Annotated in this window: 37 protein-coding genes and 1 riboswitch (1 of these 38 running past the window's edge); of the genes, 29 read left to right on the top strand and 8 right to left on the bottom strand. The window is 48.3% G+C overall.

Annotation, left to right across the window (positions count from 1 at the left end; genetic code table 11):
- The first annotated feature begins 582 nt into the window (after window positions 1–582).
- The 8 genes from OCV29_RS22325 to OCV29_RS22290 all read left to right on the top strand — a co-directional run bounded on the left by OCV29_RS22325 (window position 583) and on the right by OCV29_RS22290 (window position 17,389).
- On the top strand, window positions 583–8,718 hold the full coding sequence (locus OCV29_RS22325; RefSeq protein ID WP_073602831.1) for a non-ribosomal peptide synthetase: 8,136 nt from the start codon (window positions 583–585) through the stop codon (window positions 8,716–8,718).
- 364 nt (window positions 8,719–9,082) lie between these two features.
- Complete coding sequence (locus OCV29_RS22320) at window positions 9,083–9,550, top strand: carboxymuconolactone decarboxylase family protein (RefSeq protein ID WP_073602832.1); 468 nt, start codon at window positions 9,083–9,085, stop codon at window positions 9,548–9,550.
- Between the two features lie 37 nt (window positions 9,551–9,587).
- Window positions 9,588–10,364, top strand: coding sequence for an AraC family transcriptional regulator (locus OCV29_RS22315; RefSeq protein ID WP_073602833.1), 777 nt, complete (start codon window positions 9,588–9,590; stop codon window positions 10,362–10,364).
- Between the two features lie 125 nt (window positions 10,365–10,489).
- On the top strand, window positions 10,490–11,365 hold the full coding sequence (locus tag OCV29_RS22310; RefSeq protein WP_073602834.1) for a DMT family transporter: 876 nt from the start codon (window positions 10,490–10,492) through the stop codon (window positions 11,363–11,365).
- A gap of 49 nt (window positions 11,366–11,414) precedes the next feature.
- On the top strand, window positions 11,415–11,849 hold the full coding sequence (locus OCV29_RS22305; protein WP_245796782.1) for a GNAT family N-acetyltransferase: 435 nt from the start codon (window positions 11,415–11,417) through the stop codon (window positions 11,847–11,849).
- A gap of 185 nt (window positions 11,850–12,034) precedes the next feature.
- On the top strand, window positions 12,035–14,626 hold the full coding sequence (locus OCV29_RS22300) for a hypothetical protein (RefSeq protein ID WP_139281526.1): 2,592 nt from the start codon (window positions 12,035–12,037) through the stop codon (window positions 14,624–14,626).
- A gap of 100 nt (window positions 14,627–14,726) precedes the next feature.
- The gene (locus tag OCV29_RS22295) at window positions 14,727–16,544 is read left to right on the top strand and encodes a right-handed parallel beta-helix repeat-containing protein (protein ID WP_073602836.1); all 1,818 of its coding nucleotides are present in this window, start codon (window positions 14,727–14,729) and stop codon (window positions 16,542–16,544) included.
- Window positions 16,545–16,816: 272 nt separating this feature from the next.
- Window positions 16,817–17,389 (top strand): hypothetical protein, encoded by a 573-nt coding sequence (locus OCV29_RS22290; RefSeq protein ID WP_139281527.1) that lies wholly within the window; start codon window positions 16,817–16,819, stop codon window positions 17,387–17,389.
- A 172-nt stretch (window positions 17,390–17,561) separates the two neighbouring features.
- Here OCV29_RS22290 and OCV29_RS22285 read toward each other — a convergent pair whose 3' ends face one another.
- Window positions 17,562–18,188: a helix-turn-helix domain-containing protein gene (locus OCV29_RS22285; RefSeq protein WP_073602838.1), complete on the bottom strand. Its 627-nt coding sequence runs from the start codon at window positions 18,186–18,188 to the stop codon at window positions 17,562–17,564.
- 251 nt (window positions 18,189–18,439) lie between these two features.
- Here OCV29_RS22285 and OCV29_RS22280 point away from each other — a divergent pair, with 251 nt between their 5' ends.
- Complete coding sequence (locus tag OCV29_RS22280) at window positions 18,440–19,039, top strand: pentapeptide repeat-containing protein (protein WP_073602840.1); 600 nt, start codon at window positions 18,440–18,442, stop codon at window positions 19,037–19,039.
- Between the two features lie 77 nt (window positions 19,040–19,116).
- On the opposite strand, the gene OCV29_RS22275 is transcribed toward OCV29_RS22280, so the two are convergent.
- The 4 genes from OCV29_RS22275 to OCV29_RS22260 form a co-directional block, all read right to left on the bottom strand.
- A complete protein-coding gene (locus OCV29_RS22275) occupies window positions 19,117–20,946 on the bottom strand; it encodes an RICIN domain-containing protein (RefSeq protein WP_217653288.1) in 1,830 nt (609 codons plus the stop codon).
- A gap of 381 nt (window positions 20,947–21,327) precedes the next feature.
- The gene (locus OCV29_RS22270) at window positions 21,328–23,988 is read right to left on the bottom strand and encodes a hypothetical protein (protein WP_261887406.1); all 2,661 of its coding nucleotides are present in this window, start codon (window positions 23,986–23,988) and stop codon (window positions 21,328–21,330) included.
- Between the two features lie 850 nt (window positions 23,989–24,838).
- A complete protein-coding gene (thiD, locus tag OCV29_RS22265; protein WP_073602843.1) occupies window positions 24,839–25,669 on the bottom strand; it encodes a bifunctional hydroxymethylpyrimidine kinase/phosphomethylpyrimidine kinase in 831 nt (276 codons plus the stop codon).
- Window positions 25,670–25,750: 81 nt separating this feature from the next.
- Window positions 25,751–25,865, bottom strand: a riboswitch (TPP riboswitch).
- A gap of 128 nt (window positions 25,866–25,993) precedes the next feature.
- A complete protein-coding gene (locus OCV29_RS22260; protein ID WP_073602844.1) occupies window positions 25,994–26,611 on the bottom strand; it encodes a LysE/ArgO family amino acid transporter in 618 nt (205 codons plus the stop codon).
- A 148-nt stretch (window positions 26,612–26,759) separates the two neighbouring features.
- Here OCV29_RS22260 and OCV29_RS22255 point away from each other — a divergent pair, with 148 nt between their 5' ends.
- The 3 genes from OCV29_RS22255 to OCV29_RS22245 all read left to right on the top strand — a co-directional run bounded on the left by OCV29_RS22255 (window position 26,760) and on the right by OCV29_RS22245 (window position 28,672).
- Window positions 26,760–27,659 (top strand): LysR family transcriptional regulator ArgP, encoded by a 900-nt coding sequence (locus tag OCV29_RS22255; RefSeq protein WP_073602845.1) that lies wholly within the window; start codon window positions 26,760–26,762, stop codon window positions 27,657–27,659.
- A gap of 111 nt (window positions 27,660–27,770) precedes the next feature.
- A complete protein-coding gene (locus OCV29_RS22250) occupies window positions 27,771–27,911 on the top strand; it encodes a hypothetical protein (RefSeq protein ID WP_261887405.1) in 141 nt (46 codons plus the stop codon).
- The gene (locus OCV29_RS22245; protein WP_073602846.1) at window positions 27,908–28,672 is read left to right on the top strand and encodes an alpha/beta fold hydrolase; all 765 of its coding nucleotides are present in this window, start codon (window positions 27,908–27,910) and stop codon (window positions 28,670–28,672) included. The genes OCV29_RS22250 and OCV29_RS22245 overlap by 4 nt, the downstream gene beginning before the upstream one ends.
- Before the next feature lie 52 nt (window positions 28,673–28,724).
- Here the strand turns inward: OCV29_RS22245 and OCV29_RS22240 are convergent, their stop codons facing one another.
- On the bottom strand, window positions 28,725–30,086 hold the full coding sequence (locus OCV29_RS22240; RefSeq protein ID WP_175561516.1) for a condensation domain-containing protein: 1,362 nt from the start codon (window positions 30,084–30,086) through the stop codon (window positions 28,725–28,727).
- Between the two features lie 377 nt (window positions 30,087–30,463).
- Here OCV29_RS22240 and fepB point away from each other — a divergent pair, with 377 nt between their 5' ends.
- From fepB to OCV29_RS22205, 7 genes are all read left to right on the top strand, one after another.
- Window positions 30,464–31,417, top strand: a complete 954-nt coding sequence (gene fepB / locus OCV29_RS22235) for a Fe2+-enterobactin ABC transporter substrate-binding protein (protein ID WP_073602903.1) — start codon at window positions 30,464–30,466, stop codon at window positions 31,415–31,417.
- Window positions 31,418–31,436: 19 nt separating this feature from the next.
- Complete coding sequence (locus OCV29_RS22230; protein WP_139281533.1) at window positions 31,437–32,474, top strand: FecCD family ABC transporter permease; 1,038 nt, start codon at window positions 31,437–31,439, stop codon at window positions 32,472–32,474.
- A complete protein-coding gene (locus tag OCV29_RS22225; RefSeq protein ID WP_073602849.1) occupies window positions 32,453–33,538 on the top strand; it encodes a FecCD family ABC transporter permease in 1,086 nt (361 codons plus the stop codon). Before OCV29_RS22230 ends, OCV29_RS22225 begins: the two co-directional genes overlap by 22 nt.
- A 498-nt stretch (window positions 33,539–34,036) precedes the next feature.
- Window positions 34,037–36,100, top strand: a complete 2,064-nt coding sequence (locus tag OCV29_RS22220) for a TonB-dependent receptor (RefSeq protein ID WP_073602904.1) — start codon at window positions 34,037–34,039, stop codon at window positions 36,098–36,100.
- Window positions 36,101–36,352: 252 nt separating this feature from the next.
- Window positions 36,353–39,667, top strand: coding sequence for a condensation domain-containing protein (locus OCV29_RS22215; protein WP_073602851.1), 3,315 nt, complete (start codon window positions 36,353–36,355; stop codon window positions 39,665–39,667).
- 90 nt (window positions 39,668–39,757) lie between these two features.
- Window positions 39,758–40,531: an ABC transporter ATP-binding protein gene (locus tag OCV29_RS22210; protein ID WP_370737172.1), complete on the top strand. Its 774-nt coding sequence runs from the start codon at window positions 39,758–39,760 to the stop codon at window positions 40,529–40,531.
- Window positions 40,532–40,711: 180 nt separating this feature from the next.
- Window positions 40,712–42,766 carry a TonB-dependent receptor gene (locus OCV29_RS22205; protein WP_073602852.1) on the top strand — a complete coding sequence of 685 codons (2,055 nt, stop codon included), beginning with the start codon at window positions 40,712–40,714 and terminating at the stop codon, window positions 42,764–42,766.
- Between the two features lie 144 nt (window positions 42,767–42,910).
- Here OCV29_RS22205 and mtnP read toward each other — a convergent pair whose 3' ends face one another.
- Window positions 42,911–43,771, bottom strand: a complete 861-nt coding sequence (gene mtnP / locus OCV29_RS22200) for an S-methyl-5'-thioadenosine phosphorylase (RefSeq protein WP_073602853.1) — start codon at window positions 43,769–43,771, stop codon at window positions 42,911–42,913.
- 571 nt (window positions 43,772–44,342) lie between these two features.
- Between mtnP and arsS the strand changes: the two genes are divergently transcribed.
- The 5 genes from arsS (at window position 44,343) to OCV29_RS22175 (ending at window position 50,185) form a co-directional block, all read left to right on the top strand.
- Complete coding sequence (arsS, locus tag OCV29_RS22195; protein ID WP_073602854.1) at window positions 44,343–45,299, top strand: arsenosugar biosynthesis radical SAM (seleno)protein ArsS; 957 nt, start codon at window positions 44,343–44,345, stop codon at window positions 45,297–45,299.
- 48 nt (window positions 45,300–45,347) lie between these two features.
- Window positions 45,348–47,510, top strand: a complete 2,163-nt coding sequence (locus OCV29_RS22190) for an FAD-dependent oxidoreductase (RefSeq protein WP_073602855.1) — start codon at window positions 45,348–45,350, stop codon at window positions 47,508–47,510.
- 163 nt (window positions 47,511–47,673) lie between these two features.
- Complete coding sequence (locus OCV29_RS22185) at window positions 47,674–48,405, top strand: TIGR04283 family arsenosugar biosynthesis glycosyltransferase (RefSeq protein WP_073602857.1); 732 nt, start codon at window positions 47,674–47,676, stop codon at window positions 48,403–48,405.
- Window positions 48,402–49,010, top strand: coding sequence for a TIGR04282 family arsenosugar biosynthesis glycosyltransferase (locus OCV29_RS22180; RefSeq protein ID WP_073602858.1), 609 nt, complete (start codon window positions 48,402–48,404; stop codon window positions 49,008–49,010). The genes OCV29_RS22185 and OCV29_RS22180 overlap by 4 nt, the downstream gene beginning before the upstream one ends.
- Before the next feature lie 134 nt (window positions 49,011–49,144).
- Window positions 49,145–50,185: a methyltransferase domain-containing protein gene (locus OCV29_RS22175; RefSeq protein WP_073602859.1), complete on the top strand. Its 1,041-nt coding sequence runs from the start codon at window positions 49,145–49,147 to the stop codon at window positions 50,183–50,185.
- 288 nt (window positions 50,186–50,473) lie between these two features.
- Here OCV29_RS22175 and OCV29_RS22170 read toward each other — a convergent pair whose 3' ends face one another.
- Window positions 50,474–51,445, bottom strand: coding sequence for a transposase (locus tag OCV29_RS22170; RefSeq protein ID WP_073602860.1), 972 nt, complete (start codon window positions 51,443–51,445; stop codon window positions 50,474–50,476).
- Between the two features lie 545 nt (window positions 51,446–51,990).
- Here OCV29_RS22170 and OCV29_RS22165 point away from each other — a divergent pair.
- From OCV29_RS22165 to OCV29_RS22145, 5 genes are all read left to right on the top strand, one after another.
- Entirely contained in the window at window positions 51,991–53,262 is a 1,272-nt protein-coding gene (locus tag OCV29_RS22165; protein WP_073602861.1) for an SLC13 family permease, read from the top strand.
- A gap of 32 nt (window positions 53,263–53,294) precedes the next feature.
- Complete coding sequence (locus OCV29_RS22160) at window positions 53,295–54,437, top strand: mandelate racemase/muconate lactonizing enzyme family protein (protein WP_073602862.1); 1,143 nt, start codon at window positions 53,295–53,297, stop codon at window positions 54,435–54,437.
- Between the two features lie 158 nt (window positions 54,438–54,595).
- Window positions 54,596–55,513, top strand: a complete 918-nt coding sequence (locus OCV29_RS22155) for a LysR family transcriptional regulator (RefSeq protein ID WP_073602863.1) — start codon at window positions 54,596–54,598, stop codon at window positions 55,511–55,513.
- A gap of 225 nt (window positions 55,514–55,738) precedes the next feature.
- Complete coding sequence (locus tag OCV29_RS22150; RefSeq protein ID WP_073602864.1) at window positions 55,739–56,968, top strand: exonuclease SbcCD subunit D C-terminal domain-containing protein; 1,230 nt, start codon at window positions 55,739–55,741, stop codon at window positions 56,966–56,968.
- A gap of 23 nt (window positions 56,969–56,991) precedes the next feature.
- A protein-coding gene (locus OCV29_RS22145) for an AAA family ATPase (RefSeq protein WP_073602865.1) crosses the window boundary here: on the top strand, window positions 56,992–57,671 show its beginning. The gene runs 2,998 nt beyond the window's last position; only the first 680 of its 3,678 coding nucleotides appear in the window; the start codon lies at window positions 56,992–56,994; its stop codon lies beyond the right edge, outside the window.

The following is a 57,671-nucleotide window of genomic DNA, read 5'->3' as shown; positions in this document are numbered from 1 at the left end:
AGATTGATTTGGTCTGTTTGGTCATCTTTCATGGTTTTTGAGGATAGGATGATAATCATTTCAGTAGAGATATCAGATATCTATATATTCAAACTTTTTAATTTAAGTTATTGAATTAAATGGTTATTTTTAATTTTTAATTTTGTGATCCGTGCTAAAAATATTTGTGGTTTTTATACTTAATAAATTTAATATTGATATTGATCGAATAATATTTAAAATTTATTTTTATATTTGTTATTGTAATGTCATATTTAATATGAAGTTTTTTGTTTTAAAGTAATTACTTTATTTTTATTGGTCTATTATTAGTTTTAATAATATCTCTCTCTGTTGTCTGTGCTTGTATTGATGTGTACAATCGATTTCACTTGGTTACCATTTTTATATTAATTCTATTTTTTAATACTAATTATAAAAATGCCAGATGATAATTTTTGGTAATCAGGTTTAATCATTTTCTGGTTATTTCTTTGGATGCAAAATTACCATTTTGGTAATGATCATTTCGCACGCCTTTTATTTATCGATTCACACTATTCAAAATAATCTGACAATCATTGTTCGTAGTAGGTATATTTTATGTATAATAATATTTATTGTGATAATAAACAGACAGAACCGCTCAATTATCCATTATCAATGGCCCAACGTGGCATTTGGTTTTCTCAGGAAGTGAACCCTGATGCTGCAGCTCAGGTGTACAAAATCGCCGAATATCTTGAAATCCCCGGAGCGATTGATGTCGCTGTTTTTGAGCAGGCTGTTCGCCAGGCAGTACAGGAAACCGAATCACCTCACTTTGTATTTCAGCCTTCAGCAAGTGGTCCGGTTCAGTCTTTCAAACCCGTCGCAGACTGGACATTTCCGGTTGTCAGCTTCTGTGCTGAAGCCGATCCGGAAGCCGCAGCCAGAGCATGGATTGATAAATTTCTGGCACAACCTTTTGATTTGGAAAACGGGCCGCTCTACAGTTTTGCTTTGCTCCGGATTAGCCCGGACAAATTCTGGTATCAACCCTGTTTTCATCATCTGGTGATGGATGGATTTGGTGGTGCGGTTTTTTCTGCACGGGTGGCCGAAATTTATAATGCGTTGATTCAGGGAGACAAGCCGCCAGCTTGTGTGATGATGCCGGTCAAAGAGGCACTGGAAGTACAGCAAGCCTACCAGAATTCGAAACAATTTCAGCGGGATCGCCAATACTGGCTGGAGCAGCTTGAACATCGTCCTGCGCCAGTGAGTCTTTGCCGGCAGCAGGCTGAGTGTGCTGCTGTTATCCGCAAGCTGGATTTTTTACCGGCTCAGACCACGGAGAAACTGCGGCGTCTGGCACAGCACTATAAAGCGGGCCTGCCTCAGTTGCTGGTGACACTCATTGCGATGTATTTACACCGGATGACCGGGGAAGACGATTTAATGATTGGCTTTCCTGTAACGGGCCGGGGCAGCAGGGCTTTACGTTCATTTCAGGGGATGGTGTCTAATGTGTTACCGCTGCGGTTGATGGTTGATCCTGCGGCAACGCTGGCGGATTTGCTTGAGCAGGTTCAGCGCCGGATTTTGGGCATGGTTCGCCACCAAAGTTATCGGGGTGAAAGTCTGGTAACGGATCTGGGGCTTATCGCGGAAAACAGTTCACTGTATTCAACGGTGATCAATATCCTGCCCTTTGAATATCCGATGACATTTGGCGGTTTACCGGTGACCGGCACCAATCTCAGCCTGGGTCCGATCAATGATATGTCTTTCAATCTGTTTGATCGGGGTGAAGAGCATGGTTTGGCATTGTGTATCGATGCGAATACCGCACTTTATGATGAAGCCACGGTTTTCTCTCACTTCAACCGGCTGATGTGTTTTTTAAATGAAGCGGTGCTGGCTGGCGAAGAAACCCGGATTCAGGATTACCCCTTACTGACAGACGAAGAGCGTTCTCTGATTCTGACCCGGTGGAATCATGAACCGATCAGTTTGCAACCGGAGTCTTGCGTACACCGGATGTTTGAAAAGCAGGCGGCTTTACATCCCGAACTGACAGCCGTTGTGCATGATGGCCGCATGATGCAATATTGTGAGCTGAATGCCAAAGCGAACCAGCTGGCTTATTTTCTGCGGCTTTCCGGTATCGGGCCTGATAAGCGTGTGGCACTCTGCTTTGACCGCGGGCCTGATCTGTTGATTGCGATGCTGGCGACCCTGAAAGCCGGTGGTGGATACATCCCGCTTGATCCGGCTTATCCGTCTGAACGGTTACAGTTCATACTGAGCGATGCACAGCCTGATGTATTGCTTTCCGATGACACGGTGAACTGGCGTGAGCGGCCTGAAGCTATCGCTGACCTGCAATGGCTCAATGTCAAAACAGATGCTTTTTTGTGGGCTCAGCTGCCCTCAGATAACCTGTCGCAAATCCGGGTCAAACCTGAAAACCTCGCGTATATTATTTACACATCCGGCTCAACCGGTACGCCGAAAGGGGTCATGATCGAACATCGCAATCTGGTGAATCTGATTCACTGGCATAACGAAGCATTTGAGGTACATCTGGGGACCTGTACGTCGGCTGTTGCCGGGCTGGGATTTGATGCAACCGTCTGGGAATTATGGCCGCCGCTTTGTGCGGGCGCGACTCTGTTTTTGCCTTCGCTGGCCATATCGCGCGATCCGGATCAGCTGCTTCAGTGGTGGATGTCTCAGCCGGTTGAAGTCAGTTTTCTGTCGACACCGGTGGCGGAGCTGGCTTTTGCCCGTCAACTGATGCCGCCTCAGCTGCGTGTCCTTTTAGTGGGAGGGGATCGTTTGAATCGCTCGCCACAGGCCAATACACCATTCTCACTGGTGAATAACTATGGTCCGACAGAAACCACTGTGGTGGCGACTTCGGGTGTGATTGCGCCGGGGCAGCCGGTTCTGGATATTGGTCGTCCGGTTGGCAATACCCGGATTTATATTTTGGATGACCGCCAGCAGCTGGTTCCACCGGGTGTGACCGGGGAAATCTATATCGGTGGTGCCGGGGTTGCCCGTGGTTATGTGAATCTGCCACAACAGACGGCGGAGCGCTTTTTAACCGATCCGTTTTCGGACCAGCCTGACGCCCGGATGTATCGCAGCGGCGATCTGGCCCGATGGCAGGCCGACGGGACGATTGAATATCTGGGACGAAATGACAGTCAGGTGAAAATTCGTGGTTTCCGGATTGAGCTGGGAGAAATCAGTACCGCGCTTCAGTCTTTCACCGGGATTCAAAATGCCGTGGTCACTGTCACGGAAAATCCTGCCCGGCAGAAACGTTTGATTGCTTATTATACCCGTCATCAGGGAGCTGACATCAGCAATGAATCACTGAAAGCGCACCTGAGTGCTTTGTTGCCTGATTACATGGTGCCGGCAGCCTATGTCGCTCTGCAACAGATGCCACTGACAGCCAATGGTAAGGTGAACTACCGGGCATTACCGGCACCGGATGAAGCCGCATTTATCCATCAGGTTTATGCCGCGCCGGAAACCGTGCAGGAGCAGCAACTGGCACAGATGTGGCAATCGTTGCTTGGGGTGGAGAAAATCGGTCGTCACGATCACTTTTTCGAACTTGGCGGCCATTCTTTGCTGGCGGTTCAGCTGATGGAACAACTGCGGCAGGCCGGTTATCACCTTGCAGTGAAAGCATTATTTGATTATCCGGTGCTCTCTGAGCTGGCGGTGCAGCTGACTCAGGCCAGCCGGGCAGAGCCGGTGGTGCCGGAGAACCTGATTCCTGCCGGTTGCCGGCAGATTACACCGGACATGTTGCCGCTGATTGATTTAACACAGGCAGACATTGACACGATAGTCACGGCAGTTCCCGGTGGCGCAGCAAACGTTCAGGATATTTATCCGCTGGCCCCCTTACAGGAAGGTATTTTATTCCACCATATGTTGCTGGAAACCGGCGACCCTTACATCACACGGGTCATTCAGGCATTTCCCGACAAACATCAGCTGGATCAATTCACACAAGCGCTGCAGTCTGTGGTGCACCGGCATGATATTTTACGGACCAGTCTGGTCTGGGAAGGGGTATCACAACCGGTTCAGGTTGTCTGGCGGGAAGCGCCGCTTCATGTGATGACACTGGATATTGATGCAGATGATGTTGCAACGGTATTGCAGCGACAATTTGATCCGGCAATCATCCGGCTGAACATTCGTCAGGCGCCGATGATAGAAGCGTATCAGGTGGCTGACCCGGCTCATAACCGGTGGCTGTTATGTTTGCTGATGCACCATTTGTGTATGGACCATACCACGCTCGAACTGATGCTCGAAGAAGTGAATGCACATTTGCTTCATCAGGCTGAGCTGCTGCCGGATCCATTACCGTTCCGCAATTTTGTGATGCAAAGCCGGGCGAATAACCATCCGGAACGTCAGGCTGAGTATTTCAGCCAATACCTCGGAGATATCGACGAACCGTCGTTACCCTTTGGCCTGACCGATGTGCAGGGAGACGGGCAACAGGTACATGAGTTAAATTTACCGCTCGATGATGATCTCAGTCAGCGGTTGCGGGAACAGGCCCGGCTCAAACGCGTCAGTACCGCCAGTCTGTTTCATCTGGCCTGGGGGATGGTGGTGCGCGCTGCCACCGGCCGGGATGATGTTGTATTTGGTACGGTGTTGTTTGGCCGGATGTCGGCAGGAGATGGTGCTGACCGCGTGTTGGGGATGTTCCTGAATACGCTGCCGGTCCGGTTGTCACTGAAAGATCTGAAGGTTGAGGAGGCTTTGAGCCAGACGCATCAGCGACTGGCTGAGCTGCTTGAACATGAACATGCCTCTTTGTCGCTTGCACAACAGTGCAGTGGGGTTGCTGCGCAGAGTCCGCTGTTTAACAGTCTCATCAACTATCGCTACAATGGCGGCAGTCAGCAGCTCTCGCTGGATGCGATGCAGATGGATATCGTGTTTACGGAAGAGCGTACAAACTACCCGCTGACAGTGTCAGTCAACGATAATCCGCATCAGGGCTTTACACTGGATATTCAGGTGGATGAACGGGTAGGTTGCGAGCGGGTGGGTGCCATGATGATGAAAGCACTGGTTCAGCTGGTGACTGTCCTTGAAAGCGCGGTCCTTGAAACCGATGTTGTTCTTGAAACCGATATTGTTCTTAAAACCGATGTCCCTGAAACTGAGCCGGCGGGCTTATTACATACACTCAATGTGCTGCCGGATGATGAATATCAGCGCGTCGTCTACGGCTTCAATCAAACTGCGCAAGCCTGTTCCGGCAGACCTTTCGTGCATCAGTTATTTGAAATGCAGGCTGCACAGCGTCCGGATGCGGTGGCGGTTTCCTGTGACGTGCAGCAGCAGACTTACCGGGTGTTGAATGCTCAGGCGAACCGTTTGGCGCATTATTTGCGAAACCTGGGTGTCGGACCTGAAAAGCGGGTGGCGTTGTGTCTGGACCGGGGAACCGATCTGGTGATTGCGATGCTGGCAACACTCAAAGCCGGGGGCGGCTATGTGCCGCTGGACCCGACTTATCCGCCGGAGCGTTTGCAATATATTTTGTCTGACAGCGCGCCTGATGTCGTGATCTCTGACGGGATGGTGAATCCGGATGATTTGGTCGGAGACAGTCACCATTTCCGGTTAATTCATATTAAACAGAACGCCCCGTTATGGGCTGATTTGCCGGACCAGAACCTGTCCTGTCATGAATTAAAGCCTGACAATCTTGCCTATGTGATCTACACATCCGGCTCGACCGGACAGCCAAAAGGTGTGATGGTTGAACACCACAACTTAGTGAATCTGGTGCACTGGCACAATCAAAGTTTTGAGGTGACTTCAGAGACAACGGCATCCGCTGTGGCCGGGGTTGGATTTGATGCGACAGTGTGGGAAATCTGGCCGCCTTTGTGTGTGGGAGCCCGTTTGGTGATGCCTTCACTGGCGGTATCACGTAATCCTGAACAGCTGCTGAACTGGTGGATGGCACAACCCATTGAGGTCGGATTTTTATCGACGCCGGTTGCGGAGCTGGTGCTGAACCGGAAACTGAAGCACCCGACGCTGAAAACACTGCTGGTTGGTGGGGATAAACTGAACCGGCATCCTGAACCGGACACCGGATTTACACTGATTAATAACTATGGGCCGACGGAATGTACCGTTGTGGCAACCTCCGGAGCGGTGACTTGTGATGACACGGTATTGCATATCGGCCGGCCGGTTACCAATACTCAGATTTATATCCTCGATGAACATTTGCAGCCGGTGCCTGCCGGCGTGAAAGGTGAACTCTATATCGGTGGAAACGGGGTCGCCAGAGGGTATATCAACCGGGAAGACTTCACGGCAGAACGCTTTATCAGGGACCCGTTTTCATCTCAGCCCAATGCCCGGATGTACCGGACGGGAGATTTAGGATGCTGGCGGGATGACGGGACGATTGAGTATCTCGGACGGAATGATATGCAGGTGAAAATCCGCGGATACCGGATTGAGCTGGGCGGCATTGGCGCGCGTTTGTGTCAGTGTGATGGTGTTGAAGAGGCTGAAGTGATCGTCCATCAGACGTCAGCCGGCCACCCGCGTCTGATTGCTTACTATGTGGGTGAAGCGGAGATTGCATCTGTCAGGGATTATGCGGTGGCGCATTTACCGGATTACATGATCCCGGCTGCATTGATTCTGATGGCGGAAATTCCTTTAACTGCCAACGGTAAAATCGATCGCAAAGCGCTGCCGGAACCTGATGATTCAGATTATGTGACCCAAGCGTATGAAGCACCGCAAGGGGAGACGGAAGAAGCCTTAGCAGCTATCTGGCAGCGTTTGCTCGGAGTAGAAAAAGTCGGCCGTCAGGATAATTTCTTTGATTTGGGTGGGCACTCGATGCTGGCGGTGCAGATGATTAATGAAGCGCAGAATGCCGGGCTGGATCTGTCGCTGTCGACACTCTTTGCCGCGCCCTGTTTAAGCGAACTGGCCGTTGAGATGTATTCCAAATCCGCACGGGATGAGCAGGTTATTACGTTCCGGGCTGCCACTGGCAACCAGCGGCCGCTGTTTATTATTCCTGAAGCAAGCGGGGAGATGCTGTACGGGACTTTACTGACCTCTTACATTGATGCGGACATCCCGGTTTATGGCTTGGTGGCTCCGGATCGGGAACTTCCGGTATTTACGACCTTAGAAGGTGCGGCTGCCCGTTACGTTGAGATTATCCGGAAGACTCAGCCACAGGGGCCTTACCGGATTTTTGGCTGGTCGTTTGGGGGCACACTGGCCTGGGAAGTTGCGGCTCAGTTACTCGGACAGGATCAGGAAATTGAGTTTTTCGGCTTGCTGGATACGCTGGCGGTGTTACCGCCGATTCACCGGATTGAAGCTGATAAACAACAGCAGCGCCCGGAAGAAGAACGGCTGTTCCTGATGAGTCAGGAAGTCTTTGATGGTCTGGCATTTGATATTCATGGCTTTGTTGACAATGACGATCAGGATTCAGCATCAGAGAAGCGCTGGCAGGATTATTACTATCAGGCCCGGCAGATGGGGATTCTGCCATCAGGCTGGACGGATGATTATTACCGTCGCTGGCTGCTTCACCGCGAAGGACTGCTGAGAGCTGATTACCGGGTGAGGACACTTCCCGTTCATATTGATGTATTTATCGCGGATGAACGTCCGGCGGGTGAAAGTCCTGAAGTGTTGCGTTATCTCGGGTGGGACCGGGTGCTGCCTGTGGAGAATATCCGGATGATTCCTGTCCCCGGTAATCATTACCGGCTGGTCAAAGAGCCCTATGTGGGACATGTTGGCAAAGCGATTTCAGAAGCCGTGAAAGCCCGGACAACCATTGCGCCGGCCTGTTCGCAAAAACAATCCTATCCGTATGTTGTTTTGCAGATTGGACATTTATTGGAGAGCGGGCCAGCGCAGGGACATTTACAGCAGCCCACACTATTGTGTTTTCCCGGAGAAGGTGAAGAAGCCGATTCGCTGACGGATGTGGTGACGCCTCCGGGCGGAGACTGGAATGTCATGGCGGTTCAGCCACGGGGCTTACAGTACAGAGAAGTGCCACATACCTGTATTGCGTCAGCGGCGGCTTATTATCAGCGCTATGTGTATCAGCGTCTGCTGACCGGCCCGCTTCATCTGCTGGGGTATGGCCGGGGGAGTCTGGTTGCCATGACACTGGCCGCACTGTTGCAGGCGGATGATATTCCCGTTGCATCACTGACATTACTCGATCCGCCTCTTCCGGCTGAGGCCGGCAGTCACCGGGAATATACCGATGTTGAGGTCATCATGCAGCTGGTTGCTTTATTTGAAGCCCGCAGCGGCAGGCCGTCAGAGGTGGAGGCGCAGACTATCGCTGATTTGCCTTTATCTGAACGGATAGCATGGGTGTATCGTCACCTGTTCATCCGGGATATGCTGCCGTCATCCTGTCACCGGAGCGAATTTGAACAGATTTACCGTTTATTTGCTGCCCAAATCCGCGCCGTTTATCAGCCGGTGAGCCTGTCAGGCATTCCTGTAAACCTGATTGTGTCAGAAGATGGCGGGCAGGCCGCAGCACAGTTCTGGCAGCAGCGGCTTTCTCAGAGTCGCGTCTTGCTGAGCCACAGAAATGAACGGGGACAGGTGATGTTACCGGAAACGCAGTTACTGACCGGTACTCATGATCAGGATTGTGTGAAACAGCCGGAATAATCCCAATCTGGAAAATAAACAGATCATCTGGATGTGTCTGGTGGGGCAAACATACAAGGGCATGGATGCCCTTGTTAAAGCGCCTTTCTTATCAACGAAAAGGGATGGCTTGAGCGGTTTGCGGAACCAGATATATCCAGATCAGAAAATGACTTAGAATGGTATAATCCACTGAACAGATTTCAGTATGCGTCATGGCGAGCCCCGGCCATGATATGTATCTCAGCCATCTCAGGAGACAGGATTCGCCTGAGATGGCTTTGTTTTATTCGTTGTATGCAGGCAGAAAACATGTCGAATTTCTTCAATTCTTCCGGTGGGTTGTTTTTTATGCTGTTGTTTTCACCTCAAAAGGAACAACACGATGTCTCAACGCGCAAATTATTACCAGTCTGCACCTCAGGTTTTTGATCTTTTGCTGAAACAGGAGTCGATGCTGAAAACACAATTTGAATCGATCCCGGCTTTAGGTGAAACGCTGCTGGAACTGATTAAATTACGGGTTTCCCAAATCAATCAGTGTGCCTTTTGTCTTGAAATGCACAGCACGCAGGCGTCTGAGTCCGGGGAGTCTTACGCACGTATGATTGCTTTGAATGCATGGCAGGATTCACCGCTTTTCCGGGAATCAGAAAAGCAGGCGCTACAGTTTGCAGAGCAGCTTGCGACCGGCCAAAGTATCCCGCAGGCGCACTATGAAGCGCTGATTGATACATTTGGTGAATCTGGTTTGACGTATTTAACACTTGCGATCAATGCCATTTCAGGCTGGAATAGAGTCGTAAAAGTTTTTCTGCCTGAAGTCGGCAGCTGGCGACAGGCGGGTTCTTAATCTGAAGTGGACAGGATCTGAAGCGGACAGGTGAGCGATGACGTCTTTGCAATTTGAAATTCATTTTCCGCAGGGACGTCTTTCCCCCTGGGTACAGGCTATCTGGTCGGCAAGAACGGATGAAACCCAGCCGGGTCTGAGCCGGCGGTTGTTTGCCGATGCAGGGAGTGGCCTGATGATCAATTCCGGGCCGGAAATTCGTGTCGACAATCAGATACTGCATGACAGGATATGGTTTCAGCCGACACAAAAAAAAGCGCACATGGTTCATTTACCACCGGGAACAAATCTCTCCGGCATCCGTTTTCATCCCGGTATGGGCGCATGTTTTCTCTCTCAATTCGTCTCGCATCCGGAACCCGGTGCAGCGGCGTTGTCCGGGCATTTTGAACCACTGATACAACAGCTTCGTGATGATACTCATCCGCTCAGCCGGATTGAGAAAATGACCCGGACGCTGATCCATCATCTCCATGATGAAATGCATCATCCTGTGATCTTCCGGCAGGCGGTGCAGATGCTGGAACATGCTCCGGATGTCCGGCAGGTGAGTCAGTTGCCGTTGAGTCAGCGACAGATAGAACGGTTGTTTCAGCGCAGAATCGGTATGACGCCGAAATATTATCAGCGTTTAAGACGGATTCGCACCGTACTGAATGATTTGAAAGAGAATCCGCATCAGGATCTTGCCCGCGTTGCGGTTGAATTTGGTTTTTCTGATCAGGCCCATTTTATTCGTGAATGCCGGACGTTTACCGGGATCACGCCGAAGCAGTATGTGAAATCGCGTCAGGATAGATATACCCATATATAGGTATAACGGGGGCTGGCGTCCGCACTGACCTTTTTTTGGGTATTCACCCGGCAACGCATTTCTATCTTGATGATAATCCATCACTTTTATACTATGGGGGCCTCCTCCTTTTCCGGAAACACCGCATGACCTGGATTTTATTTACCCTGCTCGCTGCTTTTATGCAGTCCTGGCGAAATGCCTTTCAAAGTCACCTGTCTGGTGAAGTGAAGACTGCCGGAGTGACGCTGGCCCGTTTCCTGTGGGCCAGCCCGCTGGCTGCGGTTTATCTGTGGGTGCTCTATCTGATTGATCCGGTTGCAATTCCTGAATTTAACGTCGTATTTATCCGCTTTGTGGCGGGAGCCGCTATCATGCAGATTATTGCAACCGCGCTGATGGTGAAACTGTTTAAATACAATAATTACGCGGTTGGAGCCGGGCTGGCAAAGAGTGAGGCACTGGTGGCTGCTGTTCTGGGGATGTTGCTGTTCGGTACGCACCTGAATCTGCTGGGCTGGGTTGGCGTGCTGATTGGTGGTGTGGGTGTCTTTTTGATGAGTACTCAGGGGAATTTCCGTCAGTTGTCGGTGCCAACGATTGTCCTTGGCCTGAGCAGCGGCAGTGCGTTTGCTTTAACCTCACTCTGGATCCGGGAGGCCAGTTTGTCGATTGGTCTGCCTTTTCCACACAGTGCTGCCTGGGTACTGCTGCTGGTGATTAGTCTTCAAACTATCATATTGACGGGGTATCTGCTGCTGCGGGATCGACAAACCCTGAAAGTGTTATGGTCAAAACCTAAAATGACGGTGTTGACCAGTGTGAGCAGTTGTATTGGTTCTATCGGGTGGTTCAGTGCCATGTCTTTGCAGGCGGTGCCTTATGTGAAAACGCTGGGGCAAATCGAAATCTTTTTCACAATGTTGATTTCTGTTTTTTGGCTGAAACAGAAAGTCCGGGTGAAAGATGGTTTGGGGCTGATTATGGTTGCGGTCGCGGCAGTTTTGGTGATGTGGACTTAGGGTCAACAGACCCTCGGGTTATAGTGAGCAACTTTGCAGGAATACAGAAATGACATTGAACATTGATTTTACGTTATCACCCACATCAGAAGAGATTGAAACGATCTATCAGGGGTTGGGTCAGTTTAACCAGAAACATGTGCCTGAAATTGACGATCAGGCGTTTGCTTTCTTTATCAGAGATGAGTCAGGCGCAGTAATCGGTGGTTTGACGGGGTTTATTTATATCACATCGATTCAAATCAGATTTTTGTGGCTCTCTGAAGCGCTGAGAAATCAGGGCACTGGCCGTCAGCTGATTGAACAGGTTGAAAACGAAGCGAAGCAAAGGAACATCCCCAATATTGCGGTCGATACTTACACATTTCAGGCCCCCGGATTTTATGAATTATGTGGTTTTGATGAGATCGGACGCTACAAAGATTATCTGACTCAAGGTGTTGATAAGATTTTTTACCATAAACGAGTTACAAATAACGGATAATTAAAAGCGCTGAATAAAACAGCGATTTTTTTTCGCCAACCTGCTTCAGATTGAAACTGAATTGCCATGTAACGCCTGTTTTTATTTTGAACGTAGTTCAAAAAAATACATTTTTGGACTGTTATTTTTTCTGACTTATTTATTCTTATTTTCGATGTTTAACTAACAATAAATAAGTGATGTATATGAAAAAAATAACATTCAAGCATCGTATCCTGTATGCCGGTTTGTTGTCTTCCGCTTTGGTGTTCAGTGGTCATTCCGTTTTCGCGTCAGAATTAGCAGAAACTCAGGCTGTTGTGTCCAGCGCAGCAACTACCCTCAGTCCGGATATTGATGATTACTATCTGCCGCCGGAACTCTCTTTTATCAGCTGGGACTATCCGGTTGTGGGCCATACGGGCCTTGATGTCGACTATAAGCTGACCGGTTACGACTGGTTTAACCGGGAGCTCTCCTGGTCTGTGGTGTCTGGTCCCGCCGGGATGACCATCGACAGTGATGGCACCCTGCACTGGAAACCAGCCACCGAAGGTGACTATGACGTGACCATCGCGCTGGATATCGGCGGTCAGCAAACGCTTCACAAAACTTTTACCATGACCGTCGATAACGCCCGTACTATTTTTATAGCCCCTGACGGGGACAACACCACCGGTGACGGCACTATTGAGAATCCTTATGCAACATTTGGTGATGCGGTCGCCAAAAAAATCCGCGATTTGAAAGGGAAAGCGACTGTGTATCACCGGGGTGGTTCGTATCAGAACTACCGGATGGACTGGTTTGGCGATCTGGCCAGCTGGAATATGAAGAAGCTGAACAGTCAGCTCAGAATCGACAAAGAACATGCGGTGATGATCCGCAACTATCCGGGAGAAAATCCGGTGCTGAACTTATCCGGAAATGGTTTCCGGATTTATCAGGATCACTGGATTTACTACGGCATGGAGATCACCGGTGGCTTCGGGAGCGAAGGGGCGAACCTGATTGTGTTCGGTGAATCCGTCGCGAAGCGGGTGTTAGTCTCTGATTACCATCATTCTTATAAAACCAATCCAACGGGAATTAAAGCGGCTGGTCCGGTCATTCTTGATCAGGTGATTGCGCGGGATAACTACGACAGGGAGAACCCATCACATCATAATTCAAGTAATTTCCTGTTTTATGGTGAAAGCCGGTATTCAAAGACTCCTGCGTTTTTTATTGATTGTTTGTCGTTATATTCAGACACGGTGGGTGTCGGTTTTAAAGTCAAACATGCAGGTGATGATGATGGGACGGGCACGATTCTGCATATCCACAAAAGTGCCGACATCGGCAGCCGGAAGCCATTTGGCATGGTACAGAATGGTACCAGTATCCGTTATTCGTATGCTTATTCCGATACAGATAAAGGGGCGATTAACCTGTCAGTGACTGACCCGTTATCACCGATTCCGCAAACCAAAGAGAAAGATTATGAAACCCACACTGATGAAGGGATGCTGATCGAGCACAATCTGCTGATTAACAGCAGTGCATCAGGCCGGGGCATGTCGCAGGTTTTTTGGGCATTAAATCAGGATCCGGAACATCCGGTTGTGTGGCGCAACAATACCATTGAAACGCATGGTGCCGGTAAAGGGAATCTGTTTACTTCCGGGCTGTATGATCCGTTACCGGAGACATGGACGATTCAGTTTAACAACAACAAAATCTATACGCCAAGCCCTGAAAACGCGGTGATTATTGATGAAAAGACTTATTCAGCAGATAAACTTGCTGAATATGGCAGTGCGAATCAGCTGATGACAACCGATGGTACGTATCAGTTTACGGTAGCGAATCAGGTTTTCAACATCAGCCATGGTGAGCTGGTGGATTGTGAATCTGCATCTGAAGTCTCTGTTTATTCGCCTTGCAGCTACGTTTTCAGTGATTCGTTTGAAGACGGCACGTTTGATGAAGCGGATGAACTGTTCGACTGGTCAAACTCTCCTGTTGTAGGTATCTCTTATGTCAAAGACGGTCAGTCATACTGGACCCGAAGTACGACCGGTGAAACGATTCAGATAGATAGTGATGCGACGCCACTGCCACTGGCAGAATACGGCACAGTCAAAGCCGGTGAATCTGAACCGACCAATTTGTACTCAATGGATATGAAATACAACGCCGAATCTCATTGGTCAGAATTACATTTTGATTTAGGTAAGCCGTATAAGGAGCTTTGGATTCGCTATTGGTTAAGAGTGCCGGAAAACTTTGAGCATCGCGGAGAACAACGCGGTGGCTCCAATATGAAGTTACTTGCGTTGTATATGGATGGCTATTCTCAGCACGGAACTGCTGCAACAGCAGTATGGGAATTTTGGAGAGACAGTCATGACAACGGTGATTCCCTGTTGGCATGGCACTACCGGGATGTTAATACGGATGTGAATACCGGCCACAGAGAGTTGTTTGAATTCATTCGGGTCCCGGAAGACCGTGGCCGCTGGATGCAACTGGTGATGCACGTGAAAGCCTCTTCTGAAAATGGTGTGAAGGATGGGGTTCTGGAGACTTATCGCCGCTGGTCAGATGAAGATGAATTTACCCGTTATCACTATTCTGATACCGAATATTTCTCCGTCCCGGAAGACCCGGAATATGCAGGCTGGCGTAAAGGTTACTTTATGGGCTGGTCCAATCCGGGCTTTGCCGAAGAAACCCACTGGCTGATTGATGGGGTTGAGTTTTCCGAAAAACCACTGCTTGATGTGGTTGGTGTCACCGATGCGTGGGCGAACTAATCTCCACGTTACCATTTACCTTTCGTTTTACCATCACCGCCGTGTGCGGAGGTATTCACCTGCCCATGTGATGGGGCAGACAAAAACAGGATAACAAATAATGAACGATTATAATGTGTATGAAGATCATGACCACTGGGGTTGGCTGGCACAACCAGTGCTCTCATTTGGGTTGTTGTGTTTCACAATCCTGATGCTTTTGTGCGGTGTTTCTTCAGCAACGGCTGCAACAACAGATACTTCGGCTCAGCTGATGTTTAGCTATCAGGCTGACCTGTCGGATGCTCAGGTACTTCAGGGAGCGACTGTCCAGCCTCAGCCCGTCTATCTGTTCATGCAAAATGCCTCTGGTTACCGGGGTGTGAGATACCTGTGTTGTGATGCTGCCCGCTCCGGCACGGAGCACTATGTGTCAAACGCACCGCTGTTTACTCAATCATATGATTTCACCGGACAAACACCGGGCGATAAAGGCGTGTATTTGGACGAATATACTTCGGCTGGCTACCAAAAAAGAGCAGTGACATTTACCCTTGGCAGTGCAGCTTCTTCTGATTATCCCCCTGGCTATGTATTTTTAGAAGGCAAAGGCAACCTGAATGTCAGTGGTTCCGGAACCGGCAACGAATACTGGGTGGATATCAATAACCCACTCGCAGATGATGATTCTGCAGGTACCAAAGATGCACCGTGGAAAACATTCAGTCATGCCGTGAAAACTGCAACTGCTGGTGATACGGTTTATGTGATGCCGGGCGTGTATGAGGATCCGGAAGCGATTATCAAAGATGAGATGCCTCACTTTTCTCCGGTTCATTCAGGTGAGCCCGGCAATCCGGTGACTTATAAATCGGTGGTCAAAGGCGGCGCAATTTTAAAATCAGAATCGCAGGATAACAGTGCGGCCTCAAACCACAAGGCTCTGTCTGTTTACGATAAGACGGATCTTATTTTTGATGGCTTCAAAACCATCGGTATGGTCCATTTTAAGAATTCGGAACGCATTAATTTCATCAATGGTGAAGTGACGGTTGGTTCTCTGCTTTGGAATGACCCGTCTTTACTGTCCGGCATTACGCTGGAACGTGCTGACAATTGTGTCATCCGTAATAACTACATTCATGCCATCGCTCCGGCTTATCAAGGTGGAGAGGTGTATTCATCGCACAATCAGGCTGCCATTATGGTTTTAGGTACCCACGGCGAAACAGAGACAGACTATGTCTCGAATGATAATCTGATTGAGTATAATCTGGTGGACGCCTCTGATCATGCGTATGCCGGATTAGGCACGAAAGCTGGCAGTATCAAAGGTAATGTCTGGCGAAATAACTTTGTGAAGAATGCGGTTTCCGGGATTTATTCAACCGGTTCAACGGATACAAAGGATAACAGTACCTCGTCAGACCAATCCGTTTATACGAATAATATCGTGGTAAATGGCAAGAATGGTATTGAGTTCAATTACTTAGTTATTGATGCGGTCGTGAATAATAATATTATCGCGAATGTAGAATATGGCTTCTGGTTTACCGCGCTGAATTCCACCAATATGATACTGAAGAATAATCTCTTCAGCGACGTTACCAAAAGTGTTTATCGGGCTGTCGCAAACTGGGGTGTGATTGAAGGCGAGAGAGATCGCTTCTATCAGATGTTTTCTGCAATGGATGGCAATCACTATGATCAGTACCAGCGTTTCTCATTTCAGGAACGTGCTCAGGGACATTTAATTCATTCATCACTGGCAGACTTTCAGGCGGAAGCGCCAACCTTAGAAGTGAACGCAGTGGAGACTCCGGTAGACTTTATCAATCCCGATGGAGATGCCGCTGAAGATTTCCGGCCTTATGTGACGATGGGAGAAATCTCTGCCGGTGCTTATACAACAGCAGAGACAATTGTTGGTACTTACTAAACCTGCCAGCCCTATGAAACCGGACTGGCATACAAATATACTGTTGCCTGTCCATCATATGTAGTTTATGCCATATGTTGCTTTTGTCACCGCACCTTTCCTGGTGCGGTGGACTGGTTTTGTGATGAGCCATTTCTCACATCCGGGCTATTCTTCTGGCTGAAATCTGAACCTTCTGACGACCGGGAGATCAACACTTTCATCACACTTTTATGGCGAGCCTCTTTTGTCCGGAAAAAATGAGAGTATCTTTTCTGAAAAAAGGAAAAAATATGAACAAGCTTGCGGTGTTTTTGGTGTTGATTTGCTTTCAGGTCAATGCATTCAATGAGACTGAAACCAATCTGGATTTTAGTCAACTGGCGGTGACAGGTTATGATGTGCCAGATAGTGGGTATACCTACCGGTCAGACTATGTAAATCAAGAGGTTTTAAAAAGAGAACGTCCGGTTTCCGGTCCGGTGAATTACTGGGGACAAGGTGGTACGGTGGAAACCCTGATTGCGATGGAGGTGACGGCCGGCGGGTTGTCATTTTGGGCGTCAAAGGATCCCGAGAGTTTTGCCGGGGTTGCCGTCACTGCCGGTATTGGGGCTTTGACTGCTTTTCCTGAAGGGCTTCTCTGGAGTGTCCCTCTGTTTGCGCTGGCTGACTATAACTACAGAATGGATGATCGCGATGATTTGGAGGAAGAGGATATCTTCATCCGTAACTACATTGCGATTCATGCCTTTTATGCCACTGTGTATGCGTCAGCCTTACTTTTTCCTCAGCTTGATGGTGAGCTGGCGCTATATCCGGATACACAAGGCAACTGGTTTTTGAACTACAGCTATTCATTTTAGCTTTTCATTTTAAGGCTGCACCAGTGTGGAAGTGCCTTTTCCCGCTTCACTAGCTTCGCTAAGCACTTCGTAAATTAAGTACTTCGCAAAAATAAGTACTTCGCAAAATAAGCACTGAGTAAACCCGGTACCGGGTCAAGTTAGTCTTTGGTCAACTTTGTCCTTGGTAAACTTAGCAAAATGAAGCCTTGTGTGGCCGATAAACGGTAATCGTTCCGTCCGGAATGTCACGGGTCAACCGGGTGATTTGCTCGACGCATTGAGAAGTCATCCGCCACTGAAATGGATGGGATTGAACTAACATCCCGGTGGTAATCAGCGCCCGGTGTTTTTGAGAAGGTTGACAGACTTGCTTGAGTGTCTGCTGGAGTTTGAACAGTTTGGCTTCCGGGCATGAGCATGGAAATGCAAGAATCAATGTTTTTTCTGTCCGCTGATACATATAAGGTTCAAACTGAGAAGCCTTCTCTGCAACCTGGCTCAGCAGTGGCTTTGCAGCTGCCTGAAACCAAAGAACGATGCTTTTTTGTGGGTCGCATTCCGGTAAAACCGGTCGTTCAGCGGGCCGGGCTGATTCATGAACGATCAGTTCATCGATGGAAACAGAAAAAAAATGGGCGAGGCGGGCTACTGTTCTCTGGCTGAGGGTTCTGCCGCGTTCCGCACGCTTGATTGTCGCGATAGACACACTGCATCCTTTGATTTCCCGGCAGGCTTGTTCTAACCCTTCTTGTGACAACACATGTTGTTCTCTGAGCCGTCTGAGTTTATTGCTGTCAATCAGAACTGTATGTGCCATACATGCCTCCTCATGAAGTGTTTGATAAACACGCCCTGGGTCAACAGACCCTGGTCATTTTTATGGGTGAAAGATATCCGCCTGACCCTTTGAACTTATACACTTCCGGCGGGAAAAACTATTACACCTTATTACAAGCCAGCAGAAACATGACAGGCCAGCAGAAACAGGCTGATGGGTTTCAAAGCATCTTGTGCACTGAGTTGATTTGAGTATATTGATATTTCAATATCAGATACAGCGGGAGCATCATGGAAAATTTCGAAGACGGCAGGACTTACTTTAATGTTTCATTCAGCGGTCTTGAATGGCCGGAAGCGGATTACAGTGACATTGAGTTTGAGGAATGTCTGTTTTCAGACTGTGATTTCTCAGGCACAACATTCAAAGATTGCCGGTTGACGAACTGTGAATTCAGAAACTGTAATCTGAGCCTGACTGAATTGACTCAGAGCCGGTTATTCGGCATTACATTTCAGGACAGTAAATTAGTTGGTGTAGACTGGACCCGGGCCGACTGGCCATCTTTCCACGTGGATTTTGAATTACAGTTTATCCGCTGTCTGCTAAATGACTCATCCTTTTTCGGACTCACATTAAATGAACTGATTTTGCAGGAATGTAAACTGCATGACGTCGATTTTCGGGAGGGGAATTTTAAAAAGTCAGTTATGTGTGGCTCTGATTTCACCCGGAGTTTATTTATGCGCTCTGACCTGCAGGGAGCTGATTTCAGTGATGCAACAGATTATATGATTGATGTGCTGGAAAACCAGATCAAAGGCGCGAAATTTTCCCGGTATGAGGCGTTGAACTTACTCGGGACTCTGGGGATTGAGCTGGTTGACTGAGGATATTGGGGTATATAAAAAATCCGGATATCGCTGATACCCGGATTTGCAACAGAATGGTTGATTCACCGTTGTGCTTATTTTGATTCAAAAGACCCTAAATCAGGTGCGTCACCATTGTAGTCCAGACCAACATCTGTCCCTGCATCGATGAGTTCGCTTCCTTTTTTCAGGTGGAAGAACTCAACGACAGGCAAGCTGCCATCGCTCTGACGGGAAGCCAGTAAGTCATCAATGTCGACACTTTCGAAGTCAGATGAAGAGAATGAAATACTGTTTTGCCAGCTGTTGTTTTTGATGCTGGTTGAACTTGCACCAAATTTATCGCTGCTGCTACCGTCCAGAGACACACTGTTTTTAATCGTCAGTTTTTTCAGCTCGCGTGAACTGCCATCCCCTAAACCGAAGTTACGGGAGTTGTCATAAGCCACTGCATTGTAAATTGTGACGGTTCCCCGGTTACTGTTCTGGTCGTAACCATCAGCGGTATTCCCTGCTGAAATGGTATTAATGTAAAGACCATTGTGAGCTAAGTCTTTGTCATCACTCCCACCGGTTTTGAAGCCATTACCATCGCCCACACCTTTGGTGCCGTTTTTCTGATAACCATTGCGAATCATCCAGGAGTATTCCCAGGTTGTTGTCACGGTATAACCGTTGTCACGCAGGTAGCCATCAAAACCATCATCCAGATTGTTCCACGCCCGACAGCCGTAGAAGTAGTTGCCTGTTCCGACTTTCAGCTTCGCTGCGAAACCATCGGCGTTTTCAAGCGATGAATCTGCATTGTAGTAAGAGTCAGAGTTTTTAACGAAGTTATAAGCAGCGCCTTTGTCGATTTGCAGGCCGGTATCTGAGTTTTCATAGAACTTCATGAACTCGATGGTATTGTGTGAACCGGTCAGGTACATGCCGTTATCACCGGCCTTCTTGATATCAAAGCCATAAATGTGCCAGTAGTCGGCACTCACCTGAAACCCGCGGTTGCTGCTGTTTTCAGACATGGAAGAGAAATCAAAGACAGGGCGATCATCCCCCGGATAAGCACTCAGCACAATCGCTTTTGATGAAGTGCCACTGTTATCAATTTTGATGGTATCTGATGAATAGTAAGTCCCTTCGCGGATATAGATCACATCGCCTGCACTTGCATCATCAATTGCATCCAGTAAACCAGCCAGAGTTGAAACGACGGTTGCATCTGAATCAACAGTTTTAATGAATGAAGGTTTACCATTGGTCAGCGGTTCGCTGTTGGCGCCTGCATTTTTGGCTGCATCTGCCGTAGGGGCAGCAGCTGAGCTTGAAATATCAACGGATGAGCTTGAGCCGCCTGAGTCAGAACCGGAACCTGAAGAACCACAGGTTCTGTTGACAGGTTCAAGCCACCAGCGTTGAGAGCTGATACCCGCATCATCATTTTGATAAATGTCAGAGCCTTCAGTTGAGCCGGCAACAGTCAGCGACTTTCCTGACTTTTCATTGACGATCTTATAGGTGCCTTCATAAGTCCCCGATGTAATCTGAACCAGTTGCCACTCCTGACTGGATGAACTGCTGTAAGGTTTTTGCTGAACTGTAGCCCCATTACTTGTGGAACCGCCTTCGACTGTCGCAGCATATTCTGTATCTGACGCCTGAATTGCCCAATAACCATTACTTTGTTGGTTCAGTTTGAAACGTTGGGAGTCACTTCCGGTATTTTGTTGTAATTCTACGTTGGCTTTTTTAGCTGTTGACTCAGCAGCCATCAACTTTTTGGCACCCGCATTCACAATTTTATAAATGATGCCGTCTACTGGTTTATCCGTACAATAATCGGCTGCATAGAGTTGCCCGCTGAGCATGAGGGTGCCCATCGTACCGGCAATCAAAACAAGCCTGTTTCTAACGTTGTAATTATTCACAGTATGAGTCCTTATATGTTTAAAATTATGGTTAGAATTCAATCTAAAGCCACGGACTATCTGTACTTGACGATCACGTATTTATGATAGCCACTGGCTACAAGAGCAGTTCAGGACTGATTGCCTGTTGATGATATCAAACGCTTTTCTTATTTAATTTGCGAATATAAAAGATTGGGATGATTATTCAGAAAATTGAATTAATATTCATCTTTGTTCAAAAAATGACCGTCTTGCCATAGATTTGAAACAGGAAATGTGTACTGGATTTAAACAGATGCAGACATTCAAATGGGGTGATGGGCATAAAAAAGGTCATCATTGCTGATGACCTTTTGTCTGTCCTATGATTTTGTTTGGACCTGATAACGTGGTGACAACTTATTCACCGGTGCTTTCGCTGTCTGCGCTGTCAGAGCCAGTTGCTGAGCTGTCATCAGGTGTTTCAGTGTTGCCAGTTGCGCTGCTGTCATCAGGCGTTTCAGTGTTGCCAGTTGCGCTGCTGTCATCAGGTGTTTCAGTATTGCCAGTTGCGCTGCTGTCATCAGGCGTTTCAGTATTGCCAGTTGCGCTGCTGTCATCAGGCGTTTCAGTATTGCCAGTTGCGCTGCTGTCATCAGGCGTTTCAGTGTTGCCAGTTGCGCTGCTGTCATCAGGCGTTTCAGTATTGCCAGTTGCGCTGCTGTCATCAGGTGTTTCAGTATTGCCAGTTGCGCTGCTGTCATCAGGTGTTTCAGTATTGCCAGTTGCGCTGCTGTCATCAGGTGTTTCAGTATTGCCAGTTGCGCTGCTGTCATCAGGTGTTTCAGTATTGCCAGTTGCGCTGCTGTCATCAGGTGTTTCAGTATTGCCAGTTGCGCTGTCATCAGGTGTTTCAGTATTGCCAGTTGCGCTGCTGTCATCAGGTGTTTCAGTATTGCCAGTTGCGCTGCTGTCATCAGGTGTTTCAGTATTGCCAGTTGCGCTGCTGTCATCAGGCGTTTCAGTGTTGCCAGTTGCGCTGCTGTCATCAGGTGTTTCAGTGTTGCCAGTTGCGCTGCTGTCATCAGGTGTTTCAGTATTGCCAGTTGCGCTGCTGTCATCAGGCGTTTCAGTATTGCCAGTTGCGCTGCTGTCATCAGGTGTTTCAGTATTGCCAGTTGCGCTGCTGTCATCAGGCGTTTCAGTGTTGCCAGTTGCGCTGCTGTCATCAGATGTGTCAGTACCAGCATTGCTGCCGTTGTCTGAATTATCAGAGTTTGCTGCATCATCGGTATCCGCGATACCATTGCCATCACTATCTGTATCCGCCTGACCTGATGAATTCATCACGATGGCATCCAGTTCAGAATCATCACTATGTTTGGCAATTTCGTTTTTGATTGCGGTACTCAGTTCTTCTGCCCGATTCAAAAATGCATCAGTTTTGTCTGAATCACTCAAAATATCTTGCAGTTCTTCCGTGGACTCTGGCATGACACCGGTTGAAACCAGGTTTCGTGCTGCAAACGCTGATTTTTTATCTTCAGACTGAATATAATCGCCCAACACATGAGATGCATCGATGCCGAGTTGATTTGCCAGAGTGTCGACAGCCGCTTCGGTCGTTTCACTCTTACCTGCCTTGACATTCATGTGAACAAGGGTTGTCAGTGGTGAAATATATTGTGTACCGGCTGGTGCCGACAGAATGTAATCTATTGCGACAGCTTGTCCCAGATCGGCATCAACAGTTTCACCTTTCTTTGACTTCACGATCACAGAGTATTGCTCTGGATGTTCAACGTCTTCGACATTGAGCTCAGCGTGGCCGTCGTTGTCTGTCAAAGCGTTTGGTTCATCCGCATCAAACTCATTATTACCATTGATATCCAGCCATGCCTGAGCACCGTTCAAATAACCATCAATTGCAGTGATTTCATAGACAGTTTCTGACGTTGAATCAGCGCTTGAATCTGATGATGTGCTGCTTGAACTTGAACTTGAACTTGAACTTGAACCTGAGCTGGAACTTCCTGATGAATGGCTTGAATGACTGGTTGAGCCAGAGCTTGATGAGCCGCTGCTGGTCGAGCCTGAATGTGAAGATGAGGAACTGCTGCCAGAGTTGCTGCCGGATGAGTCTGTGTCAGATGTGTCTGAAGCATCACCGGCGTCAGATTGATCGGTGCCCTGATCTTGTGACGTTGAGTCTGAGTTGTCTGATGTATCTTCTGAATCCGTTGTACCGGATTGATCGGTGTCTTGATCTTGTGTTGCTGAATCAGATGAGTCTGATGAATCATTCACAGCATCATCGCTGTCAGCGATACCATTGCCGTCACTGTCAACGTCTGCCTGACCTGATGTATTCATCACAATCGCATCCAGTTCAGAATCATCAGCATGTTTGGCAATTTCGTTTTTGATAGCCGTACTCATTTCTTCCGCATTATTCAAAAACTCATCTGTTTTCTCTGAATCACTTAAAATGGTTTGAAGTGCTTCAGTCGACTCTGGCATTGATCCGGTAGAGACAAGACTTCTGGCTGCAAAAGCTGATTTATTATCGGCTTGTTGAATGTAGTCTGACAAAATTTGGGCAGGGTCGATACCAAGGTTGGAAGCTAAAGTATTGACTGCCTCTTCGGTTGAATTACTTTTGCCTGCTGCGAGGTTCAGCTGAACTACGGTTGTCAGAGGTGAAATATAGGGTGTACCGGCAGGCGCAGATAACACGTAATCAACGGCGACTGCTTGCCCGAGATCTTCGTCAACCGTTTGTCCTTTGATTGACTGAACCATCAAAGAATAATTTTCAGGATGTTCCACGCCATTGACGTTTATTTCAGCCTGACCGTTGTTCCCGGTAATTGCTGATGGCTCATCTGCATCAAACTGATAGTTGCCGTTCACATCAAGCCAGACACGGGCGCCATTTAAGTAACCGTCTATCGCGGTGACTTTATAAATATTATCTATACCTGAACTATCTGTATTTCCCTTATTATCATCGCTGCCACAGCCGACGAGAAGTGTACTCAAAGAAAATCCAATAGCTAAATTTAATAGTTTTATTTTCATATTTTTTATTTCATTAAGTTAATTGTGTGGTCGGTTTACCGCGGCTGATAATAAATTAATTAATTGTATCTTTTAACTATATCAATAGGGAAAAATAAGAAATAAAACAATATTCTCAATTATGAAACACAAAATTGAATAATAAATAAACAAATTCAATCTATTACTTATTTGATATTTTTATCAATAATAACAATGGTTTTTTGGGTGAGTCTATTGCATGAATTGGTTTATATAAGTGTTTTATTTCATAATATGTTCATTTTCATAACAGAATTTTATGAGGTACTTTTAAAATGAACGGGCGAATATTTAATCCCATCAACAGGTCATTGATTTTCATTTTTAACAGGATTGTTTTTGTTTAAATATATTAGAGCGTATTTATCTTTCATAGCCTAACCTGTAGTCGCCTGAAAATGTCTCAGTCAAGGCGCGAAAAGTGTCGTTTAGTTATTCTAAATGAGCTTTGAGCAACACAGAGTGAGCAATTTTCAGGCACTACCCGAAGGGCTGGGGCCATTTTTTACTCTGACCGCGTTGGCAAATGTTAAATATAGATTGCTATTATTTAAATTTACCGCCTTGCCAGAGTAAAAAATAGCCTCCAGCAGGAACGGCGATGAAAGATAAACACGCTCTAGGGTGTGATTGAACATGAGTTGAGTGATCAATAGAAAATAAATGTGATTGATATATAAAGAGCGCAGTTTTTATGGTCTGTTTGATTTGGGGCAGCTCAAGCTTTATTTGTTTTATTCAGGGCGGCTCAAGCATCACTCACTCGCAACATAATAGTTCTATACATATATACCCATATATGGGATATGCTGCGAATGAGTGCCTTGTTTCAAATTTCCCAATGTCCGGCAAAGAAATGATGTACCGGGCCGTGTCCCCGGCCGGTTTTTAATTCATCGGCATGTTGCAGGGCTTTGCTGATATAACGTTTTGCACGCCGGACGGCTTCGGGAAGTGAATCGCCCTGAGCCAGATAACTGGCAATGGCGGAAGAGAGTGTGCAGCCGGTGCCGTGCGTGTTCCGGGTTTGCACTCTGACACCGGAAAGGAGGCGGCTTTCTTCCGGCAGAATCAGCAGGTCGCTGCTCTCGTTGTCCTTTGTCAGATGTCCGCCTTTGAGTAATACCGCACCGGCACCTAACGTGCGTAATTTTCCGGCCAGTGCGTTCATTTCATGCAGGTTTTTGGGTTGTTGCGTTTGAAGCAGTGCTGCCGCTTCCGGCAGATTAGGTGTGATTACATCCGCCAGCGGCAACAGCTCTTGTTTCAGCGTGGTGACGGCATTCTGCGCCAGCAGTGGATCTCCGCTGGTTGCAACCATCACCGGATCAATCACAAGATAGGGCGGGCGATATTGTTTCAGCTTTGCTGCCACTGTCCGGATCACCGCGGCATCGGCCAGCATACCGGTTTTAACCGCGATGATATTCAGGTCGCTGAATACCGCATCCAGCTGCTGCGCAATAAATTCAGGCGGAACCGGGCTGACGCCGCTCACACCACAGGTGTTTTGTGCGGTCAGTGCGGTAATCACAGAGCAGGCATAGCTGCCGGTGGCTGAGATGGTTTTAATATCAGCCTGAATACCGGCACCGCCGCTACTGTCAGAACCGGCGATAGTTAAAACGATAGGTGGATGATTTGTTTGAGTGACTGTCATTATCTGTTCCCATTTAATCGACGGTATACGCAGGGACAGAGTGAGTCTGTTATCGGAAGTCCGGACAATTTACCCGGCAGAACAGGCATGACACTAGTTCCCTACGTCAGTATTAACTGAATCAGGTTCAACGGGTCCCACCGACGTGGTCTCAGCCCTCTGGTTCAACAGAATTTGGGCTCCCCGACTAATTATGATAACTTTGAATATCAAAGCGATTCTGCTGAGTGTACCAGACCGTTTTCCGGTTGCCTATTCCCGGCTATTATTCCCGTCTGTTAAAGCCTGTTTGCAACGCATCCATCTCAGTTATCGTTGTGTTTGCTATGACAGGGGCGTCAGCAATAACATGACTGACAGTGTCATCAGGAGGATAGCAACCAGCGCATCAAGAATACGCCATGCCACCGGGCTGCGAAACACGGGTAACAGCAGTTTAGAACCATAGCCTAATGAAATAAACCAGACAATACTGGCCAGTATGGCACCAAGGCCAAACCCCCATTGAGCGAAGCCGCTGTAACTACTTGAAAGACTGCCAATCATGATCATGGTGTCGAGGTAAACATGTGGATTAAGGAATGTATACCCGAGACAGGCAAAAAGCACCTGATTCCGGTTCACCGTCAGTTCTGAAGCGGGCGTTAGTCCGCTGGTCCCTTTCCAGGCACGAACGGCTGAATGGAAGGCATTCACACCAAGAAATGCAGCACCACCAAACCGGAAAATATCCAGTACGACCGGCCATTGCTGAACGATAAAGCCGATGCCGGCGACCCCACAACTGATGAGCAGGATATCGGCGAAGATACAGGTGGCGACAATCAGGCCAACATGTTGGCACTGTAATCCCTGACGCAGGACGAAAGCATTTTGGGAACCGATACTGACGATCAATCCTGCGCCGGTTCCGAATCCGGCGATAACAGAAGCAAAAAGCATAATAACTCTTAAATGTTTTGAAGATGATTGGGACGGATTATCTTTCAGTCGCTATCATTAGAAAAACGATATAATCTTAACTTGATTAAGATAATCTTAATCACAGTGAACAGCCCCTAAAGATTGAACATGGAACGGCAGGTTGAAAATGAATTTTGTTTCCCCCCAGATCGTGGCCTTTATTACTGTGATTGAAGAGTGCAGTTTTGAAGCGGCAGCGAGGCGCCTTTCAGTGACACCGTCAGCGATTTCTCAGCGAATCAGAACACTGGAAGATCGTATCGGACAATTATTGGTTGTCCGGCAGACACCGTGCAGGCCCACGCCAGCAGGTCAGCAGTTATTGACCAAAGTGAAGCCGATGTTGTTGCTGGAAGCTGAAGCGATGGCTGAATTTCATCTCACAGAAGACCATCAGGCGTCATCTGATCCATTTGCTATTGCCGTCAATGAAGATTCGCTGTCGACCTGGATGATTGCAGCCTTTGCCAGATTACAACATGAGTATGGTTATCTGTTTGATATCCGGATTGATGATCAAGACTTTACGCTTGACCATTTGCGTGATGGTTCTGTCATGGGAGCAATTACTTCAGAAGCGGTGCCTCTGCAGGGGTGCGTTGTGCACAGCCTCGGAAATATCCGGTATTGTGCCATCGCCTCTCCGGCGTTTGCTGAACGTTATTTTAGTCATGGTCTGAATGCAGAAAGTTTTGCACGGGCACCGGTGCTTGTTTATAACCGGAAAGACCCGTTACAAAACCGGTTTATTCATGCAGTCACGGGACAGTCAACAGAGCCGCGGACGGTTCAGTATCTGCCTGATTCCGCTGGTCTGGTTGATGCGGCTGCCCGGCATATGGGCTGGTGCCTTGCTGCTGAAGGGCTGATCACCGAAGCTCTGGCAACAGGCCGGATTGTGAACATTGCACCGGAGCAGTGGCTGGATGGACCGCTGTACTGGCAGCATGCTTCAATTCGTTCGGGAGTGCTGTCTCAGATCACTGATATTTTTTATGCAGAATCTGCCGCAACACTGCACCGGTAAATCAGGAAAGTAAATAGCGACTACAGGTTAGAGTGTGAAAGATAAACACGCTCTAATCCTGTTATTCTTGCAAGCACCCATTTAATATATATCTTGGTGACTTCAGGATGCATGTTCAGTTTATCCGCAACACGACGGATCGCTCGGCATTTGAATGATGTCACAACCCCACAATATGAAGATGGTATTGTCATTCTGAGCCGGGCTGATGCGGCGTTGCTGGTCAGGAAAATAAATGGAGGCGAATATTGAATCAACCCATTGTATTGCTCCGGGGTTTATTCCGTTCTCAGTTTCACTGGGGCATTTTCCCACAGATATTACAGGATTTGTATCCGGAGCGGTCTGTCGTTTGTCTGGATATTCCCGGTGCCGGTAAACGACACAATGAAATCTCGCCTTCATCGGTCCGGGGAATGGTCGAAAGCCTGCGGGCTGATTTTAACGGGGCTGTAAAACTGGATATTATCGCGGTTTCTATGGGGGGGATGATTGCGCTGAAATGGGCAGAACTGTATCCCGATCAGGTGGCTTCTGTCATCTGTATTAATACGACTGCGGCGGGGTTCAGCCCATTCTGGCAACGCTTGCTGCCCGACAATTATATTCGTCTGATTGTTGCCCTGTTTTCCGGAACATATCAGCGGGAATCTGTGATTTTCAGGCTGGTGTCTAACCAGCCATCTGATGACCGGCTGATAGAGCAATGGGTCGCCACTGACAAACAATATCCGATGCGGAGGATGAATTTTTTCCGCCAGTTGTACGCGGCTGCGACGTTTGAAGTCTCCCGGCCGGCTTGTCCGTTGTTGTTCATTTCTTCAGCGCAGGATCGTCTGGTTTGTCCGGAAGCGACACAAGCAATTGCACATGCATGGCGTGAACGTTTGATCATCAATGAGCAGGATGGCCACGATATACCGCTGGATAATCCGCAATGGCTGTGCCGGCATGTCAGCCCGTGGTTACATAGCGGCTTTGTTTCTCCTGAACCAAAGCGCGACCGGTCCTGACGGTTTTCTTTTTCGCCTTCGCTGGCAGTACCACTCAGGTGATGTGAATGCTTTACTGACGGTTTTCATTCAGCAGTGTTTCAATCCGTGTGTCCAGAATGGTTTGTAAGGACTGACGTTGTCCGGCTTCGTCACTGGCTTTGACTTCAGTCAGGCGGCGAAGAAATGCGGGTAACTGCGTCGCATGATGCGCCAGCATTTCCTGCGGATAGCTGTGTCTGTCTGAGTCAAAAGCAAAGTGCATCTGATTCGCCGATGGATCACTGCTACAGGTGATATTGAATCCGTCGGCAGCTCCTCTGGCGATCACTTCATGACGAACTTCACAGCCGGGCAGGACCGGTACATCAAAAGGCAGAATATTGATAAATGGTGTCAGAAAAAAGCTTTCTTCCTGATTCAGTCCCTGATCCGCTTCAATCCGCTCCAGCCGGTAACGGCCATGACGATAGATGGTGCGCAGATTTTTCACAGCCTGGCGGATATATTCACCGAGTGTTTGTGACCGATCTACGTCGATTTGATAGGGTAAAATGTTCACCATCAGGCCCGGAATATTGGCAGCCACGCTGCCCCAGCGGTTCATAAACGGCAGCCAGAGCATTTTTTCACCGGCCTGATGCAGATACAGCGCAATCAGTGTCACGAGTAAGTCAGGCCAGCCGGTGCCGAGCAGTTCGGCGCTGGTACGCAGTCCGGTTGAAACCTTTGCAGAAAACCGGGTTTCCAGGCGCAGAATATCCGCTCCGGCCATATCGTAATCCGGATCAAGCCTGGGAATATCCGGCGAAGCCGATAAATAGTCTTTCCAGAATTGCTGATCACCCTGATGCCGTTTGCTGCCGGTGTATTGATGCTCTTCATTCATATAGTCACGGAACGCATAAAACGGGCGTCCTTTTGGTGTGTGCCGGCATAAGTGGCTGTAAAGCTGACAACATCGCTGTTCGAACAGCATCATACCGTATCCATCAATCAGAATATGGTGTGAGCGGGTGTACCAGAGGTAATGATCCGGCCCGAGAACAAACAGCAGATGCACCGACATTTCAGGATCGAGAATATTCAGAGGCTGGCGGATGTCCTGCTGCATTTTTTTTTGTGCGGTCTGATAAGGCGTCTTATCTTGTGTCAGGTCGACCCGGACCAGTTGAGGCCGGTGCATGCCCATCTGCTGTTGCGGCTGGCGTGCTTCTTTGGGGGCAGCTTCTTTGAGAACCGCGGTGAAAATATCACTTTCATGCAGTGTCTGGTTGACAGCCAGTGTGAATGCTTCCTCATTCAGAGCGCCTTTAATTTCAAGATAATGAGCAATGGTTGATATTGAATTACGACCATACTTCCGGAACTCTTTCCAGTAATGTTGCTGTGCCCCGATAATCGGAAATTGTTCACAAGCTTGATGAGATAACATAAGCATCCTTGGTTGATGACTGATCAAATGTTTATTGCTGATCCGTTGTTTATTGCTGGTTAAGCGATTCATCGTGTAATGGGATGATACGCTTGTCTGTCCCCGGTACGACCTTCCCCGGTACGACCTGAGTCAGCGTAGTATCCGGAAGTTAACATACTGAATTTTTTGATGTCATTTATTAATAAAAACGATTATCATTTGCTTTTGTGTGGTGATGCTTGATCACCCGTTGGCTGTGTCCTGTATTGTTGTATACGAGTGATAATTGTCATATACAGGTGATAACTGCTTCTTTACTTTACGAGAGAAGTGGACTGTGTCCGGCTCAACAAAGTGAATAATAAACATTAACTGTAATGAGAATCAATATCATTATGAAAAACATTTTTCTGCTGGTTGCTGTTTTGTTCAGCAGCCTGACATTTGCAAATGACGCTGTATCTGACGCTGAATCCGGCTGGCCCCGGGTCTTCCACAATGATGATGGCACCACGACAACCATCCCTGCGAAACCCCGGCATATTCTTTCCACCTCCGTGACGGTGACCGGGACATTACTGGCGATCGGTGCACCGGTTCAGGCCAGTGCTGCCACCGTAGATGGCCGTTTTTTCGGCCAGTGGAAATCGGTAGCCAGTCAGCGTGGGGTTCAAAAACTCTGGTCTGCCGGTAGTGTGGATCTGGAGTCGGTTTATGTGCAAATGCCGGATTTGATTGTTGTGTCAGCTTCGGGTGCAGACTCGGCCATGGCTCAGCTGGCTGAATTAAAAGAAGTGGCTCCGGTTATTGTGGTTGATTACAGCGATCGGTCCTGGCAGTCGCTGGCGATCAAACTGGGACAGGCAACCGGACTGACCAAACAAGCGAAACACCAGATTGATGCATTCCGTCAACTGGTCTCAGACAGCCGGGCGCAGATGACGCTGCCTGAAGGTATGACGAATATTATCAGTTATCACGGTGCAGGTGTCGTGAATGCTGTGGCGAAGCCTGAAGGCGCGCATGCCCGTCTGTTGGCATCCCTGGGATTCAGGATGGAAGCACCGGATCCGGCGTGGCAGACCGGTGTTGTTCAGCACCGGGATTTTCTGCGGGTTAATTATGAAAATCTGACCCGGCTGAAAGCGCACACCACGTTTTTACTGGCATCCGGTGACAGCAATGTGCAGCGTTTTATCCATGATCCGGTATTGCGTAACCAGCCTTCGGTCCGGGCTGGTCAGGTCTATGGGTTGGGACAACATTCATTCCGGATTGATATGTACAGCGCGACAGAAATTATCCACGCACTGTTGAAACGGTTTGGACCGGAAACTGCGACACCGTGAACAGGTACAGAGGATGAGTATGAGCACATCGTCTTCCCGGACGAACATCGCAAACCCGTCGCAGGAACCGCCATGGGGAAAGCAACTCTGGCTGTTAAGCATGCTCGTTATATTGTTGGCTGGATTCAGTGTTTTCATCGGTTCAAGGCCTATTCCGGTGCAGGTGACGATAGATGCTTTACTGCACTTTAATCCGGCGGACAGCCAGCATTTACTGGTGCATTATCTGCGGGTCCCGCGGACCTTACTGGCGATTGTTGTCGGCGTTGCTGCCGGTGGTGCAGGGGTGCTGATGCAGGCTTTGACCCGCAATCCGCTTGCCGATCCCGGCATCTTGGGTGTCAATGCCGGTGCCATGGCTGCAATTGTTATGGCGATTGCCGGGCTGGATATGGTGGACGTGTCGCACTATATGTGGTTTGGTATGGCGGGTGCGGCAGTCAGCGGGATTGCAGTTTATTTTCTGGCGGGTGGCAGCCGGATGAATCCTGTCCGGATTGTGCTGGCTGGTTCTGCGGTGACGGTTGTGTTACTGGCATTGACCCATATCATCACCATTAACAGCCATCAGGAAGTGTTTGAACAATTTCGCCACTGGACGGTTGGCGCGCTGCAGGGACGTGGATATCCGGTGTTGATTCCCGTTTCTGTATTGGTGGCTGCCGGTGCTTTACTGGCCTTATCGCTGGCTTCTGTACTCAATACCGTGGTACTCGGGCAGGATTTAGGTAAAGCCCTCGGAGCCAGTCCGGTCCGGGTTTGGCTGCTGGCCAGTCTGGCGATTATTCTGCTGGCCGGTGCTTCCACTGCTGCCGTCGGCCCGATTAGTTTTCTGGGACTGACAGCACCTCATCTGGCCCGGTTTTTTGTCGGTTCAGATCATCACCGCCTGTTGCCATTCTCAATGCTGATCGCCGCTGTATTGTTGTTAATTGCAGATATTGCCGGACGCCTGATTGGTTATCCCGGTGAAATCAGTGTCGGTATTATGGTTGCGCTTATCGGTGGGCCTTTCTTTGTATTTCTGGTGCGAAAATGGAAACTGTCACAACTGTAAATCCGGCTGAACAGGCTGGCCGTCAGATATATTTATCCCGCTCGGTATGGCGGTGTGGGGCTTATTCGGTGACTTACTCCCGGCGTGAATTACTGGTGGGTCTGTTTCTGTTTGGTTTGCTGTGTCTGTCCGCTGTTTATGCCACGACGGTTGGCAAATTTCCCCTTTCGCTGAGTCAGGTCACGGATATTCTCGGGGGCGTGCCGGAACACCGGATTCAGGCGCGGGTATTATTTCATATTCGCTTGCCGAGAATTGCCACGGCGATCTTTGCCGGATGTGCGCTGGGGGCTTCCGGTGCCGTTTTTCAATCGGTTTCCCGCAATGTACTCGGTTCGCCGGACATTATTGGTTTTACCAGTGGTGCGGCAACCGGTGCGCTGATTCAGATTGTATTGTTTTCTTCCGGCACAGTAGCGGTGGCGCTGGCTGCAATTGGTGGCGGACTGGCGACTGCGGTCGTCGTTTATCTGCTGTCTTTCAAGTCCGGCAGTGTCGGATATTACCGGTTGATTCTGACAGGAATCGGTGTCGGTGCGGTGCTTTCTGCGCTGAATGGTTTGTTATTAGTGAAAGGCAACATCGATGATGCTCTGACAGCGAATCTGTGGCTTTCCGGATCACTGCATGCGCGTAACTGGACTCACGCACTGCCGGTGATGGTGGGCGTGGCTGTATTGCTGCCATTGATGAAATGGCTGGCCCGGCCTTTGATGATGATCGAAATGGGTGATGAAATGGCAAAACAGCTTGGCATCAGGATTGAGCGCGTCCGGCTGATGATGATGTTGTTTGCCGTGATTCTGGCGGCGCTTGCAACCGGCGCTGCCGGTCCCATTGCCTTTATTGCACTGGCTGCGCCGCAGCTGGCAAGACGTTTGCGCCGTTCCGGTCATCTGCCGGTTTTCAGTGCGGCACTGATGGGAGGCCTGTTGCTGCTGGCGGCTGACCTGCTCACCCAGCTGATTCCGCTGGATTTGATCATTCCGATTGGCCGGATGACCGGGATTGTCGGTGGCATTTATTTACTCTGGCTGCTGAATAGTTCCCGCCTCTTTCGCTGATGAACCGGCTCTGTCACTTCCTGCATCAGCAGCGCTTAGTCTCAGCGTTTGGGGCAGACAAACTTCCGGCAAACTTCCGGGGACAGACGCACGAGCATACGGGGACAGACGCCGCATGTTTCTCGGGACAGGCAGAACGAGCTTCTGGGGACAGGCTAATTTCAACTCAATTTCAACCAAGGTTCCGGAGCTTATGGGAGCTTACGGGGACAGACAAGGTTCCACCGAGGTTCCATGTCCCCGGTTATTGGCGCACCGCACTATGGCGTAATGATTATGGCGTCAAGGTGATACCGGATTGCATGCCGTTGAATAAAATCATTAAATGCAAATGATAATTCTTTACATTCTCAACATGTTTTCATAGAGTAGCAATTCTGAATTGCTGGCAGACCTGTGATGACCATTTTTTCAGCAATTCTTCTTTTTATAATCAGATTCTGGCAGCCGGGAAGCTCAGACGAAGATGACCGGGTGTGTATGACAGGAGTATCTCAGATGAAAGCAGTGCACACCGTGCAAAAAAATAAATCAAAAAAAGGCATGCAACAACTCAGTTTATTATCCGCAGCGGTGACAGGTGTCTGTCTGGGCATGGCCGCACCGGGTGCTGTTGCCGCAGACACGCAGAGTCAGCCGGCGCAGACCAAAGAACAGCAGATTCCGGTCGTCACCGTATACGGAGAAAAAACACAGCGGACATTGCAACAAACTAGCTCCAGTGTTGCCGTTTATGATGATGATCAGATTAAAGCGCTTAATGTCACAGAAGCGGGACAGTTACTGAAACTCACACCCAACGTGGTCGATGTGGGGAACGGAAATGCGGTTGCGACGATTCGCGGACTGAGCGGTTCCGGGCCGGGTTTTGGCGCCGTTTCCTTTTTGACGGGTGTGCGACCGCGTCTGAATGTGTCGGTTGACGGACGTTCCCTTTCTTATAATGAGCTTGCGTTTGGCCCACAGTCTTTATGGGATGTAAAACAGACAGAAGTATTCCTTGGGCCGCAGAGCTATATTCAGGGACGTAATGCGATGGCCGGTTCAATGGTCATTACGACCAACGATCCTACCTATGATTTTGAAAGTGCGGTGAAAGCCTCAGCCGGAAACCAGAATTACCGTCAGTTTGCAGCAATGCTTAACGGTGCCGTGATTGATAATCAGCTGGCGATGCGTCTGACTGCGGAGCGTCAGCAACGTTTGAGTGAGGTTGATCTGGCGACCTATTCACCGGCGGGCGATTCACGTGAATTTCAGACCACCACGCTGAGAGCGAAATTCCTGTATGAACCTGAAGCGCTTCCTGACCTTTCAACCAAGCTGACGATTGCCAATTATGATACGCGGGCCCCACAGACAGAAAACCAGATCAGTACGGTTCCCCGGACCCGCTATTCTGCTTACCGGCCGGTGTTTGAAACCAATTCAACCAGCGGAATCTGGGATCTGGATTACCAAATCAACGATAGCCTGACATTTGCAGCCAAAACCATTTATACCGATTTTGATATTGACCGTCTGGCACAGACAAATGCTGCAACGATGAGTGGAGATGAGTTTCAGATCGAACCCAGCCTGCGTTATCAGTCTGCTGACCAACGGGTGCATCTGCTGACCGGATTGTATTATTTCACCAAAGATCAGGATGAAGAGATCGATGGTCTGGGGACATTCCGCGATGAAACAACCACGGCTTCTGCCTACGGAGAATTAACATATGCAGTGACGCAGGATGTTGATGTCACCGCAACCGCCCGCTACGAGACCGAAGATCGTAAACGTCATGGCGGAAACGCGCCAAGATTTGCGTTGTCCTTTGATGAGTCGTATCAAACCTTTTTACCGAAATTATCGCTGGCCTGGAAAGCGGATAGTGAGAACACATACGGGGCGAGTGTTGCACGTGGTTATCAGAGCGGCGGCGCTGGTGTCGAATTCACTAACTTCACGACTTACGAGTTTGATCCGGAATATGTTTGGAACTATGAGCTCTTCACCCGTCACCGGCTTGCAGACGGTCAGGTTGAGCTGACCTCAAACGTTTTCTATAACCGCTACGATGATTTACAGGTCCTGAACAATCTGGTGATTGTGAACGCGGATAAAGCCAGCTCCTATGGTCTGGAAGCGGGCGCGAACTGGCTGATTTCTCAGGACTTACAGTGGTTCGTCAACCTGGGCCTGATGAAAACCAAAGTTGAAGAATACGGTGCCGGTTATGATGGCAGTGAATTACCAAGAGCGCCGGGCTTTTCTGCAACCAGTGGTGTGCGTTACTGGTTTGGTGATTTTGAGCTGAGTGGTAACGTCCGTTACACCGATGGTTATTATTCCACCCTGAATAATGACAGTGAAGGCAAAGTGGATGGTTACAGCGTGGCTAATATGCAATTGGCTTATGTCTTCGACAATGGCCGTGTGACGCTGTTTGCGAACAATCTGTTTGATTCAGATGATGTGATTTATTACGGCACCACCAATGGCACGACGATCGATAAAGAAGGTGCGATTTTGCAACAGCCACGGCTGGTGGGTGTGTCCTTCAATTACGATTTTTAAATCTGCTTCCTGATACCGGCGCTCAGACGCCGGTATTTTCGGCGTTCAAGCGATGCAGTGAAGCGATTTTGTTTCAAACGATAATTGTTTCAAACGATAATTGTTTGAAACGACATTTGTTTAAAAACGACTGTTGTTTCAAAACGATATGTGTCTGAAAAAATATAGGTATAAAACGATCTATGTTGGAAAGGGTCTTTGGTGGCAAAGATCTTCGTAAGCAACAAAGGATGGTATACAGGAAAACTTATTATGACGTTATTAAGCCATCATCAGTCTGAATCATCTGTGTCATGGTCTGCTCAGACTGAACAACCCTCTCTGTCCGATACCGATAACCGTTCTGCCGGCTCTGCTTATTCTGTCAGAGGACATACCGCTAAAGAACATTCTGTTAACGAGCATCCTGTTAACGAACATCCTGTCAACGAACAAGCGGTTGATGACCATTCTGGTCTGTCTGCTTCTGCTGAAAAGCGGCCCGTTGATGAAGCGGAGTCTTTGCTGTGGTTATTGCATCAGCAGTCACAGGCGTGTCCTGTTCAGTACGCTGTTGCTTACCGGTTGCCCGTCGCGGCCGCAGACGGCGCAGCAGGGACAGACACCGGACGGCTGGTCACTGCGTTGATGCAGGTCTGCCGGCAGCATCCGGCACTGAGAACGGTTTACCGGTTTGATGATCAGATGGGCCTGTATAAAACTGACATGGCTGACTTTTCCCCGGTTATTGTAGAGCCTGTTGCTGGTGAGCAGCAGGCAGTTGCACGTCTGGCAAGCCTGCGCGCACGGCCATTTGATCTGGCAAGGCAGCCTGGTATTCAGTTCGTTGTTCTGATGACACCGGATGCGCTTATCCTCGGGGGTGTGATTCACCAGATCCTGAGTTCGAAAGCCAGCCCCGGTTCGCTTTTCAGCATGGTCGCGTCACTTTATAACGGGCAACCCGTGTCATTTCCTGCGATGTCAGAACAGCTGAATCCGCAGACACTGATGCTTCCCGATACCATTGTCGCAGCTGGTGTGCCGGGTCTGAATCGACATCCTGCCGTCGCTGAGGTAAAAAGTGTCTGTCCCCGTAATCATGTCCGTAACAGTGTCTGTCCCCGCAATACAGCGGAAGAGGATGGGGAGATGGCGGGCGCACATGACAGCGCACAGTTTTCAGTGTCGCTGCATCTGAAACCGCTGGCCGGTTTACTCGCGTCAGCCGGACAAACTCCAGCGGCCGTTCTGACGGTGTTGTCGACGATTATCGCCAGACAGCTTGCGGCTGTTTGCGGCCAGCCGGTTGTCCGGGTCTGCGTACCGGCAGAAGCGGTTCCCAGTGTGGATGCTCTGTATGGTTGCCTGACAGGGAAAGGCCTGAAAACCCTGACACTGGACTGTTCACAGCCAGATACGTTGCTCAGTCAGGCAGCACAACAGATGCAGGCTTCGGACTGTCGGCCTTATCAGGCTGATGGTGCAGCGCATCTGCCGCAGGTTTTGTTGATGGCTTTATCTGATCCGGCTGCTGATTTTGCCGGATTACAGGCACAGCGTTTTTGGTTGCCTGTTCAGTCTGTTCCGTTTGAACTGACTTGTTCGGTTGTACTTAGTCCGCAGGGGGAAGATACGCTGATGCTGACCACCGCAGAGAGCTTGTCTGCTTATGCCGGTGGCTGGCTGCTGGAACGTCTGGCGGCAGCGGTATGTGGTCACTCCCAGGCCAATATTCAGCCTGTCATGGCAGAAAATGGGATGCACTCCTGTGAAAGCGGCGAAACTGGCGCCGGAGAGTCTGTCACTGCTGAGTTGGCTTTGTCAGGTTTATCTGTGCCGGAAGAACCGGATTTATTCTCCGCATCTTCTTCTGGCCCTGCGTTTCTGCCTGTGATTCTCAATGCTTTCCGCGAAGCGCTTAATGCGCCGGATATGACCGAACATGATGATTTCTTTGATATGGGTGGTCACTCTTTGATCGCGACCCGGGTGATTGGTCAGTTGTTGAACGATCATCAGATTGAGATTCGGATGAATGATCTGTTTCGCTATGCCACACCCCTGGCACTGGCAGCGCATGCGATCGTACAGGGAAGCGGGCAATCTGGTGGCGGGATGCCGGAACACGGGAATGAAATTTCTCCGGTTCAAACCCATCCGGCTCCTGTTTGTGTGAGTGAACAGCCGCAAAGCGGCCCGTTTCCGTTGTCTCATGCACAGCATGCCATGTGGACCGTGGTTCAGAAGTTTGCGGCGATGGGGCTCAATCATGTGTTCAATATTCCATTCACCCTGCATTTTCCTGATGGTGTGGATGAACCCGCACTGTTTCAGGCTTTCCGGGATTTGCTGATTCGTCATCCGGGGCTGCGGACACATTTTGAAGCGGGTAGTGATGGCCCGGTGCAGCGCATTGTGTCAGTCAGTGAGCTGGATGAATATCAGTGGTTCCGGACGAGTGAAGACACGGTGTCAGAACCATTCCGTGATGCACTGAACCGCGAAGCCGCGTACGGCTTTGATCTGGCACATGAATTGCCGCTGCGGCTGCGCTTTATCCGCGACAGTGAAGCGGGTGAATTGTATCTTTCAATGTTGTTCCATCATCTGGTGCTTGATGAATGGTCGGTGAATCTGATGATGGATGAACTGGCTCAGGCTTATCAGTCCCGTACCGGCGGGCAGGCGCCTGAATGGTGTTCAGAGCCATTGCCTTTCCATATCTATGCCCAACAGCAAGCGGCGCAGGGCATTAATCAGCAGCACCTGGAATTCTGGCTGAATCATCTGCAGGGCGCACAATGGGCTCAGCCGGTATTTGATGAAGATCATCCGCTTCATGAGCCTGCATCGCAAAGTGCAGCAGGAGAAGGAGGCTGGGTTGAGTTCCGCCTTGAGCCCGAAGTGTCTGATGGGTTGCACCGGCAGGCCAGAGCCAATAATGCTTCGCTGTTCAATGTGGTGTATGCCGCGATTGTTTCATCTTTGTATTTGCTGGGAAATACCAAAGAGATGGTTGTCGGCACGCCGGTTTCCGGGCGAATGGATGCTGCATTTTTTGATACGGTTGGTTATTTTACCACGATAGCCGTGCACCGGGTGTTGCCTGATGACCAGCTCTGTGTCCGTGACATGATTCAGCAGGTGAAACAAACCATCAATGACTCGATGCCTTACACAGATATTCCGGTGGATGTGATGGAATCCGCACTGTTCGGAGCAGACAAAGACAAGCAGCCGGGACACATGTTTGAAGTGATGATTCAACTGCATGCCAAGAATAAGCTGCATGGTAGTCTGGTCTCTGCTGAAGGCTACCGGGTGAAATTCAGCCAGGTCGATCCGGAAAAACAGGAAGCGGCGCTGGGGCTGCAATTCGAAGTGATGGAAGAAACGGTGGATGGTGAACCGCAAATCAGGGTTCTGATGAGTTATTTGTCACAACACTACAGTCCGGCTCAGGTGACGTTATTACGCGAAGCCACCCATCAGGTGTTGAATACGTTTGCAGCCGAAAACGCGGCGGTGCTTTCTTTATCCGCAATCCGGCAGCAGCTTGAACCGCTGTTACCTGATCATGATTAATCACCGGAGAAATATGTGAAAGAAAAGGGTGTGGCAGTCGCTGAAAACAGGGTGGCTGAGACGCAGGCCAATGCGGGTGAACGTGTGCGTCTGTCCGGTCAGGAGTTAACGCTGGGCTATGAAGGGCGTCAGGTCTGCCGGGATTTGACGGTGAATATTCCGGACGGACAATTTACCGTGATTGTCGGACCGAATGGCTGTGGCAAGTCGACATTGCTGAAAAGCCTGTGTCGCCTGTTGAAACCAGAAGCGGGGACGGTTTATCTGGACGGCAAAGATATCCATACGTTGCCGACCCGGGATGTGGCAAAAACACTGGGATTATTGCCACAGAGTGCCAATGTACCGGAAGGAATCAAAGTGGCCGATCTGGTGGCCCGGGGACGTTATCCGCATCAGAATATGTTTCGCCAGTGGAGTGAAGACGATGAACAGGCCGTTGCCCGTGCGATGGCAGTGACGGGGGTGGATGGTCTGGCGGATCATATGGTGGACCAGCTCTCCGGCGGCCAACGTCAGCGGGTTTGGATTGCGATGGTACTGGCGCAGCAAACGCCGGTGATTCTGCTCGATGAACCCACGACTTATCTGGATATTGCACATCAAATCGAGCTGCTGGATTTATTCCGCCAGCTCAACCGGGAATCCGGTCATACCGTCATTGCTGTCCTGCATGATTTGAATCACGCTTGTCGTTATGCCGACCATTTAATTGCAGTCAGGGAAGGTGCGGTTGTTGCGCATGGCGATCCGGCATCGCTGGTCACGCCGGATCTGATTCAGCAGGTTTTCGGCCTGAATAGTTTGATTATCGAAGATCCGGTGAGTGGAACGCCAATGGTTATTCCCAAAGGGAATCGATAAAGTCATTTTTATGAATATTTTTAGCGATATCCGGTCATTATCTGTGTTAACATGCTGCTTATAAATATAATTGATAATAATTATGATTTGTATTCACATTAGCGGTTTGTCACTGCAGTGGGTTATATCTGGAATGTGATGGAGTGTGCTCCGAACATTGAACGCTATAAAGGATATAGGATGACGCCTGTTAAACTATCAACAAGAAAAAAGTATTTAAATCTGAGTATTGCTGCTGTTTTAGGACATGTTGGTCTGTGTGCACCGGCAATTGTTTTTGCTGAATCTCCTGCGAATTCGAAGTCGTCAGTGATTACTGTTGTTGGAGAAAAAATCAACAAGAACATTAACGATACCTCTTCAGCGGTTTCCGTGATTTCTGCCGATGAGTTTGAAAATGGCCGCGAGACCAGCGCCAATGATCTGGCGACGCGGATACCAAATGTCGTCAGCGGTGGTTTTGGGGCGATCAGCATCCGTGGCATCAGCGGGACAGGCGCTGCATTGGGTGGCTATGCATTTTACAGTGGCTCACGGGCACGGATTTCAACGATTGTGGATGGTGTGACTCAGTCCTGGTCTGGCTATAGTTTTACGCCGAGTAAACTCTGGGATGTCAGTCAGGTTGAAGTCCTGCGTGGTCCCCAGTCGACGACTCAGGGCACAAATGCCATCGGTGGTGCGCTGGTTTTATCAACCAATGATCCGACTTATACGTGGGAAAGTGCACTGCGGATGGGGATGGAGCATTATAAAAATGATAATGTGAAAAATAATCTGGCGTTGATGGTTTCCGGGCCTTTGATTGATGATGAACTGGCATTTCGTCTGGCACTGGATGGCCGAAAAGGTGAAGGCTGGATGAATTATAAGCAGACCGCCACTGAACTGGATAACGGGCCGGACGTCGATGATGCAAAAAATATCAATGCACGGATGAAGTTTCTCTGGGAACCGTCGGCTTTGCCGGATCTGAAAGCCAAACTGACGCTGACCCGTCAGGTCTACAAAGGTGAATATCTTAACTGGGCCAACGACAGTGAGACGGGATACACCTCACATACCATGACACTAAGCCTTGCTGACCGGGAAAACATCCGCCTGCAGGATTCTGATGTCGCATCTGTCGCAACCGATATCGATTACGCACTGACACAGGGACTGACCAATGCATTCCACTTCAGTTATCTGGTAACGGATGTTGAATTTGAACAGTATCCGAACAGTATGGTGGTGACTTCAGATAAAGATCATATGGTGTTTGAGAACCGGTTGTTATATCAGTCTGATGATGCTGCTTTTTCAGGGGTTGCCGGGTTATTCTGGTCCAGAGAAAAAACCGATCTGCAAATTGGCTCATCATTTGGTGGCCCGAATGAAGTGACGACTTCTGCACTCTATGGCGAGGGCACTTATGCAGTGCTGCCTGAGTTAAAGCTGATCGGTGGGATGCGGTTTGAAAATGAAAAAATCGATCGGTCACTTGCTTTTTCATGGCGTGATGATGATTATGCGCAAGATACCAGCAAGGATATTTTCCTGCCAAAAGCCGGCATTGTTTATGACCTGACTGACAACATGGTTGCCAGTGCATCGGTACGTAAGGGCTATAACGCAGGTAGTGCCTCTGTGAACTGGGATACCTTTGCTTACTATGATTACGATGAAGAAACGGTTATCGCTTATGAAGCTGGCCTGAAAACCAGTTTTGATGATGCAGACCTGAATGTCAGCCTGTTCTATAACGACTATTCCGGCTATCAGGCATTCGTACAGTCAGCTTATATTGATAACATTGAAGATTCACATACTTATGGGGTTGAACTGGAAGGCAGTCTGTGGGCAACTGATTCACTCCAGCTTCGCAGTTCCATTGGTTTGATGCGCTCGAAAGTGGATCATGATGATGTGTCCATGGCGGGTAATGAACTACCGAATGCGCCGCACAGTAACCTATCTGCCGGATTTACTCACTATGTCTCAGATAATTTCTCATTTGGCAGTGATGTTGTGTACGTTGGTAGCGCTTATTCTGATCTGGAAAATACAGCGGATCTCAAAGTGGATGATTATGTGACCGTGAATGCTCAGATCCAGTACATCTGGGGTGATCTGACCATTGATGGTTATGTGACGAATCTGACTGACGAAGATATTATCTACATGAAACAGAGTACCAGAGCATCGGTCGGACAAACTCAGACGATTGGTCTGAATCTGACTTACCGGATGTAATTTTCAGTTGATCGTTTTACCGGAGGAGCCCCGGCAATCACTGCCGGGGCTTTTTTGAAAATATGCAGGAAATGACAATATTAATATTTACTGGTTGAGACATAAACGTTATCTGAGCCAAAACCGACGATGTCATTCAGTCCGCTATGCCATCAGCAACTCAACCAACTGCCTTTGCTCCGGATTCATTGTTTCCGGTGGTGTAACCAGTGAATGATTCAGCACGGAGTGTGCCGCGGATTCCGGCATATTGGTTTGAATCAACGCTATCACTCTTGCTGCGATAGTCTGGGCACGTTCGGCGTTTTTCATCAGATTGGCAATGGCAAGCTCTGTGGTGACATTTGCTTCCCGCGGGTGCCAGCAATCATAGTCCGTCACCATCGCCAGAGAGGCATAAGCCATTTGCGCTTCAAGCGCCAGTTTTGCCTCCGGCATATTCGTCATCCCAATCACACTGGCATTCATTGAGCGATACCAGTTTGATTCAGCCAGACTGGAAAACTGTGGTCCTTCAATGCATAAATAAGTGCCACCTTGATGTAGTGCGGCTTCTGGTGCTGCTTGTTTGACAGCCTGACTCAGTAATCCGGCCAGGCCCGGACACACCGGTTGCGCCATTGAAACATGTGCAACGATACCATCGCCAAAAAATGTACTGGCTCTTTTTTTTGTCATGTCGATATACTGGTCGGGAATGACCAGATCCAGCGGTGCCATTTCTTCTTGCAATGAGCCGACCGCGGAAAAAGACAGCAGATATTTGACGCCAAGCTGCTTTAGCGCATGAATATTGGCACGGTACGGCACTTCTCCCGGCAATAGGCGGTGGCCACGGCCATGCCGGGCCAGAAATGCGACGGGCACGCCAGCAAGTGTACCGGTTAATATTTTATCAGAAGGCGTGCCATATGGCGTATCCAGAGCGTGTTCCGTTGTGTCTTCCAGCCCTTTCATCTCATATAGCCCGCTTCCGCCAATCATGCCGATTTTTATTTGAGTCATCAGTTCTTGTCCTCTGTTACCTGTCACTACGGGTTAGTCGTCACCGGAAGGCATTGAATTACAGTTGAACTGCAAAAAATACTTGTGACCTGATTCCTGCACCCTGAGTGTACTTGTTTGAGTGTAAGTGTGGATGCTCATATGTGCCAATACGATATTCTTATGCGTTTTTACGCAGGGTTTCTTACTTACCCCTTACGGGGACAGACGCATTTACTACTTACGGGGACAGACATCTTTATCATCTTTATCGGACAAAAGGGAAGCGCATCATTGCTATGAAAGTGGCAACATAGCTTTTTTGAACCAAACTATGTGTACAGCCTGTATTTTCTTATTGGCGGAAGAAAGAAGTCTTTTCTTGTGGGGACAGACGTGTTTGAACGTTTAAACGAACCGGCCTTGCAGGAGGACTTGCAGGGACAGACGCATTTATCTGACGCATTTATCTGTCTCTGAAGCGTCTAAAGGGACAGACGGTGCAATTAATTTTCTGTTTTGCTGTAAGAATTCCGGAGGTCGCTGCGACGAAAGATAAACCGGATGATTTTGTTTGAAAGCGGAGTTCATTATGAGAGCCATGTTACCCCTGCTGGAAGTGACCGATTTTCCAGCGATTCAGCGTAAACTGCTGGATACTTTGCAGGTGAATCTGGGTTACAAATGTAATCAGACTTGTCGGCATTGCCATGTCAATGCAGGACCGAACCGGACCGAAATGATGACAGAAGAAACGCTGGCGATGGTTTTGTCAGTTTTATCTGCCCGGAAAATTCAGACACTTGATTTAACCGGCGGAGCACCTGAGTTACATCCGGGATTCCGGAAACTGGTTCGTCAGGCAAGGGAGGCGGGTGTGCATGTGATGGACCGCTGCAATCTGACAATTTTGTTTGAGCCGGGGCAAGACGGACTGGCTGATTTTCTGGCACAGCATCAGGTTGAAATTGTGGCTTCCCTGCCGTGTTATTCGCTTGAAAATGTTGATAAGCAGCGGGGCAAAGGGGTATTCGATAAAAGTATTGCAGGTTTGCAGCAGTTAAATGCGCTGGGATATGGCCAGCCTGACAGTGGTTTGATTCTGAATCTGGTTTATAACCCTCAGGGACCGGCCCTTCCTCCAAATCAGGAGGTGTTGGAGGCCGATTATAAACGCGAGCTTCGTACCCATTTCGATATTGAATTCAATCAGCTTTACGCCCTGACCAATATGCCGATCAAACGCTTTGGCTCTTCTCTGGTGGCCAGAGGGCAGTTTGATGATTATATGCAATTGCTGAAAAACAATTATCAGGAAGATAATCTGGCGAATTTGATGTGTCGTTCGCTGGTGAGTGTGGACTGGCAGGGTTATTTGTATGACTGCGACTTTAACCAGCAACTGGGGCTGGCGATGTCCGGACGCCATCGAAAGCATTTGCGGGATTTATTGACGACGGACCCTAACGGTGCGCCTGTCTGTGTCGCTGATCATTGTTTTGGTTGCACTGCCGGGCAGGGAAGCAGTTGTGGTGGGGCTCTGGATTAATGCTTGTTTTCCGGCTGAACAAATAATTTTTACCCACGGGGAAACGTAATGAAAAAAGGATTACTACTGGTTTTGATTGCTGCTCTGGTCGCTGGTTTTTTTTATTTTGACCTCAATCAGCTGTTAACACTGGAGGGTATGAAGCATGGTTTAAATGAATTTGAATCATTGCGGGCAGCACAGCCTTTGTTTGTGAGTGGCGTTTTTTTTCTGATTTATGTGTTGGTAACAGCGTTGTCATTGCCCGGCGCAGCAGTAATGACACTTGCTGCTGGTGCATTGTTTGGTCTGGTTTGGGGGACGGTGATTGTGTCCTTTGCCAGTACTATCGGTGCGACACTGGCATTTCTGGTTTCCCGTTACCTGTTACATGATTTTGTTCAGCGCCGTTTTGGCATGCGAATGAAGCCAATGAATGACGGGATTAAAAAAGATGGGGCATTTTATCTGTTTACCTTGCGTTTGGTTCCTGTGTTTCCGTTTTTTCTGATTAATCTGTTGATGGGGCTAACGCCGATCCGGGCGCTGACTTTCTACTGGGTCAGTCAGGTCGGGATGTTTGCCGGGACGATTGTCTATGTCAATGCTGGTACGCAGTTGGCCCAACTGGACAGTCTCTCTGGCATTTTGTCTCCGGCGCTGCTGCTGTCTTTTGCGTTGTTAGGCATTTTCCCCTTAATAGCCAAAAAAGTATTGGCGATGATTCATGCCCGCCGGGTGTATGCCAGCTATCCGAAGCCAAAAACGTTTGACCGAAATTTGATTGTCATTGGTGCCGGTGCCGGCGGATTAGTCACCGCTTATATCGCGGCAGCGGTGAAAGCAAAAGTGACCCTGGTTGAAGCACACAAAATGGGTGGGGATTGCCTCAACTATGGTTGTGTGCCCAGCAAGGCCTTGATTAAAAGTGCAAAAGTGGCTCAGCAGATACGTCATGCGGAACGCTACGGACTGGAAAATGGGGAATCGTCTTTTTCTTTTCGCCGGGTGATGGCACGGATTCAAGAGGTGATACGGACTGTCGAACCTCATGACAGTATTGAACGTTACACTCAACTGGGTGTGGAAGTTATTGAAGGGTATGCACAGCTGGTTGACCCATGGACAGTTGAAATTAAGCGACATGACGGAGAAGTGCAGAGACTGACCAGCCGCGCGACTGTCCTTGCAACCGGAGCCCGTCCATTTGTGCCACCATTGCCCGGTATTCAAGAATCCGGCTATGTCACCAGTGACACTTTATGGGATGTTTTTGCTGAGCGGGACCAGGCACCGGCGCGCTTAGTGGTGTTAGGCGGCGGGCCAATTGGCTGTGAGCTGGCACAGAGCTTTGCCCGGCTGGGTTCTCAGGTGACAATGGTTGAAATGGCGCCACGGGTGATGGTTCGTGAGGATGAAGATGTATCGGCACTGGTCGCGGCATCACTGAAAGCGGATGGTGTCTCGTTATTAACCGGACATCAGGCCTTACGCTGTGAAAATAACGGCGATACGAAGCGGTTGATTGTCAGTACTGGTCATGGGGAGAAAGCGATTGAGTTTGACGAATTACTTTGTGCGGTTGGCAGAGTTGCCCGGTTAGAGGGGTTCGGGCTGGAAGCGTTGGGAATTGAAACCAACAAAACGATTGTGACCAATGATTATCTGGAAACACTGTATCCGAACATCTTTGCTGCCGGTGATGTTGCTGGTCCTTATCAGTTTACCCATACGGCGGCTCATCAGGCCTGGTATGCAGCGGTGAATGCGCTGTTTGGTCAGTGGAAAAAATTCAAAGTGGATTACCGGGTGATTCCGTGGACGACTTTTGTTGAGCCTGAAGTTGCCCGGGTCGGGTTGAATGAGCAGGAAGCTGGCGAAAGAGGCATTGCTTATGAAGTGACTTGTTTTGGGTTGGATGACCTGGATCGCGCAATTACGGAAAGTGAGCGGTGTGGATTCCTGAAGGTGTTGACTGAGCCGGGTAAAGACCAGATTTTGGGTGTGACCATTGCTGGGGAGCATAGTGGGGAGCTAATGGCGGAATTCGTGCTGGCGATGAAGCATGGGCTTGGTTTAAACAAGATTTTGGGCACGATTCACGCTTACCCGACCTGGGCCGAAGCAAATAAATATGCTGCCGGAGAATGGAAGCGGGCACATGCACCGGAGCGGATTCTTGCCTTGCTGGAGAAATATCATGGCTGGCGGCGTGGCTGTACTGAATCGTGATTTGTTTTATCTGTTTTACGGTGTTTTTGTGGGGACAGGCACCCAAAGTAAGACAAAGTTGCGGGGACAGGCAAAAGGTTGTGGTGAGGATAAAGTTTTAAGGACAGACACAAAAAACGCGGCTTACGGGGACAGACGTCACAAATAAGTATCCGGGAATAAGATGAAAAAAGTTAGTACATCAAAAAGACAAGATGACAGGCAAGCTGATTTCAATCTCACCCAGCCGCTGTTGTCTTTTATTGTGCCAATGCTGAATGAAGTCCAACAGTTGCCGGATTTGATCTCGCACCTGAAGGTTTGGCAGTCACATGGACATGAGGTTTTGCTGGTTGATGGCGGCAGCAATGATAGCTCCGTTTTTTTAGCTCAATCAGAAGGGTTACGGGTTATTCAAAGCGAAAGAGGCAGGGCAAAGCAGATGAATGTTGGTGCTGCAACAGCTAACGGGCGCATTCTGGTTTTTTTGCACGCTGATACCCGCCTTCCGCTATTGGCGGATCAAATGATGATAAAAGGTCTCAGACACAGAAAGTGGGGCCGGTTTGATGTCCGGCTGACGGGAGAGGCGTGGATGCTCCGTGTTGTGGCTCTGTTGATGAATTTTCGTTCCTGTCTGACAGGGATAGCAACTGGTGATCAGACCATCTTTGTCGATCGGGAAGCTTTTTGGACCATCGGCGGATTTCCGGAGCAACCTTTGATGGAAGATATCGAAATATCGAAACGTCTGCTATCACAAAGTCGCCCGTGTTGCCTGCATACCAAAGCAACCACTTCAGGACGTCGCTGGCAGAAACGGGGAATCTGGCGGACGATCTGGCTGATGTGGCGTCTCAGGTGGGCGTACTGGAGAGGTGTATCGGCTGAACAATTGGCGGAGGAGTATCGATGAATTCTGTCCGGATTATTTTGGTAGCTAAAGCACCATTACCAGGACTGGCAAAAACCCGTTTGGCCCCGGCGTTGGGTAAAGATGGCGCAGCGAAACTGGCACTGAAGTTATTGCAACACAGTGTTAATGAAGCAGTTGCTGCTGATACGGGGCCGGTCGAACTTTATGTTTCGCCGTCGGTAGCTGATCCGGTTTGGGATGGCTTAAATGTTCCCGGTTGCGTGCAATGGTCCCAACAACCTGACGGTGATTTAGGGGAGCGGCTGGCTGCTGTGGCACAGAGAGTCACTGGTCAACAGGAAGCTGTTTTGCTTATGGGGACTGACTGCCCGGGGTTAACGGCTTCGGTTTTACGTGATGCAGCCCTGGCTTTGACTGATGATGACGCTTGTTTAGTTCCGGTGAGTGATGGTGGTTATGCATTGTTGGGGTTAAAACAGTATTTGCCATCGGTATTTACCGATATGCCCTGGAGTACCAGTCAGGTTGCTGAACTGACGATTCAGCGGATTCTTGCCGCCGGGAGAAGCTTAAAAATTTTGCCAGAGCTACACGATATTGATGAGCCAGCTGATTTACAGTGGTTGCCTTCGGATTGGGATTGATCGAACGTGTTTTGTGGGGACAGGCACCCAAAGGTTGTCATAAACGTCATAAAAGGACAGATCGGGGATAAAAGGACAGGCAGTTCTTGACTCAGTGATTCAGATGTAAATTCAACATAAACGGAGAAAAATCAATGCATGACATAGTTCAGGATTATTATGGAAAACAGTTACAGAGCTCAGCTGATTTGAAAACGACGGCTTGTTGTGATGTCACTGCTGTTCCTGAGTGGTTAAAACCCTTGTTGTCAAACATTCACCCGGAGGTTCTGTCCCGTTATTATGGTTGTGGGCTTGTTTGCCCTACGCTTTTGTCTGGTTGCAGGGTATTGGACCTTGGTTGTGGATCCGGTCGTGATGTGTATGCACTTGCTCAGATGGTTGGACCGGAAGGCGAAGTTATTGGCGTTGATATGACAGAAGAACAGTTGACAGTTGCTCAATCACATCAGAAATGGCATGCGGATACATTTGGTTTTGACAATGTTCGTTTTGTCAGGGGATATATCGAAAGGTTAAGAGATCTCCCTCTGGAAGCTGGTTCATTCGATGTCATAGTGTCTAATTGTGTTGTGAATCTGTCACCGGACAAAGCCTCGGTACTGGAAGGCGTAAAACATCTGCTCAAACCGGGAGGAGAATTTTATTTCTCTGATGTGTATGCCGATCGGCGTGTACCGGATGATGTTCGTCATGACCCGGTTATCTATGGTGAATGTCTCGGTGGGGCATTGTACTGGAATGATTTTCATCGTTTGGCACTTACTTCTGGTTTTACTGATCCAAGGCTTGTGACTGATCGTCCGCTTGAAGTTACAGTGCCTGCGCTGGCAGCCCGTACGGGTAATATTCGTTTTTACTCGGCGACATACCGGTTATTTAATCTGGATGGTTTGGAAACATCTTGTGAGGATTATGGTCAGGCAGTGATCTATCAGGGAACAGTGCCTCATCATCCTCATTATTTTGAACTTGATAAACATCACAGGATAGAGGCAGGAAAAGTGTTTCCGGTATGTGGCAATACCTGGTATATGCTGCATGATACCCGTTTTTATGAGCATTTTACGTTCCTGGGGGATTTCAGCCAGCATTATGGCTTATTTGCCGGGTGTGGTTCGTTCATGCCGTTTGATACAAGCGGGAGAGATATGGATGAAGGAGGATGCTGTTAGGTCACTGTGTTTCTGTTTCTGGGACTAGTGTTTCTGGGACAGACATTAGTGGAAGGACAGGCATCAGTATTATGGCAGTGATAAGGGCTGGCAGCAGATACATCAGGCAGTAATAAGGACAGACATATTCAGGTATTTCTGCAAGACCATAACCATAGCTGCGTCTTTACAGGCGGATGTATTTATAGCCATCATTTTATAGAAAAAGTAAAGGGAGTGTGCTCTGAATGTGAACGGGTATGCAATGATATGTTACAGGCTCTATTTTTTACATGATAGTATCTGAGTCTATATGTTTATCCCGTAAATACGTTGTTTGTGGAAATAGTTTTTTACCGACAGGAGTTGCTCAGGTGTCCCGATCCATAAACAGTGTTTTTTCTCAAGTTGTGTGCAGGCTTTGAGTGTATCTGTCAGGTTGAGAGAAAGCCGGTCAATGATTGCTGGCAGGTAGGCAGGAATGCTTCCTGATTTGCTTTCCCGCATTTGTCTGCCAACCCAGTCCACCCATTCCATATAATCTATAAGGCGAAATGGAATACCATCGGTTTCTCTATTGGCGGTTTCTCTATTGGCATGTCCGGTAAATGGCCATAATCCTGCCGGTGTTGGCTGAGAATTTGTCAGTGAATCAATCCGTTTCTTAATCGATGTGTATTCAGACTCTTCCGGTGTTTCAGCCTGTTGAGCCCGGACTGGATTCAGGTCAGTATAAGTCATAGCTGCCAGCAGTGCTTTTTCATCCAACAGCGCCTGAGATTTGAAGCGGCCTTCCCAGAAATGTCCGGAACATCTGTCTTCTTTATTCGCCTGAAGTGCAATCTCAAAATTCAGCTCTTTCATCAGCCAGCTGAGGGAATACAACCGTGTGCGCCAGAGATGAATTATCTTTTTACATGTATTTATTTCTGCCCGTGAGCGGAGAAATCCTTTCATATAGCGGAAAACTAATTCAGGAAGACAGTGAATTTTTGTCCAGCGCTCAATGACTTGAATATCCGAGAGTTTTTCAGCTTTTTCCTGATTGATGTGGACAACGAGATGATAGTGATTACTCATCACCGCATAGGCGCAGATGTCGATGCAGAAGATGTGAGCCAGCTGATGAATCCGGTTTTCGACCCAGTCTTTCCGGTGTGCATAGCTCCGTCCGGAGACCGGATCGACTCCGCAAAGAAATGATCGCCGTACACAGCGGGACACGCAGTGATAATAGGGGGTAATCGCCAGATCAACTTGTTGAGAACGTGGGAGTGTCATTGTTTTTCTTAATCTTTATTGTCATCGGTATGGCTCATCATGAATTTGTCAAAACCGTAAATAAAGGATGGTGTTGCTAATTTGCGATGTGCCATGGTGAATCAGATGTAATGAATGTCAGTCAAGAATGAGCTGGTGTCGAAAGGCTTAGGATGTCTGTCCCCAAAAGCGCCCCAACAAAGCGGTGTGTCCTCCCTTAAGTATGTCTGTCCTTCCAAAATGCGTCCTGTCAATGATTAAAATTTGAAAGGTCTGTCCCCGTAAAATGTCCCCATAAAATTGCCGTAAAACCGTATTCATCCAGATGATTAAAAATAAAATGACCTTTCAAAAAGTTACATAGCCCTCATTTTTCAAAAAAAAATTCTACCAACCTCAAATGTTTACTTTTTGGTTGATTAAATCAAAATATTTTTACTTTAAAGTTGATAAAGTTTTCTGGTTGACTGAAGATGCATAGTGAAAAATCACTATTCACTGAGGTGCTAAAAACATTTTTGAACAATTCAACATAAAAAACGACGTGTAACAGGAGCTATTATCCTATGTCACCATTAACAATAACGATCACAATTTTAGTGCTCACCATTGTGGCATTTATGTCAGGAAGAGTTTCTTTCTCATTGATTTCAATGGGAATTATTCTCTCTCTGATTTTGACTAAAATCGACACCCCCGCTGAGGCTTTATCCGGCTTTGTGAATCAGAATGTTGCAATGTTTGTTGCGATGTTTGTGATTGGTGCCGGTTTGACCAAAACCAGTATTCTGGATCGGACACAATCACTGGTACTCAGGTACCGGGATAATCCGAAGATGCTGATATTTATTGCCAGCTTTGTGGCTGCACTGCTGGCGGTTCTCACCAGCGCGACGGCTGCAGCAGCAATTATGCTGCCGTTAATTATTGGTATTGCGAATGAAATTGATGTCAGCCGCAGTAAAATTCTTTTTCCGGCGATGGTGGTTGCAAATATTGTCACCGGAATGACCTTTCTGGGGCAGGGAGCAAGCAACATGGCGTTTAGTGACATCATGATGCAAGCCGGCGGCACAGAACCTTTTACGATTTGGTCATTCACAATTGCCAGGCTGCCATTCTTTCTGATTGCTCTGGTTTATGTATCCCTGATTGGCTGGCGTTTACTGCCGGACATCCCAAACGATCAGTTCCAGGACAATATTAAAAAGAAAGAAAGTGTGAAGCTTTCTCCGGCGAAAGAAAAAACAGCTATTTCACTGATTGTTTTAACCATTGGGGCGATGCTGTTTGCTAAAGAACTACATATGTCGTTATTTGTGATTTCAGCATTAGGGGCTTGTTCGCTGGTATTCTTCGGTATCCTTGATGAAAAAGAAGCTCTGAGTTCCATTCATTTACCGACGGTCTTTTTGTTTGCTGGTGTCTTGCCACTGTCTGCGGCGGTGAAATCAACCGGTGCCGGCGATGTTGTGGCTGACCTGATGATTCAGATGCTGGGCAATTCAACCAATCCTTATTTTATCATGTCGGTCTTTTTCATTGTGCCGTTGATTATGACGCAGCTGATGTCAAATCTTGCCACCATGACGATTTTCATTCCGCTTGTATCAGCCGCAGGCGCTAAAATTGGCGTTGATCCTCGTGCATTAGTGATGGGTGTTTTGATTGCGGGCAGTACTTCCATACTGACGCCAATGGCTGCACCGGCTCAGGCGATTATCATGGGACCTGGTGGTTATCAGCTGAAACATTACCTGAAAGCCGCGATGCCACTGGTCATTGTGATTACGGTGTTCTCTATTTTCTTCCTGCCCGTTTTATTTCCGTTTAAATAATATTCGTCAGCATATACAGGAGACGATATAAAGTGATTATTGAAAAAATTGAATTGATCCCAGCATCGAAGTATTTGTTTGTCAAAGTAACCACAGACTCCGGAATTGAGGGGATTGGTGAAATGGGCGCATGGGGTTATCTGGATGCCTGTGCTGGCGCACTGGAAAAGCTGAAAGATTATTTGATCGGTAAAGACCCACATCAGATCGAGCACCACTGGAACTACATGTACCGCAGTATGTACTTCAGAGGCTCGGTCATTCTGAGTGCAATTTCTGCCATTGATATCGCCTTATGGGATATTTTAGGTAAGTCTTTGGGTGTACCGGTGTATCAACTGCTGGGCGGAAAAACCCGTAACAAAGTGAGAACTTATGCGCCTGTGTTTGAATCTGACCCGGAAAAAATGGCACAAGGTTGCCTTGCATTGAAAGCTCAGGGGTTCACTGCGGCCCGATTGATGATCTGTGGGACGATGCGAACGAACCAAATGACACGTGAGGAAGATATCTTCAACGTTAAAATTGCGGATTACGTGAATCGGGTCCGTGTTTGCCGTGAAGCGGTCGGTGATGATTTTGATTTATGCCTGGAAGTGCACCGGAGCATGACTCCGGCACAGGCGGTCGCTTTTGCCCGCGGTGTTGAACCATATCGCCCACTGTTTTTAGAAGATCCGATTGCGCCAGACAGTCTGGAAAGTATGGTGGATGTTTCCCGTCGCATCTCAATTCCTGTTGCGACAGGAGAAAGGGCTGTCAGCCTTCAGGAAATGGAATCCATCTGTCAGCAAAAGGCCGCGAATTTTGTCCGGCCGGATGTTTGTGTGGTTGGCGGAATCTCTGCAGCGAAGAAAATCGCTGCGATTGCTGAAGCAAACTACATCCAGATTGCACCGCACAATCCGTTGGGTCCGGTTTCTACAGCAGCTTGTTTACAGCTGGATGCCTGTATTCCGAATTTCCTGATTCAGGAATTTCCTTCCTACTACCATGCTGGTGCTGAAGATGGGATGACCAAAACACCGTTAAAAGTTGAGGAAGGGTACATTTACATTCCGGATGCGCCGGGAATCGGTATTGAGCTGGTTGATGACATCACGGAAAAATATCCGCCGGCACAACGGAGTTTATCTGTTATGAATGCTTTTGACGGATCAGTTCACGACCGGTAAATCCGGTATATAACGGCTGAATATCAGTCTCTTTGAGCCCTGTAGCCTTTTGGTTGCAGGGCTTTTATTTTTTGCGGGATCATGTCTTTGACGAAGCAAATGTGCCCGGACTTTGATAGCATACGCAAATTATCTGTGATCATCAGAGACAAGCAAACATGGCTAAAAGTCTGAACTATATTATTGAAGTAGCGGAGCTTGGCAATTTAAACAAAGCCGCTGCTGCACTGGAAATCACCTCCTCCGCATTAAGTAAATATATTATTTCGAAGGAAAAAGAGCTGGGTGTTGACCTGTTTGAACGGGTCGGTAAGAAGTTTGTACTGACTTATGCAGGCCAGCGTTATGTCCAGTGGGCAAAGAAAATTTCACAGATGCAAAATAAAATGGATGAGGAGTTGAAAAGCATTGCAGCGTGTCGTAGCGGGATTATTTATTTTGGCTTTCAGCTGATGATGTCGAAAGTAGTCATTGCCGACATCATTCCTCAGTTTAAAGCACAATATCCTGGCATTGACATTGTACTTAAGGCGCATGCTACATCTCAGATCATCAAAATGCTGGAAGAAAATCAGCTCGATTTTGCCATTACTACGGTGAAAAACCGCTCTGACGATTTTATGTACGAACATCTCGCATTTGCTGAGGTTGTCCTGGGCGTTCCGAAAGATCATCCTTTGATTCAGACAGCCATAAAAAAAGATGGATTCCGTTATCCGTGGGTTGATATTCAGGATTTTAAAGATGAACATTTTGTCGCTCTGTTTCAGGATCAGGAGATGAGGCGTTTGATGGACATTCTGTTCGATAAAGAAAAAATATCGCCGACAATGGATATTCAGGTGCCAACTTCTGAACTGGCTTTGTTGAGTGTGTCCAATCATTATGGTGTGACGGTGACGTTAGATACTGCGATTCACGTGACTGGCTACAAGGATGAAATTGTGCCGTTATCTTTCGGTGAACGCCCCGAACATCATGAGCTGGTGATTATCTGGCATAAAAACCACCGCCTGCAAAACTTTTCTCAGGGATTATTTGAAACCTGTGCGCAGTACTATCGCTCGTTGTTTTAATTTGATTTTTGCAGGGACAGACGCTTTTGCAAATTTTGGCAGGGACCGAAATTTTGCGGGGACAGACGCCCTTCGCCCCCTTCGTATAATTTTGCGTCTTAAAACGTCTTAAAAGGACAGGCACAGGAATCTATGCTGCGTATTTCATCAGCGCTTATCAGGACAGACAGGTTTATTGGGGACAGACAGATTTATTGGTTTATTTTTAACGGGACAGACACTTGAATGAAAATCTTACACACATCTGACTGGCATCTCGGGCGAGCGTTATATGGCAGGAAACGCTACGACGAATTTCAGGCTTTTCTCAGTTGGTTAATTGAGACAATCAAAAAGCAACAGGTCGATGTGCTGGTTGTCGCCGGAGACATCTTTGATACCAGTACTCCCAATAATCGCGCTCAAACACTTTACTACCAGTTTCTGTGTCAGATTGCAGCATCTGCCTGCCATCACGTTATCGTTGTGGCAGGTAATCATGATTCGCCATCATTCCTGAATGCCCCCAAAGCGCTGTTGGAAGTGTTGAATGTCCATGTCGTGGGGGCAGTGACCGATGATCCGGCTGATGAAGTGATTGTCCTGAAAGACGGTCACGGTGAGCCTATGGTGATTGTTTGTGCAGTGCCTTATTTGCGCGACCGGGATATCAGGACTGTTGAAGCCGGAGAAACGATTGAAGATAAAGAGCAGAAATTACTGTCCGGAATCCGGCAACACTATATGGATATTGCCTCGGTAGCCCGGCAACAAAAAGTCGTGTTGAAAGCTGATATTCCGGTGATCGCAACCGGGCATTTATTTGCGGCCGGAGGCCAGACAAGCGATGGTGATGGTGTGAGAGAGTTATATGTCGGCTCTCTGGCCCATGTCAGTGCATCCATCTTTCCGGATGTATTTGATTATGTCGCACTGGGTCATTTACATATCCCGCAACTGGTTGGCGGACATCCTCATATTCGTTACTCAGGGTCCCCGTTACCGATGGGCTTCGGCGAAGCCCGACAGCAAAAAGTCGTCTGTCTGGCCGAATTTAGTGCCGGTGAAATGCAGGTTGAAACCGTGCCTGTCCCCGTATTCCAGAAACTTGAACAACTCAAAGGTGATCTGGCAACCATCACTGAACGGATTGAAATCCTAAAGGAGCAGGAGGAAAACATCTGGCTGGAGGTCACTTATACGGGAATCGATGTGATTTCCGATTTAAATACCCGGCTGAATTTGATGACGGACGAGAGCTGCATCGAAATTTTGCGGGTGAAAAACCCACGTATCCGTGAACAGATTCTGGGACAGACGCAGGTAAAAGAAACGCTTGATGATCTGACTGCAAAAGAAGTGTTTGAGCGGTGTTTATCGGCTCATGATGTGCCGGTTGAACAACAGGAAACGCTGATGCTTGCTTATCAGGAAATTTTGTCATCTTTAGATGAAGATGACCTTCAGGCTGAGTAACAGAACATATTACCGGGACAGACATGAGAATCCTTCAGTTACGTTTTAAAAATTTAAATTCACTGGCCGGAGAGTGGTTGATTGATTTTACTCATCCTGCTTTTACCGCTGATGGCTTATTTGCGATTACCGGCCCAACTGGTGCAGGAAAGACGACTATTCTTGATGCAATTTGTTTGGCACTTTATGGCCGGACACCCAGACTGAACCGGGTGACGAAAGGCATGAATGAAATCATGTCCCGCCAGTGTGGTGAGTGTTTTGCTGAAGTCACGTTTGAAACACAGTCCGGACAGTATTGCTGTCACTGGAGTCAGCACCGGGCAAGAAAAAAGCCGGATGGGGATTTACAGGCTCCGAAACATGAGATTTCAGACGCAAAAACTCAGACCTTGCTGGAATCAAAACTTAAGTTAGTTGCGGAACAGATCGAAAAACTGACTGGTATGGACTACGACCGTTTTACCCGTTCGATGTTGCTGGCACAGGGAGGTTTCGCTGCGTTTCTTCAGGCGGCACCTGATGAGCGTGCTCCGATTCTTGAGCAAATTACGGGGACCGGTATTTACAGCCAGATCTCTGTGCGGGTCCATGAATACCGCACGGAGCAGCGAAAAAAGCTGGAGCAGCTCCAGTCCGGATTAGCCGGAATGCAGATGTTGTCACCGGAAAAGGAAATGCAACTTAAAGAAGCGCTGGATGA

Origin of the sequence: Vibrio aerogenes (assembly GCF_024346755.1) — a bacterium.
GTDB lineage: Bacteria > Pseudomonadota > Gammaproteobacteria > Enterobacterales > Vibrionaceae > Vibrio > Vibrio aerogenes.
Note: the sequence above shows the minus strand (reverse complement) of the source record. Positions and strands in the feature narration are given on the sequence as shown.

Bases quoted from the DNA above. Each gene is read 5' to 3' on its own strand.
- OCV29_RS22325 (WP_073602831.1), top strand. From the start codon at position 583: ATGTATAATAATATTTATTGTGATAATAAACAGACAGAACCGCTCAAT.
- OCV29_RS22320 (WP_073602832.1), top strand. From the start codon at position 9,083: ATGTCTCAACGCGCAAATTATTACCAGTCTGCACCTCAGGTTTTTGAT.
- OCV29_RS22315 (WP_073602833.1), top strand. From the start codon at position 9,588: ATGACGTCTTTGCAATTTGAAATTCATTTTCCGCAGGGACGTCTTTCC.
- OCV29_RS22310 (WP_073602834.1), top strand. From the start codon at position 10,490: ATGACCTGGATTTTATTTACCCTGCTCGCTGCTTTTATGCAGTCCTGG.
- OCV29_RS22305 (WP_245796782.1), top strand. From the start codon at position 11,415: ATGACATTGAACATTGATTTTACGTTATCACCCACATCAGAAGAGATT.
- OCV29_RS22300 (WP_139281526.1), top strand. From the start codon at position 12,035: ATGAAAAAAATAACATTCAAGCATCGTATCCTGTATGCCGGTTTGTTG.
- OCV29_RS22295 (WP_073602836.1), top strand. From the start codon at position 14,727: ATGAACGATTATAATGTGTATGAAGATCATGACCACTGGGGTTGGCTG.
- OCV29_RS22290 (WP_139281527.1), top strand. From the start codon at position 16,817: ATGAACAAGCTTGCGGTGTTTTTGGTGTTGATTTGCTTTCAGGTCAAT.
- OCV29_RS22285 (WP_073602838.1), bottom strand. From the start codon at position 18,188: ATGGCACATACAGTTCTGATTGACAGCAATAAACTCAGACGGCTCAGA.
- OCV29_RS22280 (WP_073602840.1), top strand. From the start codon at position 18,440: ATGGAAAATTTCGAAGACGGCAGGACTTACTTTAATGTTTCATTCAGC.
- OCV29_RS22270 (WP_261887406.1), bottom strand. From the start codon at position 23,988: ATGAAAATAAAACTATTAAATTTAGCTATTGGATTTTCTTTGAGTACA.
- thiD (WP_073602843.1), bottom strand. From the start codon at position 25,669: ATGACAGTCACTCAAACAAATCATCCACCTATCGTTTTAACTATCGCC.
- OCV29_RS22260 (WP_073602844.1), bottom strand. From the start codon at position 26,611: ATGCTTTTTGCTTCTGTTATCGCCGGATTCGGAACCGGCGCAGGATTG.
- OCV29_RS22255 (WP_073602845.1), top strand. From the start codon at position 26,760: ATGAATTTTGTTTCCCCCCAGATCGTGGCCTTTATTACTGTGATTGAA.
- OCV29_RS22250 (WP_261887405.1), top strand. From the start codon at position 27,771: ATGTTCAGTTTATCCGCAACACGACGGATCGCTCGGCATTTGAATGAT.
- OCV29_RS22240 (WP_175561516.1), bottom strand. From the start codon at position 30,086: ATGTTATCTCATCAAGCTTGTGAACAATTTCCGATTATCGGGGCACAG.
- fepB (WP_073602903.1), top strand. From the start codon at position 30,464: ATGAAAAACATTTTTCTGCTGGTTGCTGTTTTGTTCAGCAGCCTGACA.
- OCV29_RS22230 (WP_139281533.1), top strand. From the start codon at position 31,437: ATGAGCACATCGTCTTCCCGGACGAACATCGCAAACCCGTCGCAGGAA.
- OCV29_RS22225 (WP_073602849.1), top strand. From the start codon at position 32,453: ATGGAAACTGTCACAACTGTAAATCCGGCTGAACAGGCTGGCCGTCAG.
- OCV29_RS22220 (WP_073602904.1), top strand. From the start codon at position 34,037: ATGAAAGCAGTGCACACCGTGCAAAAAAATAAATCAAAAAAAGGCATG.
- OCV29_RS22215 (WP_073602851.1), top strand. From the start codon at position 36,353: ATGACGTTATTAAGCCATCATCAGTCTGAATCATCTGTGTCATGGTCT.
- OCV29_RS22205 (WP_073602852.1), top strand. From the start codon at position 40,712: ATGACGCCTGTTAAACTATCAACAAGAAAAAAGTATTTAAATCTGAGT.
- mtnP (WP_073602853.1), bottom strand. From the start codon at position 43,771: ATGACTCAAATAAAAATCGGCATGATTGGCGGAAGCGGGCTATATGAG.
- arsS (WP_073602854.1), top strand. From the start codon at position 44,343: ATGAGAGCCATGTTACCCCTGCTGGAAGTGACCGATTTTCCAGCGATT.
- OCV29_RS22190 (WP_073602855.1), top strand. From the start codon at position 45,348: ATGAAAAAAGGATTACTACTGGTTTTGATTGCTGCTCTGGTCGCTGGT.
- OCV29_RS22185 (WP_073602857.1), top strand. From the start codon at position 47,674: ATGAAAAAAGTTAGTACATCAAAAAGACAAGATGACAGGCAAGCTGAT.
- OCV29_RS22180 (WP_073602858.1), top strand. From the start codon at position 48,402: ATGAATTCTGTCCGGATTATTTTGGTAGCTAAAGCACCATTACCAGGA.
- OCV29_RS22175 (WP_073602859.1), top strand. From the start codon at position 49,145: ATGCATGACATAGTTCAGGATTATTATGGAAAACAGTTACAGAGCTCA.
- OCV29_RS22170 (WP_073602860.1), bottom strand. From the start codon at position 51,445: ATGACACTCCCACGTTCTCAACAAGTTGATCTGGCGATTACCCCCTAT.
- OCV29_RS22165 (WP_073602861.1), top strand. From the start codon at position 51,991: ATGTCACCATTAACAATAACGATCACAATTTTAGTGCTCACCATTGTG.
- OCV29_RS22155 (WP_073602863.1), top strand. From the start codon at position 54,596: ATGGCTAAAAGTCTGAACTATATTATTGAAGTAGCGGAGCTTGGCAAT.
- OCV29_RS22150 (WP_073602864.1), top strand. From the start codon at position 55,739: ATGAAAATCTTACACACATCTGACTGGCATCTCGGGCGAGCGTTATAT.